At 61.2% G+C, this 55829-nt stretch carries 57 protein-coding genes and 1 tRNA gene (2 of these 58 only partly in view); 33 read left to right on the top strand and 25 right to left on the bottom strand.

Features of this window, described 5'->3' with window-relative positions; translation table 11 throughout:
• Together ACPF9B_RS08610 and ACPF9B_RS08605 are read right to left on the bottom strand one after the other, a co-directional pair.
• Positions 1-528, bottom strand: partial view of a helix-turn-helix domain-containing protein gene (locus ACPF9B_RS08610; RefSeq protein WP_424176740.1) — the 5' portion only. It extends 873 nt beyond the left edge of the window; only the first 528 of its 1401 coding nucleotides appear in the window; it begins with the start codon at positions 526-528; the stop codon falls past the left edge of the window.
• 51 nt (positions 529-579) lie between these two features.
• Positions 580-1791 carry a multidrug effflux MFS transporter gene (locus tag ACPF9B_RS08605; RefSeq protein ID WP_040482744.1) on the bottom strand — a complete coding sequence of 404 codons (1212 nt, stop codon included), beginning with the start codon at positions 1789-1791 and terminating at the stop codon, positions 580-582.
• Positions 1792-1997: 206 nt separating this feature from the next.
• Here ACPF9B_RS08605 and ACPF9B_RS08600 point away from each other — a divergent pair, with 206 nt between their 5' ends.
• From ACPF9B_RS08600 to ACPF9B_RS08585, 4 genes are all read left to right on the top strand, one after another.
• Positions 1998-3521, top strand: a complete 1524-nt coding sequence (locus tag ACPF9B_RS08600) for an acyl-CoA carboxylase subunit beta (RefSeq protein ID WP_007204291.1) — start codon at positions 1998-2000, stop codon at positions 3519-3521.
• A gap of 31 nt (positions 3522-3552) precedes the next feature.
• Positions 3553-3906 carry a hypothetical protein gene (locus tag ACPF9B_RS08595; protein WP_207327953.1) on the top strand — a complete coding sequence of 118 codons (354 nt, stop codon included), beginning with the start codon at positions 3553-3555 and terminating at the stop codon, positions 3904-3906.
• A 325-nt stretch (positions 3907-4231) separates the two neighbouring features.
• Positions 4232-4444 (top strand): hypothetical protein, encoded by a 213-nt coding sequence (locus ACPF9B_RS08590; RefSeq protein ID WP_007204293.1) that lies wholly within the window; start codon positions 4232-4234, stop codon positions 4442-4444.
• 90 nt (positions 4445-4534) lie between these two features.
• A complete protein-coding gene (locus tag ACPF9B_RS08585) occupies positions 4535-6532 on the top strand; it encodes an acetyl-CoA carboxylase biotin carboxylase subunit (RefSeq protein ID WP_424176737.1) in 1998 nt (665 codons plus the stop codon).
• Between the two features lie 4 nt (positions 6533-6536).
• Here the strand turns inward: ACPF9B_RS08585 and ACPF9B_RS08580 are convergent, their stop codons facing one another.
• The gene (locus ACPF9B_RS08580) at positions 6537-7004 is read right to left on the bottom strand and encodes a DUF4174 domain-containing protein (RefSeq protein ID WP_007204295.1); all 468 of its coding nucleotides are present in this window, start codon (positions 7002-7004) and stop codon (positions 6537-6539) included.
• A 102-nt stretch (positions 7005-7106) separates the two neighbouring features.
• On the opposite strand from ACPF9B_RS08580, the gene scpA reads away from it, so the two are divergent.
• The 3 genes from scpA to ACPF9B_RS08565 all read left to right on the top strand — a co-directional run bounded on the left by scpA (position 7107) and on the right by ACPF9B_RS08565 (position 10681).
• A complete protein-coding gene (gene scpA / locus ACPF9B_RS08575) occupies positions 7107-9233 on the top strand; it encodes a methylmalonyl-CoA mutase (RefSeq protein ID WP_424176735.1) in 2127 nt (708 codons plus the stop codon).
• A 65-nt stretch (positions 9234-9298) separates the two neighbouring features.
• A complete protein-coding gene (locus ACPF9B_RS08570) occupies positions 9299-9910 on the top strand; it encodes a VOC family protein (protein WP_424176733.1) in 612 nt (203 codons plus the stop codon).
• 90 nt (positions 9911-10000) lie between these two features.
• Positions 10001-10681 carry a molecular chaperone DjiA gene (locus ACPF9B_RS08565; protein WP_040483057.1) on the top strand — a complete coding sequence of 227 codons (681 nt, stop codon included), beginning with the start codon at positions 10001-10003 and terminating at the stop codon, positions 10679-10681.
• A gap of 19 nt (positions 10682-10700) precedes the next feature.
• On the opposite strand, the gene ACPF9B_RS08560 is transcribed toward ACPF9B_RS08565, so the two are convergent.
• Genes ACPF9B_RS08560 through ACPF9B_RS08545 form a run of 4 tightly spaced genes read right to left on the bottom strand, consistent with a single transcriptional unit; the run spans position 10701 to position 16264 of the window.
• On the bottom strand, positions 10701-12248 hold the full coding sequence (locus ACPF9B_RS08560) for a Ppx/GppA family phosphatase (RefSeq protein WP_424176730.1): 1548 nt from the start codon (positions 12246-12248) through the stop codon (positions 10701-10703).
• A 34-nt stretch (positions 12249-12282) separates the two neighbouring features.
• Positions 12283-14451 (bottom strand): RNA degradosome polyphosphate kinase, encoded by a 2169-nt coding sequence (locus ACPF9B_RS08555; protein WP_007204300.1) that lies wholly within the window; start codon positions 14449-14451, stop codon positions 12283-12285.
• A 50-nt stretch (positions 14452-14501) separates the two neighbouring features.
• Entirely contained in the window at positions 14502-15164 is a 663-nt protein-coding gene (locus ACPF9B_RS08550; protein ID WP_424176728.1) for a chromosomal replication initiator DnaA, read from the bottom strand.
• On the bottom strand, positions 15161-16264 hold the full coding sequence (locus ACPF9B_RS08545) for an AI-2E family transporter (RefSeq protein WP_424176726.1): 1104 nt from the start codon (positions 16262-16264) through the stop codon (positions 15161-15163). Before ACPF9B_RS08545 ends, ACPF9B_RS08550 begins: the two co-directional genes overlap by 4 nt.
• Before the next feature lie 158 nt (positions 16265-16422).
• Between ACPF9B_RS08545 and proS the strand changes: the two genes are divergently transcribed.
• From proS to ACPF9B_RS08525, 4 genes are all read left to right on the top strand, one after another.
• Positions 16423-17763, top strand: a complete 1341-nt coding sequence (gene proS, locus ACPF9B_RS08540; protein ID WP_007204303.1) for a proline--tRNA ligase — start codon at positions 16423-16425, stop codon at positions 17761-17763.
• Positions 17764-17847: 84 nt separating this feature from the next.
• Positions 17848-18054, top strand: coding sequence for a hypothetical protein (locus ACPF9B_RS08535; RefSeq protein WP_040482745.1), 207 nt, complete (start codon positions 17848-17850; stop codon positions 18052-18054).
• 52 nt (positions 18055-18106) lie between these two features.
• Positions 18107-19363 carry an ABC transporter permease gene (locus ACPF9B_RS08530; protein WP_424176723.1) on the top strand — a complete coding sequence of 419 codons (1257 nt, stop codon included), beginning with the start codon at positions 18107-18109 and terminating at the stop codon, positions 19361-19363.
• Complete coding sequence (locus ACPF9B_RS08525) at positions 19356-20036, top strand: ABC transporter ATP-binding protein (protein ID WP_424176721.1); 681 nt, start codon at positions 19356-19358, stop codon at positions 20034-20036. Before ACPF9B_RS08530 ends, ACPF9B_RS08525 begins: the two co-directional genes overlap by 8 nt.
• Here ACPF9B_RS08525 and ACPF9B_RS08520 read toward each other — a convergent pair.
• Positions 20033-20467 (bottom strand): DMT family transporter, encoded by a 435-nt coding sequence (locus tag ACPF9B_RS08520; protein WP_007204307.1) that lies wholly within the window; start codon positions 20465-20467, stop codon positions 20033-20035. The two genes, ACPF9B_RS08525 and ACPF9B_RS08520, sit on opposite strands and share 4 nt — an antisense overlap.
• A 94-nt stretch (positions 20468-20561) precedes the next feature.
• Here ACPF9B_RS08520 and ACPF9B_RS08515 point away from each other — a divergent pair, with 94 nt between their 5' ends.
• Entirely contained in the window at positions 20562-20948 is a 387-nt protein-coding gene (locus tag ACPF9B_RS08515; protein WP_007204308.1) for a c-type cytochrome, read from the top strand.
• Between the two features lie 28 nt (positions 20949-20976).
• Here the strand turns inward: ACPF9B_RS08515 and ACPF9B_RS08510 are convergent, their stop codons facing one another.
• Both ACPF9B_RS08510 and parE read right to left on the bottom strand, forming a co-directional pair.
• Positions 20977-21693 (bottom strand): DUF1194 domain-containing protein, encoded by a 717-nt coding sequence (locus ACPF9B_RS08510; protein WP_424176718.1) that lies wholly within the window; start codon positions 21691-21693, stop codon positions 20977-20979.
• 87 nt (positions 21694-21780) lie between these two features.
• Positions 21781-23739 (bottom strand): DNA topoisomerase IV subunit B, encoded by a 1959-nt coding sequence (gene parE / locus ACPF9B_RS08505; RefSeq protein WP_007204310.1) that lies wholly within the window; start codon positions 23737-23739, stop codon positions 21781-21783.
• 123 nt (positions 23740-23862) lie between these two features.
• Here parE and ACPF9B_RS08500 point away from each other — a divergent pair, with 123 nt between their 5' ends.
• The 5 genes from ACPF9B_RS08500 to ACPF9B_RS08480 all read left to right on the top strand — a co-directional run bounded on the left by ACPF9B_RS08500 (position 23863) and on the right by ACPF9B_RS08480 (position 28506).
• A complete protein-coding gene (locus ACPF9B_RS08500; RefSeq protein ID WP_424180389.1) occupies positions 23863-24525 on the top strand; it encodes a dimethylsulfonioproprionate lyase family protein in 663 nt (220 codons plus the stop codon).
• 32 nt (positions 24526-24557) lie between these two features.
• On the top strand, positions 24558-25442 hold the full coding sequence (locus ACPF9B_RS08495; RefSeq protein WP_007204312.1) for an NAD-dependent epimerase/dehydratase family protein: 885 nt from the start codon (positions 24558-24560) through the stop codon (positions 25440-25442).
• Between the two features lie 143 nt (positions 25443-25585).
• Positions 25586-26233 (top strand): DUF1007 family protein, encoded by a 648-nt coding sequence (locus ACPF9B_RS08490; RefSeq protein ID WP_424176715.1) that lies wholly within the window; start codon positions 25586-25588, stop codon positions 26231-26233.
• Positions 26215-27099: a nickel/cobalt transporter gene (locus tag ACPF9B_RS08485; RefSeq protein WP_424176713.1), complete on the top strand. Its 885-nt coding sequence runs from the start codon at positions 26215-26217 to the stop codon at positions 27097-27099. The genes ACPF9B_RS08490 and ACPF9B_RS08485 overlap by 19 nt, the downstream gene beginning before the upstream one ends.
• A gap of 42 nt (positions 27100-27141) precedes the next feature.
• Positions 27142-28506 carry an MATE family efflux transporter gene (locus ACPF9B_RS08480; protein WP_424176711.1) on the top strand — a complete coding sequence of 455 codons (1365 nt, stop codon included), beginning with the start codon at positions 27142-27144 and terminating at the stop codon, positions 28504-28506.
• On the opposite strand, the gene ACPF9B_RS08475 is transcribed toward ACPF9B_RS08480, so the two are convergent.
• The 4 genes from ACPF9B_RS08475 to lgt all read right to left on the bottom strand — a co-directional run bounded on the left by ACPF9B_RS08475 (position 28503) and on the right by lgt (position 32363).
• Complete coding sequence (locus ACPF9B_RS08475) at positions 28503-29267, bottom strand: Hint domain-containing protein (protein ID WP_424176709.1); 765 nt, start codon at positions 29265-29267, stop codon at positions 28503-28505. The genes ACPF9B_RS08480 and ACPF9B_RS08475 overlap by 4 nt on opposite strands.
• Positions 29268-29674: 407 nt before the next feature.
• Positions 29675-30430: a peptidoglycan editing factor PgeF gene (pgeF, locus tag ACPF9B_RS08470; protein ID WP_424176707.1), complete on the bottom strand. Its 756-nt coding sequence runs from the start codon at positions 30428-30430 to the stop codon at positions 29675-29677.
• Positions 30427-31485, bottom strand: a complete 1059-nt coding sequence (locus ACPF9B_RS08465) for a class I SAM-dependent methyltransferase (RefSeq protein ID WP_424176705.1) — start codon at positions 31483-31485, stop codon at positions 30427-30429. The genes pgeF and ACPF9B_RS08465 overlap by 4 nt, the downstream gene beginning before the upstream one ends.
• Positions 31482-32363, bottom strand: a complete 882-nt coding sequence (lgt, locus tag ACPF9B_RS08460; protein ID WP_424176703.1) for a prolipoprotein diacylglyceryl transferase — start codon at positions 32361-32363, stop codon at positions 31482-31484. The genes ACPF9B_RS08465 and lgt overlap by 4 nt, the downstream gene beginning before the upstream one ends.
• A gap of 102 nt (positions 32364-32465) precedes the next feature.
• Between lgt and ACPF9B_RS08455 the strand changes: the two genes are divergently transcribed.
• Positions 32466-32714, top strand: a complete 249-nt coding sequence (locus tag ACPF9B_RS08455; protein WP_007204321.1) for an accessory factor UbiK family protein — start codon at positions 32466-32468, stop codon at positions 32712-32714.
• 133 nt (positions 32715-32847) lie between these two features.
• Here ACPF9B_RS08455 and ACPF9B_RS08450 read toward each other — a convergent pair whose 3' ends face one another.
• The gene (locus ACPF9B_RS08450) at positions 32848-33879 is read right to left on the bottom strand and encodes a M42 family metallopeptidase (protein ID WP_424176701.1); all 1032 of its coding nucleotides are present in this window, start codon (positions 33877-33879) and stop codon (positions 32848-32850) included.
• Positions 33880-34110: 231 nt separating this feature from the next.
• Here ACPF9B_RS08450 and ACPF9B_RS08445 point away from each other — a divergent pair, with 231 nt between their 5' ends.
• From ACPF9B_RS08445 to ACPF9B_RS08430, 4 genes are all read left to right on the top strand, one after another.
• Positions 34111-34614 carry a YbjN domain-containing protein gene (locus ACPF9B_RS08445; RefSeq protein ID WP_007204323.1) on the top strand — a complete coding sequence of 168 codons (504 nt, stop codon included), beginning with the start codon at positions 34111-34113 and terminating at the stop codon, positions 34612-34614.
• Between the two features lie 75 nt (positions 34615-34689).
• Positions 34690-35505, top strand: coding sequence for a pyrroline-5-carboxylate reductase (gene proC, locus ACPF9B_RS08440; RefSeq protein WP_424176698.1), 816 nt, complete (start codon positions 34690-34692; stop codon positions 35503-35505).
• Complete coding sequence (locus ACPF9B_RS08435; RefSeq protein ID WP_424176696.1) at positions 35498-35836, top strand: tRNA-binding protein; 339 nt, start codon at positions 35498-35500, stop codon at positions 35834-35836. Before proC ends, ACPF9B_RS08435 begins: the two co-directional genes overlap by 8 nt.
• Complete coding sequence (locus ACPF9B_RS08430; protein ID WP_424176694.1) at positions 35833-36786, top strand: 2-hydroxyacid dehydrogenase; 954 nt, start codon at positions 35833-35835, stop codon at positions 36784-36786. Before ACPF9B_RS08435 ends, ACPF9B_RS08430 begins: the two co-directional genes overlap by 4 nt.
• A gap of 135 nt (positions 36787-36921) precedes the next feature.
• On the opposite strand, the gene ACPF9B_RS08425 is transcribed toward ACPF9B_RS08430, so the two are convergent.
• Positions 36922-38124, bottom strand: coding sequence for a pyridoxal phosphate-dependent aminotransferase (locus ACPF9B_RS08425; protein ID WP_424176692.1), 1203 nt, complete (start codon positions 38122-38124; stop codon positions 36922-36924).
• A gap of 80 nt (positions 38125-38204) precedes the next feature.
• Between ACPF9B_RS08425 and ACPF9B_RS08420 the strand changes: the two genes are divergently transcribed.
• The 3 genes from ACPF9B_RS08420 to ACPF9B_RS08410 are packed head-to-tail and all read left to right on the top strand — an operon-like array spanning position 38205 to position 39457.
• The gene (locus ACPF9B_RS08420; RefSeq protein WP_424176690.1) at positions 38205-38597 is read left to right on the top strand and encodes a helix-turn-helix domain-containing protein; all 393 of its coding nucleotides are present in this window, start codon (positions 38205-38207) and stop codon (positions 38595-38597) included.
• A complete protein-coding gene (locus tag ACPF9B_RS08415; protein WP_424176688.1) occupies positions 38597-38878 on the top strand; it encodes a succinate dehydrogenase assembly factor 2 in 282 nt (93 codons plus the stop codon). Before ACPF9B_RS08420 ends, ACPF9B_RS08415 begins: the two co-directional genes overlap by 1 nt.
• A gap of 57 nt (positions 38879-38935) precedes the next feature.
• Positions 38936-39457: a MarR family winged helix-turn-helix transcriptional regulator gene (locus tag ACPF9B_RS08410; protein ID WP_007204330.1), complete on the top strand. Its 522-nt coding sequence runs from the start codon at positions 38936-38938 to the stop codon at positions 39455-39457.
• Positions 39458-39479: 22 nt separating this feature from the next.
• Here ACPF9B_RS08410 and ACPF9B_RS08405 read toward each other — a convergent pair whose 3' ends face one another.
• The 6 genes from ACPF9B_RS08405 to ACPF9B_RS08380 form a co-directional block, all read right to left on the bottom strand.
• Positions 39480-39908, bottom strand: a complete 429-nt coding sequence (locus tag ACPF9B_RS08405; protein ID WP_040482747.1) for a VOC family protein — start codon at positions 39906-39908, stop codon at positions 39480-39482.
• Between the two features lie 178 nt (positions 39909-40086).
• Positions 40087-40161 (bottom strand) — tRNA-Glu (locus tag ACPF9B_RS08400).
• Between the two features lie 75 nt (positions 40162-40236).
• Positions 40237-41997 carry a single-stranded-DNA-specific exonuclease RecJ gene (gene recJ / locus ACPF9B_RS08395; RefSeq protein WP_424176685.1) on the bottom strand — a complete coding sequence of 587 codons (1761 nt, stop codon included), beginning with the start codon at positions 41995-41997 and terminating at the stop codon, positions 40237-40239.
• A gap of 90 nt (positions 41998-42087) precedes the next feature.
• Positions 42088-43053 (bottom strand): class II fructose-bisphosphatase, encoded by a 966-nt coding sequence (gene glpX, locus ACPF9B_RS08390; RefSeq protein ID WP_007204333.1) that lies wholly within the window; start codon positions 43051-43053, stop codon positions 42088-42090.
• Positions 43054-43123: 70 nt separating this feature from the next.
• Entirely contained in the window at positions 43124-44410 is a 1287-nt protein-coding gene (locus ACPF9B_RS08385) for a homoserine dehydrogenase (protein WP_424176682.1), read from the bottom strand.
• Positions 44411-44464: 54 nt separating this feature from the next.
• Entirely contained in the window at positions 44465-44713 is a 249-nt protein-coding gene (locus ACPF9B_RS08380) for a hypothetical protein (RefSeq protein WP_242601230.1), read from the bottom strand.
• A 61-nt stretch (positions 44714-44774) separates the two neighbouring features.
• On the opposite strand from ACPF9B_RS08380, the gene ACPF9B_RS08375 reads away from it, so the two are divergent.
• Both ACPF9B_RS08375 and ACPF9B_RS08370 read left to right on the top strand, forming a co-directional pair.
• On the top strand, positions 44775-45362 hold the full coding sequence (locus tag ACPF9B_RS08375) for a TetR/AcrR family transcriptional regulator (protein WP_424176679.1): 588 nt from the start codon (positions 44775-44777) through the stop codon (positions 45360-45362).
• Between the two features lie 15 nt (positions 45363-45377).
• Positions 45378-45863, top strand: coding sequence for a hypothetical protein (locus tag ACPF9B_RS08370; protein ID WP_424176677.1), 486 nt, complete (start codon positions 45378-45380; stop codon positions 45861-45863).
• On the opposite strand, the gene ACPF9B_RS08365 is transcribed toward ACPF9B_RS08370, so the two are convergent.
• From ACPF9B_RS08365 to ACPF9B_RS08355, 3 genes are read right to left on the bottom strand one after another with little or no spacing between them, the layout of a single operon-like run.
• Positions 45864-46469, bottom strand: coding sequence for a TadE/TadG family type IV pilus assembly protein (locus ACPF9B_RS08365; protein ID WP_424176675.1), 606 nt, complete (start codon positions 46467-46469; stop codon positions 45864-45866).
• Complete coding sequence (locus tag ACPF9B_RS08360; protein ID WP_007204339.1) at positions 46469-47044, bottom strand: TadE/TadG family type IV pilus assembly protein; 576 nt, start codon at positions 47042-47044, stop codon at positions 46469-46471. Before ACPF9B_RS08360 ends, ACPF9B_RS08365 begins: the two co-directional genes overlap by 1 nt.
• Positions 47041-48393, bottom strand: a complete 1353-nt coding sequence (locus ACPF9B_RS08355) for a pilus assembly protein TadG-related protein (RefSeq protein WP_424176673.1) — start codon at positions 48391-48393, stop codon at positions 47041-47043. The genes ACPF9B_RS08360 and ACPF9B_RS08355 overlap by 4 nt, the downstream gene beginning before the upstream one ends.
• A 459-nt stretch (positions 48394-48852) precedes the next feature.
• Between ACPF9B_RS08355 and ACPF9B_RS08350 the strand changes: the two genes are divergently transcribed.
• The 6 genes from ACPF9B_RS08350 to dnaG form a co-directional block, all read left to right on the top strand.
• Entirely contained in the window at positions 48853-50292 is a 1440-nt protein-coding gene (locus tag ACPF9B_RS08350) for a Glu/Leu/Phe/Val family dehydrogenase (protein ID WP_424176671.1), read from the top strand.
• 104 nt (positions 50293-50396) lie between these two features.
• Positions 50397-51650 (top strand): sarcosine oxidase subunit beta family protein, encoded by a 1254-nt coding sequence (locus ACPF9B_RS08345; RefSeq protein ID WP_007204342.1) that lies wholly within the window; start codon positions 50397-50399, stop codon positions 51648-51650.
• Positions 51651-51695: 45 nt separating this feature from the next.
• A complete protein-coding gene (locus tag ACPF9B_RS08340) occupies positions 51696-51959 on the top strand; it encodes a sarcosine oxidase subunit delta (protein ID WP_007204343.1) in 264 nt (87 codons plus the stop codon).
• Positions 51956-54853 (top strand): sarcosine oxidase subunit alpha family protein, encoded by a 2898-nt coding sequence (locus ACPF9B_RS08335; RefSeq protein ID WP_424176668.1) that lies wholly within the window; start codon positions 51956-51958, stop codon positions 54851-54853. Before ACPF9B_RS08340 ends, ACPF9B_RS08335 begins: the two co-directional genes overlap by 4 nt.
• Positions 54846-55388: a sarcosine oxidase subunit gamma gene (locus ACPF9B_RS08330; protein WP_424176666.1), complete on the top strand. Its 543-nt coding sequence runs from the start codon at positions 54846-54848 to the stop codon at positions 55386-55388. The genes ACPF9B_RS08335 and ACPF9B_RS08330 overlap by 8 nt, the downstream gene beginning before the upstream one ends.
• A 115-nt stretch (positions 55389-55503) precedes the next feature.
• Positions 55504-55829 carry the beginning of a DNA primase gene (gene dnaG / locus ACPF9B_RS08325; RefSeq protein WP_424176664.1) on the top strand. The gene runs 1639 nt beyond the window's last position, so the window shows 326 of its 1965 coding nt (coding positions 1-326); its start codon is at positions 55504-55506; its stop codon lies off the right edge, out of view.

Raw genomic sequence — 55829 nt, 5'->3', positions numbered from 1 at the left:
TTCACCGGGCTGGCACTGGCCCGCCATCCGTTCGGCGCTGCGGTCCACCGCATCGATGTAATTGTCGCAATAATGGAAGAAATCGCGCACTTCTTCCCAAGGGCTGGGGCGCAGGCGGGCGTCTTCGCGGCCCAAAGCCTCGTCCAGCGAGGCCAGCCGTTCATGGGTCTGCCGGTAGCCCCGGTGCAGGTCCAGAAAGGCACGGGCCAAGGCGGGCGCATTGGCCGCTACCAGCCGCAGATCGGCCAGCGCGGGGGCGCTGCCGGTAAAGACCGGATCTGCCAACGCCTCGCGCAGGTCGCCCACAAGGCGCGCCTCGTCGCCCGATTGCAATTCGGTGACGTCGAACCCGAATTCCTGGGCCAGCCCCAGCACCACTGTCGTGGACACGGGCCGGTTGTTGTTTTCCATCTGGTTGAGATAGGGCAGCGAGACGCCGAGCTTATCGGCAAACGCCTTTTGCGTCATCGCCAGCCGGCCGCGCAATTCGCGCAGTTTGGCCCCGGCATAGAGTTTCTGGATCGCCATGGCGCACCTTTGCAACTTTGCCAGCCATGATTAGCCGCTGCAAAGCTTGCGTCAAGCGGTCTGCTTTTCTCGCCAGACAACAAAGACCACGGACAGGAAGGCCATCATCGATGTGCCCAGCATGATCAGCTGCAAGGGCAGGGTGCCTGATTCCACCGTCAGGATGCTGCCTGCGACTTGCGACAGCGCCGCGCCGCCGCCGATCATGATCGCGCCGCCCAGCCCGCTTGCTGTGCCGGCCAGATGCGGACGTACCGAAATTGATCCGGCCATGACATTGGGCAAGATCAGCCCGTTGCCCAGTCCAAGGAAACTGCAAAAGCCGAAAAACACCAGCGGATGGATCAGCCCCGCCAGCGTCAGCAAGACCGATGTACCAAGCCCCGCGATCGTGATGCCGGTGCCGATCAGCGCCATCTTGTTGATCCCCAATCTGACTGAAAACCGCCCCGACAGGAAATTGCCCATCGCATAGCCGACGGCAGGTGCGCCAAGGGCAATGCCATTCCAAACGGGCGAAAGGCCAAAAATCGTCGTTCCGACAAAAGACGCGCCCCCCAGCAGCGCGAAAAACGCCCCCGAGGCGAAAGCCGCGCACATGACATACCCCCAAAACCGCGGCGAGCGGAACAATTCGGGGTAGGACCGCACCTGCGCGCGAAAGCCCATGCCGCCTTTTGCCAATGTCTCGCCCAGATCGTAATAAACCAGCGCGAGCGTGCCGATCCCCGCCAAGACCAGAAACACAAAGGTCGCATGCCAGTCGAACGCCTGTTCCAGCGCGCCGCCGATCATCGGCCCGACCATCGGCACCAGCGCCATGCCCATCGTGACATAGCCGATCATCGAGGCCGCCTGAGCATCAGGGACGATGTCGCGCACGATCGCGCGGCCCAGTACCATACAGGTTGCAACTGCAGCTTGCAGGATCCGAAAGAACAAGAATGCCTCGACCGTGGTCGAAAACAGCGCCCCAAGGGTGGCGATCACGAAGATCAACAGCGATCCGATCACGATCGGCCGCCGTCCAAACCTGTCGGATAAAGGGCCGACAAAGATCTGCAGCACAGCCGTCGCCGCCAGATAGCCCGACAGCGACACCTGCATCACCGCATATTCGGTATCGAAATAGGCCGTCATCGCCGCCAGTGACGGCAGGAAGATCGACATGTTCAGCGCCGAAATGCCGGTGATCAGGATCAGCGTCATGATATGTGGCGGGGTGGTTCGGTCCAGAAACCGGAGGGTTGGTGATTTTGTCATTGGTCCTGATTAGGACTGGCACACGATGATGTCCATGCTCAAGACTGTCGAAGCACCTGTGCGCGGATGAACCATTGGGCAGATATATTTGCATGTTTGCATTATATTAGCTTTGCAAAATCCTTACTTTGCAAATTTTCTTAATCCCGCTTCATTCGCGCCCTGAACATGCTATGCAGGTTCAAACAAAATAGGGAGGGGCTGGGATGGACATTCTGCAGGAACTCGAAGACCGGCGCGTCGATGCCCGCCTTGGCGGCGGCGAAAAGCGGATTGCGGCGCAGCATGCCAAGGGCAAGCTGACCGCGCGAGAACGCATTGATCTGCTGCTGGACGAAGGCTCGTTCGAAGAATTCGACATGTTTGTTGCCCATCGCTGTACCGATTTCGGGATGGAACAGGACCGGCCTGCAGGGGATGGCGTCGTGACCGGTTGGGGCACGATCAATGGCCGCATGGTCTATGTCTTTTCTCAGGATTTCACCGTCATGGGCGGGTCGGTGTCCGAAACGCACGGCAAGAAAATCTGCAAAATCATGGATCTGGCGATGCAAAACGGCGCGCCGGTGATCGGGATCAACGATTCGGGTGGCGCACGGATTCAGGAAGGCGTGGCCAGCCTTGCCGCCTATGGCGACGTGTTCCAGCGCAATATCACTGCATCGGGTGTCGTCCCGCAGATCAGCCTGATTATGGGGCCTTGTGCCGGTGGCGCGGTTTACAGCCCTGCGATGACCGACTTTATCTTTATGGTCAAAGATTCCAGCTATATGTTCGTCACCGGCCCCGATGTGGCCAAGACCGTGACCAATGAGATTGTGACCGCCGAGGAATTGGGCGGGGCCAGCACCCATACCCGCAAATCATCGGTCGCTGACGGTGCGTTCGAAAATGATGTCGAGGCTTTGGCCGAAACCCGCCGCCTGTTCGATTTTCTGCCGCTGAACAACCGCGAACAGCCGCCCGTGCGCCCGTTCTTTGATGATGTGAACCGGATTGAAGACAGCCTTGATACATTGGTCCCCGCCAATCCCAACACCCCCTATGACATGAAGGAACTGATCCTGAAAATCGCGGATGAGGGCGATTTTTACGAGATTCAGGCCGAATTTGCCAAAAACATCCTGACCGGTTTCATCCGTCTGGAAGGGTCCACCGTGGGTGTGGTCGCCAACCAACCCATGGTGCTGGCAGGCTGTCTGGACATCGACAGCAGCCGCAAGGCCGCGCGTTTCGTGCGGTTCTGCGACGCGTTCGAAATTCCGGTGCTGACGCTGGTTGATGTTCCGGGCTTTCTGCCGGGCACGTCACAGGAATATGGCGGCGTTATCAAGCACGGCGCGAAACTGCTTTATGCCTATGGCGAGGCGACGGTACCAAAGGTGACCGTGATCACCCGCAAAGCCTATGGCGGGGCCTATGTCGTGATGGCGTCCAAGCATTTGCAGGCCGATTTCAACTATGCCTGGCCCACATCGGAAATCGCCGTGATGGGTGCCAAGGGTGCGACCGAAATCATCCATCGTGGCAAATCCCCCGAGGAAATCGCCGCACGCACCGCTGAATACGAGGCGCGATTTGCCAATCCGTTCGTGGCCGCCGAAAAGGGGTTCATCGACGAGGTGATCATGCCCCATTCCACGCGCAAGCGGATCTGCCGCGCCTTTGCGTCGCTGCGATCCAAGAAAACCCAGATGCCGTGGAAAAAACACGACAATATTCCGCTTTGAACCAAAGGTCAGATTGATGGCACTGCCATATATGGACAAACACCGCGGCTTTCCGGGCCGCTTGCCGGGGACGGATTTTCAATTCGTGCTGCGCCGCGCGAACAAGGACGGGGCGACACCGCTGTCCCAACGCATCCGCTATCCCGACCGCCGCCCGGCCGACAAACGTGCCGATGCGGGGTTCATGCAAGCCTTGTGGGAGGCGTTTGGCGAAGATCCTTTCGTGCGCGGTAATTTGGACGCAGGCCGGCTCAGCTGGCTGTTCGGGCGTGAAGTCATCCCCGCCGAAGACCCGTTCGACCCCGCCAGTTACGAGGCGATGTTGCGGATCGACGTCAAGGTCGCGCGGCAAAGCTTTCCCGACATTCCCGGGTTGAACGAATGATCGCTGTCGTCGCGCATGTGGTAAGGCAGGAAACCGCCGATTTCGCAGCGCGGATATTTGCGGGCTTTGGCGCCGTACAAACCTGCGCAATGATCGGGCGTGCAGTGGCGCGGTCTGGCCTGCGCGCATTGTTATCCTTTGACCAGTTCGACCCTTCCCCTGACCGGCCTGCCTGTTCGCGTGGCGGGCCGGTTTCCTTTGGAACGGCGGGACTGGGCGGAAAACCGGATGATATTGGATATCACACGCATAAGGGTATTGAGTTATCGTGCATCAGCGACGATTCTGGCGCTGTTTCCGAGAAACCGAATAAAGGCAGAACATCATGCAGAAGAAATCCATCATCCTGGCGGCATTTGCTGCTTTCGCTTTGTCTGGCTGTCTGGAAAGCGACACCGAACGTGCCGTCGCAGGTGCAGGCGCTGGTCTGGTCGCGTCGGAATTGCTGGGCACAGACCGTGCCGGCACGATTCTGGCCGGTGCCGCCGCAGGCGTCTTTTGTGACGACGTCGGCGTCTGCCGCCCCGTCCGCCGCTAATTTTGCAGCCCGCAACAGGGCTGTCAGTCACCATTGCCGCCGTCGGGGTCATGCTCCGGCGGCGGTTTTGCGTTCTTGGGGGGACCATTGATGTTCAAGAAAATACTGATCGCCAACCGTGGCGAAATCGCCTGCCGCGTGATCAAGACCGCCCGCAAGATGGGTATCCAGACAGTCGCGATCTATTCCGACGCCGACCGCCATGCGCTGCATGTCAAGATGGCGGATGAGGCGGTCCATATCGGGCCAGCCCCCGCCAACCAATCCTATATCGTCATCGACAAGGTGATGGCCGCGATCAAGGCGACAGGGGCCGAGGCCGTGCATCCCGGTTACGGTTTCCTGTCCGAGAACGCCAAGTTTGCCGAGGCGCTGGAGGCTGCGGGCGTTGCCTTCATCGGCCCGCCAAAAGGTGCGATCTTGGCGATGGGTGACAAGATCACGTCCAAGAAACTGGCGCAGGAGGCCAATGTCTCGACCGTGCCGGGTTACATGGGCCTGATTGCGGATGCTGACGAGGCGGTGAAGATTTCCAATCAGGTCGGTTATCCGGTGATGATCAAGGCCAGCGCCGGTGGCGGCGGCAAAGGCATGCGCATCGCATGGAACGATCAAGAAGCCCGCGAAGGGTTTCAATCTTCCAAGAACGAAGCCGCCAACAGTTTCGGCGACGACCGCATTTTCATTGAAAAATTCGTCACCCAGCCGCGCCATATCGAAATTCAGGTGCTGGCCGACCAGCATGGCAACGCGGTCTATCTGCATGAACGCGAATGTTCGATCCAGCGCCGCAACCAGAAAGTGATCGAAGAAGCCCCCAGCCCGTTTCTGGACGCAGCCACCCGCAAGGCCATGGGCGAACAATCTGTCGCCCTTGCGCAGGCCGTGGGCTATACCAGTGCCGGCACGGTGGAATTCATCGTCGATGGCGACCGGAATTTCTATTTTCTGGAAATGAACACGCGCTTGCAGGTGGAACATCCTGTCACCGAACTGATCACCGGCATTGATCTGGTCGAACAGATGATCCGCGTGGCGGCGGGTGAACACTTACCCTTTGTGCAAAGTGATTTGAAAATCAACGGCTGGGCGATGGAAAGCCGGTTGTATGCCGAAGACCCTTACCGCGGGTTCCTGCCATCCATCGGGCGGCTGACGCGGTATCGCCCGCCCGTGGAAGAGGCGACACCCACCCGCGCCGTGCGCAACGACACCGGCGTGTTCGAAGGCGGCGAGATCAGCATGTTCTACGACCCGATGATCGCCAAGCTGTGTACCTGGGGGCCAGACCGTGCATCGGCCATCGCGGAAATGCGGCTGGCGCTGGATGCGTTCGAGGTCGAAGGCATCGGGCATAACCTGCCGTTTCTGGCCGCCGTTTATGACCACGAAAAATTCACCTCTGGCACCATGACGACCGCCTTTATCGCCGAGGAATTTCCAGACGGTTTCAACGGCACGACCTTGCCGGATCACACCTGCCTGCAGATCGCGGCATCGGCTGCGGCCATGCACCGCGTATCGGAAATCCGGCGTGCGCGGATCAGCGGGCGGATGGGCAACCATGAACGCCATGTTGGCGAAGATTGGGTCGTGTCGATGCAAGGCGCGCATCACCGCGTCCATATCGCCGCCGACAAGAAAGGTGCCGATGTCACCATCGGGGCCAATACGATGCGGGTGACAAGCGATTGGACACCCGGCCAGCCACTTGCACGGCTTGATGTCGATGGCGCGCCTTTGGTGCTGAAGATCGGCAAGATTTCAGGCGGTTTCCGCGTGCGCTATCGCGGGGCTGATCTGAAGGTGCATGTGCGCAGCCCGCGTCAGGCGGAATTGGCGGCCTTGATGCCGGAAAAGCTGCCGCCTGATACGTCCAAGGTGCTGCTGTGTCCGATGCCCGGCCTGATCGTCAAGATCGATGTCGCGGTGGGCGATGTGGTGCAAGAGGGGCAGGCGCTTTGTACGGTCGAGGCGATGAAGATGGAAAACATCCTGCGCGCCGAACGCAAGGGCGTGGTCGCCAAGATCAACGCCAGCGCCGGTGATAGCCTTGCCGTTGATGATGTCATCATGGCGTTCGAATGAACGCTCAGCGGATATTCGCGCCGCGCCGGTCCTCGATTTCCTGCTGGCGCAGCAATGTGCGGTCGATTGATCCTGTCAATTCCCGCACGCTCCAGGGTTCGGGTTTGCGTTGCAGCACGCGCCCGTCCTTGCCCACCACCGTCAGCGCGTACCCGCGCGGACGCAGATCGAGCCGCACAGAATTGCGTGCCGCAGGGTCGGTGTCGGTGATCAGCATGACGTCGCGTTCGACCAGCCGGTCGATTTCGGCCAACAACAGGTCCATCTGCTGGCGAAACATTGGGTCGTTGGGGCTGTCTGCGAACACCACGACTGCGCGGGCGATCCATTGCAGTTCGGGCAAACTGACCTCGGAGGCATCGAACACCTGCGTCCGGTCGCTTTGCCACCGTGCGATGACGGATGGCTCGGCAGCCGGCAGGCTGGTGGCGGCAACAAGCGCTGCAAGCGCGATAAAGAATAATCTTTTCATACTTACCGATATAGTCCGACCATGCCGCAAAGCTAAGTCCCAAAGGTGCAAGGACAACACCTTTTTTGCGATGGCACGTCACACAGCCAACAGGAGCCAGCGATGACCGACAAGAAAACATGGGAAGAGCTGGCCACGGGTGAATTGCGCGGCAAGCCGCTGGATGCGCTGACATGGCACACGCTGGAAGGTATTCCCGTCCAACCGCTTTATACCGCCGAAGACACGGCAGACCTGCCGCATCTGGGCGGCATCCCCGGTCAGGCCCCCTACACGCGCGGCGTCAAGGCCACGATGTATGCAGGCCGCCCGTGGACGATCCGGCAATATGCGGGGTTTTCGACGGCTGAGGAATCCAACAATTTCTATCGCAAGGCGCTGGCCGCAGGCCAACAGGGTGTTTCCGTTGCATTCGATCTGGCCACGCATCGCGGCTATGACAGCGACCATCCACGGGTCGAGGGTGATGTCGGCAAGGCCGGTGTTGCCATTGATTCTGTCGAGGATATGAAAATCCTGTTCGACGGCATCCCTTTGGACAAAGTGTCGGTCTCGATGACCATGAATGGTGCGGTGATCCCGATCCTGGCCAATTTCATCGTCGCAGGCGAAGAACAGGGCCATCCGCGCAATGTGCTGTCTGGCACGATCCAGAATGACATCCTCAAGGAATTCATGGTGCGGAACACTTACGTCTATCCGCCCGAACCCTCGATGCGGATCATTGCGGATATTATTGAGTATACGACCGCCGAGATGCCGAAATTCAATTCGATCAGCATCAGCGGCTATCACATGCAAGAGGCCGGCGCGAACCTTGTGCAGGAACTGGCCTATACTTTGGCCGACGGGCGCGAATATGTGCGCGCCGCCATCGCGCGCGGCATGGATGTAGATCAATTCGCGGGGCGTTTGTCGTTCTTCTTTGCCATCGGGATGAATTTCTTCATGGAGGTGGCAAAACTGCGCGCGGCACGCCTGCTGTGGTCGCGGATCATGGCGGAATTCGACCCCAAGGACCCCAAATCGTCCATGCTGCGCACCCATTGCCAGACCTCGGGCGTGTCATTGCAGGAACAGGACCCCTATAACAACGTGATCCGCACCGCCTATGAGGCGATGTCGGCGGTGCTGGGTGGGACGCAATCCTTGCACACCAATGCGCTGGACGAGGCGATCGCGCTGCCCACCGAATTCTCTGCGCGGATTGCCCGCAATACGCAGTTGATATTGCAAGAAGAAACCGGCGTGACAAAGGTGGTCGATCCGCTGGCAGGGTCTTATTACGTTGAAAGCCTGACCCATGATCTGGCCGAAAAGGCGTGGGAGCTGATCGAGGAGGTCGAGCAGATGGGCGGCATGACCAAGGCTGTCGCATCCGGCATGCCGAAACTGCGGATCGAGGAAACCGCCGCCAAACGGCAGGCCGCCATCGACCGTGGCACCGAGGTTGTCGTCGGCGTCAACAAATACCGCAAGGACAACGAAGACCCGATCGACATCCTTGATATCGACAACGAGGCCGTGCGCCTGTCGCAGATCGCGCGGATCGACCGCACCAAGGCTGCGCGCGATGCCGCTGCTTGCGAGGCCGCATTGGCCGAACTGACCCGCCGCGCGGGCGATGGCGGCAACCTGTTGGAAGCGGCGGTGGTTGCTGCGCGCGCACGCGCCACTGTGGGGGAAATCAGCATGGCGATGGAAAAAGTGTTCGGCCGCCACCGCGCCGAGGTCAAGACGCTCGCCGGTGTCTACGGCGCCGCCTATGAAGGTGACGCGGGTTTCGCGGCCATTCAGGCCAGTGTCGAGGCTTTCGCCAAAGAAGACGGGCGCAGGCCGCGGATGCTCGTCGTCAAGATGGGGCAGGACGGGCATGACCGCGGGGCCAAGGTCATTGCCACAGCCTTTGCCGATATCGGGTTTGATGTCGATGTCGGCCCCCTATTCCAGACCCCTGCCGAAGCCGCACAGGATGCCATCGACAACGATGTGCATGTGATCGGGATTTCCAGTCAGGCCGCAGGGCACAAGACGCTGGCCCCCAAACTGGTGCAGGCGCTGAAGGATGCCGGTGCCGATGATATCATCGTCATCTGCGGCGGCGTGATCCCGCAGCAGGATTATCAGTTTTTGTATGACAGCGGTGTCAAGGCGATCTTTGGTCCCGGTACCAATATCCCCAAGGCGGCAGAAGATATCCTGCACCTGATCCGCGCTGCGCGCGGCTGATCCAGCCCCTGCGGGGCCGGATGCCTCCGGCGGGGATATTTGTGCTCGGAAGATGAGGAGGGACCATGCTGACACTCGACCATCTTGCTGTTGTGGCGGAGGATCTGGCCACGGGGACGGCTTGGGTCGAGGCGGCATTGGGTGTGACCATGCAACCCGGTGGCAGGCATGTCCGGTACGGCACGCATAACACATTGTTGGGGTTGGGTGATGATCTGTATCTTGAGGTGATCACCAAGGACCCGGATGCCGCCCCCTATGACGGCCCGACATGGTTCGGGCTGGATGATTTTACCGGCGCGCCGCGCCTTGGTAACTGGATCTGCCAGACCGATGATCTGGATGCCCTGCTGTGCGATGCGCCCTCTGCCGTGGGGCTGCCCCGCGATCTGTCGCGCGGCGATCTGGCCTGGCGGATCACCGTGCCCGACGATGGCAGCAAGCCGTATGACGGGGCCTATCCGACGTTGATCCAGTGGGCACCGGGCACGCACCATCCGGCCCGCCGGCTGGCTGATAGCGGCTGTCGTCTGCTGCAGCTGAGCGTGACGCATCCACAGGCCGATGATTTGCGCGCGATGCTGCCGCTGGACGATGACCGGGTGGTGCTTAGGGTGGGGCCTGCGGGATTTCGCGCCGTTTTTGACACGCCACAGGGCCGCCGCAGCCTCGGCTAGCTATTTTCAGCGGTGCAGATGCAGCGAAAGGTTGCAACCTGCGCGCAGGTCGGGTTCAAGATCGGGCATCGTTTTGATCAAAGGACCCTCATGTCGATCTGGACCCGCATCGGCGAGGCGCTGGCCGCATTGGCCAATGGCGAAGGCTTGCTTGCGGTCTTTGACCGCTTGCGCACGCCGCCTGACCGCTCTGTCGCCTTTACCATCGCGGTGATTGCGCTGGGGGCCAAGATGGCCAAGGCGGATGGCCTTGTGACCCGTACCGAGGTGCGCGCCTTTCGCGAGGTTTTCGTGATCGGCCCCGAGGAGGAGGACAACGCCGCGCGTGTGTTCGATCTGGCGCGGCAGGATGTGGCGGGCTATGATATCTATGCGCGCCGCATCAAGGCGATGTTCGGGGAGCATGAAGGCCCGCTGTGTGACCTGCTCGAAGGGCTGTTTCATATCGCACTGGCCGATGGCAGCTATCACGCGACCGAAGACGCCTTTTTGCAAGAAGTCGCTGCGATCTTTGGATTTGATGAACGCCGTTTCCAGCGCATCCGCGCGCAATTCGTGCCTGATGCGCAGCGCGATCCCTATGCTGTGCTTGGGGTCGATCCGGATGCACCGATGGACCGGGTGCGCGCGGCCTGGGGGCAGCTGGTTCGTGAAACCCACCCCGACCAGATGATCGCGCGCGGTGTGCCACCAGAGGCGGTCAAGCTGGCTGAACGGCGCATGGTTGCGATCAACCGCGCCTGGGAAGATATCCGCGCGCAGCGGGCCTGATCGCGGTCGGGCTGCAACCTTAGCCGCTGAACTTGACGGTTCCTGTCGCGTTCAGCGCATTGGCCAAGGCGTTGAACCGGACTTCTGCGACCTCGCCATACAGCGGGCGGGCATGTTCGGTCAGGCGCAGGGTTAATGCGCCTGCCTTGCGGTGCCATGTCAGCGTGCCGGGCTGTTCATCCGCGGTCAGCCAGAGCATCGCGCCAAGCCGCATTGCCTTGCCCAAAATCTCGGCTTCCTTGATCTGCTCGGGGGTCAGCATGGCGAACAGCGGGTCGAACCGGGGGCTTGTGGTCTTGCTGGAATAGCGGTTCATCAGCGCCAGCCCCAACAGCACCCGTTCGTAATGTTTCAGCCCGCCCAGATTGGCGCGGGTTGCATTGTCGAATGTGACCTCGGCGCGGTAATCGGGATGCGCGCGCCAGCTGACATCATGCAGCAGGCAGGCCGCCTTGATGATCCGTTTGCGCTGCCAATTGGCGCGCGGAAACAGCGGTTTGACGAAATCATACAGGATGCGCCCGAAACCGGGCAGGCGGGCATCCTTGTTTTCGGCGAAACGGCAGGCTTCGATCAGCGGGTCGCGTTCGCGCAGCGCGCGCGGCATCTGTTCGTACAGCATCCCTTCGCGGATGCCGTAGGATGATACGGCGACATCCTTGGGCTTGAAGGTGCGCATCAATTCTTTCAGCACGATCGCGGCAAGCGGGACCAGCGACATCCGGCTGTCCGAGATATGGCAGCGGCCGCGCAATTCGGTCAGGTCGGATGTGCGGATATATTCGGCGGTCATGCTGATCTGGCGCGATGACATGCGGTATTCATGCAGCACCGTCAAAGGATAGCTGCGCCGTTCCATGTCGATCCGCGCGATGGCCCGCCACGATCCGCCGACCAGAAACAGCCGCATGCCGGTTTCAAAGTTCATGTCCCTGTGCAGGTCCTGCACCGTGGCGCGGACATAGGCCTTGATGGCCTTTTTGCCGCCCTTGATTTCACGCAGTTTCAGCGGGCCGAGCGCGGATGTCAGGCGCTGGCCAACCTTGCCTTCGGCCAGATCGGCCAGTTCCATCGACGACCCGCCGATGTCGCAGACCAGCCCGTAACTGCCCGGCCAGCCCAGCAACACGCCTTGGGCAGACAATCGCGCCTCTTCGCGGCCGTCGATGACCCAAAGCTTGACGCCGGTTTCGCGTAGGACTTCGTCGCGGAAATCTTGCCCGTCTGTCGCTTCGCGCACGGCGGCGGTGGCCACGGCGGTCAGTGGCGGGATGCCCATGCCCTTGGCAAGGGCGGCGAAACGGCGGATTGCGGACACCGCGCGCTTGCGCCCTTCGGGGTTCAGATGGCCGGTCTGCGACATGCCCGCACCCAGCGCACACATGATCTTTTCATTATAGAAATAGGCAGGCGAGCGTGCCGCCCCGTCGAACACCACCAAGCGGACAGAGTTGGACCCCACATCGACCACGCCAACACGCGCCAGCGCCTGTGCGGCGGGGTCTTCGAACAACGGGCGGCCAAAAGGCCCCCAGTCGATGCTGTCAGGCTCGGATTGCTGGTTCATTCTGTCCCCGCGTATGACGCATGACCCGTATCGGTCAATCGTCCGTGTGGGTCAATTGCGGAACATCAGACGCACCTGCCGATCCGCGCCCCGAAAGCGAGGGATTTTCCATGAAAAAGCGGTGACAATTAAAGGCAAATTCGCCTTCGGTGGGGGTGGCGCGGGTAAAACTGCCATCCGGTGCCATCACCCAGCTTTGCGCAACGTCAGCCATATTGGCGGCCATGATCTGGCTGACGATCTGCGCCTTGACGGTCGGGTTGCGGATATCGACCAGAGTTTCCACCCGCCGGTTCAGGTTGCGCCCCATCCAGTCGGCCGAACTGATATAGACCTTGGCCTGTTTGGATGGCAGCGCCGCACCATTGCCAAAACAGACGATGCGCGAATGTTCCAAAAACCGCCCGACGATGGATTTGACACGGATATTGTCGGACAGACCTTTCACACCGGGACGCAGCCCGCAGATGCCGCGGATCACAAGGCTGATCTTGACCCCGGCCTGCGACGCCGCATAAAGCGCGTCGATCACATCGGGTTCGACCAGTGAATTCATTTTGGCCCAGATCATCGCGGGTTTGCCGGCGCGCGCATTCACGCCCTCGGCGGCAATGCGGTCAATCAGCGTCTGTTTGAGCGAAATGGGCGAGATCGACAGGTTTTGCAGCCCTTCTGGCTGGGCATAGCCCGACAGGTAGTTGAACACCTTTGTCGCATCGCGCCCCAGATCCTGATCGCAGGTGAAAAAGCTCAGGTCGGTATAGATGCGCGCCGTGATCGGATGGTAATTGCCGGTGCCGAAATGGGTATAGGTCACCAGCTTGTCACCTTCGCGGCGCACGACGGTGCTGATTTTCGCGTGGGTTTTGTAATTAACAAAGCCGTAAACGACATGCGCGCCCGCGCGTTCCAACCGGCGCGACTGGCGGATATTGGCGGCCTCGTCGAAACGGGCCTTGAGTTCGACCAATGCGGTGACGGATTTGCCATTCTCTGCGGCTTCGCACAGCGCGCTGACGATGGGGGATTTCTGCGATGTGCGGTATAGCGTCTGCTTGATCGCCACGACATCGGGGTCATGTGCTGCCTGATTAAGAAACCGCACCACCATGTCGAAGGTTTCATAAGGATGATGCAGCAGCATGTCCTTTTGTCGGATCGCGGCAAACATGTCACCGTCATGGTCCTGCACCCGTTCGGGCACGCGGGGGGTAAAACTGGGCCAGAGCAGGTCAGGCCGGCTGTCCAACACCAGTTCGCCTAGGTCGGAAATGCCGATCAGCCCGTCCACCTCGACCACGGCATCGCTGGAGACATGCAGTTCCGACATGATCAGCGTTTGCAGCGCAGGCGGCGCATTGGCCGAAATCTTGAGCCGGACAACCTCGCCACGGCGACGGCGTTTCAGCGCGGTTTCAAACTCGCGCACAAGGTCTTCGGCCTCTTCTTCCAGTTCCAGATCGCTGTCGCGCAGGACCTTGAACCCGCAATTTCCCTTGACCTGATAGCCCGGAAACAGACGCGGGATATGCAGCAAAAGCAGTTCTTCCAGCGGCAAGAACCGGTGGCCCGTCGCACTGGGCAGAGAGATGAACCGCGCGATCTGGGCGGGGATTGGCAAGAGCGCGCGCAGGCTGCGTTTATCGGCGCTGCGTTCCAGTTGCAGCGCCAGCGCGAACCCTTCGTTGGGCAGGAACGGGAACGGATGCGCGGGGTCGATGGCCAGCGGCGACAAAACTGGAAAAACCTGATCAAGAAAGTAATTATCCAGAAAATCGCGGTCGTCCTTGGTCACGTCCATGCGCGACAGGATCGCGATGCCGTTGTCTTTCATTTCCGCTTCAAGCGCGCTGTAAACCACTTGCTGACGCGTCATCAGGGCGCGCGCCTCGCGGTCGATTTCGACCAGCTGTTCGGCGGGGGTCAGCCCGTCCAGCGCAGGTGTGACATTGCCCGCGATGGCCAATTCGCGCAGGCCGGCGACGCGGACGGTATAGAATTCATCCAGATTGGTCGCGGAAATCGACAAAAACCGCAGCCGTTCAAGCAGCGGGACGCGCGGATTTTCGGCCTCTTCCAGCACGCGCCAGTTAAAACCGACCCAGCTAAGTTCACGGTTCACGAAACGCGCGCTGCTGGCGACATCCATGTCAAGGGCGGTGGCGGCGGGAAAATCGCTGCTCAGGAAATTTGCTTTGTTCATGCTGCCTTTTGTCCCGCGAAGGTTGCGGTTTTGTGACAATGATGCAGTGGCTAGTCGGGCTTGTCCAGCAGGCGCGCGGCAAGTCTCTGGCTGATCTTGTGGCCGGTTGCCAAGGCCATGCTGTCCAGTTCCGCCACGATGGCCGCGGCGGCGGCAAAGGAGCGTTCGATCCGCGGTGCCAGATAGGCCGCGAGGTCGGGTGGTGGCAGCAATTGGCGGTCGGCGAACAGTTTCATCATCACCGCCTGCAACAGCGCATCGTCAGGGTCTGCGACCTGCACCACGGCGCTGCCCTGCATCCGGCTGGCCAGATCAGGCAAGGTGATCGGCCAGTGCCGCGGCGTCTGGCGCGCGGTCAGCAGCAACAGCCCGCCGTTATTGTGCAGATGGTTGTGCAGATGGAACATCGCCTCTTGGGCTGCAGAAGGCAGGGTGTCCATATCCTCGACCACCAGCGCTGCAGCCTTGGGCCTGAAATCGGCGGTCAGATCTGCGGCAGCGATGATCTGGGTGGGCTGGCCGGCTGCGAATATCCGCGCAAGGTGGCTTTTGCCGCAGCCCGCCGGCCCCGTGATCACCAGTTTGCACAGCGGCCAGCGGGCGGGGGCTGTCACCATGCCAAAGGCGGTCGCATTGGCGGTCGAGACGAAAAAATCATCCGGCCCCAGCGCCACCCCGTTGGGCCAGTCGAAACTGAGCTGTCGTGCGATCATCGGTCCTTGGACTGCCCTTGATACAGCAGGCTGTCACGGTATTGGCCCAATCCATAGCGGATGAGCACGCCGATCACCGCCGCGACCGGCACGGCGACCAGCATGCCGACGAACCCGAACAGCGACCCGAACACCGACAGCGCGAAAATCAGCCACACAGGGTGCAGCCCGACCGATGAGCCCACCAGTTTGGGCGTGAGCACATTGCCTTCCAGAAACTGCCCCAAGGCAAAGATCGCGCCCACGATCCCGATCCGCAACCAGTTGGTGGCATAGGTCACTGTGTCGCCATCCGCGAGCTCGACCGCGCCCCAGAACTGGAACAACGCCAGTCCCAGCGCCAAAGCCCCGCCAACCAGCGCGCCGACATAAGGAATAAAGGTGATCAGCCCCGCGATGAACCCGACGATCAGCCCGAAATTCAGCCCCGCCAGCATCAGCCCCAGGGCGTAATACGTGCCAAGGATCAGGCAGACCGTACCTTGCCCGCGGATGAACGACGCCAGAGTGCGGTCAATCTCGCTGCCCAGATGCCGCACGGTGGCGACGTGGTCGCGCGGCAGCAGGCTGTCGATCTTGGCGATCATATTGTCCCAGTCAAGCAGCAGATAGAAGGCCACGACCGGCACGATCACCAGCAGCACTATGATGTTCACAAGGCCCATGGCCGAGCTGAGAACGCCGTTGATCAATTCGCCGCCGCGCGCCTGTATCGTCTCGCCAATGGCCTGCAATTGCTGGCGGATCGTGCTTTCGGGTTCGATCAGGTCGGGAAACCGCGCGGTCAATCCGGCCTGCAATCTTTCGAACAGCGCAGGGGCGGTGTCGATCAGCGCTGTGGTCTGTTTCACCAGCGTCGGGATCACCAGCAGGATCAGCAGGATGAACACCAGCGCCGCGACCAAGGTGATGATACTCACCGCCAGAACCCGGCTCAGGCCCGCGCGCTGCAACCTGTCGGCGACAGGGTCCAGCAGATAGGCGATAGCACCGCCAAGCACGAAAGGCAGGATCACATCGCCCAGCGCCCAAAGCACGACCAGAAACACCGCCATCGCGATGCCCCAATATTTGATCTGGTCCTTGACGGGCAGGGCCATCGGTTACTCCGCTTTCATTTACTTCGTGATGCGGCAAACGGGCCTTGCTTGCAAGGGTCCGGCGCATTTTCGAAAGCTGACGATCACAATGCTTGCGGGGGCATGGTTGCGCGATTACACGTCGAAAAGCAATTTTCGCCTGTCACAAAGGTCACCCCATGCGCCTAAGCCGTTATTTCCTGCCCGTCCTGAAAGAAACCCCGCGCGAGGCGCAGATCGTGTCGCACCGCTATATGCTGCAGGCGGGGATGATCAAACAGGCCAGCGCGGGGATTTATTCCTGGCTGCCCTTGGGGTTCAAAGTGCTGCGTAAGATCGAAAATATCGTGCATCAGGAACAAGAACGCGCGGGCCATATCGCCATTCAAATGCCGACGATCCAATCGGCAGACCTGTGGCGCGAAAGCGGGCGCTATGACGCTTATGGCGAAGAAATGCTGCGCATCAAGGATCGCGGCGGGCGTGAAATGCTGTTCACCCCCACGGCTGAGGAACTGGTCACCGACATCTTCCGCGCCCATGTGACCAGCTACAAAGACCTGCCGCTGACCTTGTATCAGATCCAGTGGAAATTCCGTGACGAGGTCCGCCCGCGTTTCGGCGTCATGCGGGGCCGCGAATTCTATATGAAGGACGGCTATAATTTCGACCTGACCAAAGAAGACGCTTTGCACGCCTATAACCGTCATCTGGTCAGCTATCTGCGCACCTATGAACGCATGGGGTTGCAAGCGATCCCGATGCGCGCCGATTCTGGCCCGATTGGTGGCGATGATACGCATGAATTTCTGGTTCTGGCCGACACCGGCGAATCAGAGGTGTTCTATGACAGCCAGATCACTGACCTGAAATTCGGTGACCGCCAGATTGATTACAGCGATCATGCGGCCTGTGCTGCCGTGCTGGATGAATTCACCAGCCGCTATGCGCGCACCGATGAAACCCATGATGCGGCGCTGTTCAATCAGGTGCCAGAGGAACGCCGCCGCACCGCGCGCGGCATCGAGGTTGGCCAGATCTTCTATTTCGGGACCAAATATTCCGATGCGATGGGTGCGCTGGTCGATGATGGCAAGGGCGGCAAGGTGCCTGTGCATATGGGCAGCCACGGCATCGGCGTGTCGCGTCTTTTGGGCGCGATTATCGAGGCGAGCCACGACGACAAGGGCATTATCTGGCCCGAAGGCGTGACACCTTTCCATTGCGGGATCGTCAACCTCAAGCAAGGCGATGCAGAGGCTGACGCCGCTTGTCAGGCGCTCTATGACAGCCTCACTGCGTTGGGGCTGGAGCCACTTTATGACGACCGCGACGAACGGGCGGGCACGAAATTCGGCACGATGGACATGATCGGCCTGCCTTGGCGGATTACGGTCGGCCCACGCGGCCTCAAGAACGGTGTCGTCGAACTGACCAGCCGCCGCACGGGCGAAAGCGAGGAATTGCCGCCAGCGGATGCCATCGCGCGGATCGCTGCGATTTATCAGGGGATTGCCTAAGCCATACGCAGGTTGTTGGGGCGCTGGACCAGCCTGACGTGCATGCGTCCCTCGCCTGTTTGTTGAGTTCACAAGTAGTAGGTTATGATGGAAGCAATTTTAATGCTGATTTGGATCGCCTTGGCGATCTGGATCATCTGGAAAGTTTTCGTCATTGTGGGTGATATGGCGGAAAGGCGCGGACAAGATCGCTTTCTTTGGCAAGTCACTGCGGTGTTTATCAACCCGATTTCAGCAATGTTGCTATTGTGGATCTTTTGCCGGGTAAAGCCGGGATGGCACAACCGATAGGGGCATATCGACGGCACTGGTCACGCGCGCCGCAGACCGTTAGAACACCGCCATGACCACAACACGTCCCTTTGCCAAATTCGAATGGATGATCGCTTGGCGCTACATCCGCGCCAAACGCGCCGAGGGCGGCGTCAGCGTCATGACATGGATCAGCTTGATCGGCGTCACGCTGGCTGTCTTTGCCCTGATCGCCACGCTGGCTGTGCGGTCGGGCTTTCGCGCCGAATTCATCGACACGATTGTAGGGGCCGATGCCCATGTGACCGTCCTGCGCCCGCGCGAGGTGATCGCGGATTACGCCGATATGTCAGACCGGATCCTGGCCCTGCCGGGTGTGGCCAGTGTCGCGCCATTGGTGCGCGGGCAGGCGATGGCAGGGGCCTTCGGGCAGATCGCACTTGCCGATATCTATGGCATCCATCTGGATGATCTCAAAGCGTCAGAGGCTATCGTGGATAGCGAACGCACCATCGGCAATATCGACGATTTGCAGGGCGGGATCGCGCTTGGATCGGCCTTGGCGGCGAACCTTGGCCTTGGGCTAGGCGACCGGATCGAGATCACGACACGGTCAGGGGCGGCCACGCCGATGGGGCAATCGACGCGGCGCAATGCCTTTGACGTGGTCTATATTTTTTCAACCGGCCGCTACCAGATTGACGAAGTGCGCGCCTATCTGCCGTTTGATGTGGCGCAGACCATCTTTAACCGCGATGGCGTGGCGGATGAGCTGGACGTGCGGCTGGACGACATCAACAAATCCGAGGCACTGAAACAGGATATCGCCAATGCCGCTGGCCCCAATATCTGGGCCTATAGCTGGCAGGACCGTGTCGGCCGTTTCCTGCGCGCGTTGACGATTGAAGATAATGTGATGTTCATCATCTTGTCCATTCTGGTGCTGGTGGCGTCTATGAATATCATCAGCGGGTTGATCATGCTGGTGAAAAACAAGGGCCGCGATGTGGGCATCCTGCGCACCATGGGCCTGACCGAAGGGTCGATCCTGCGCATCTTTTTCATCTGCGGGGCGGGGATCGGGACCATCGGGACGGCGCTGGGCGTGATTTTGGGCTGTCTGTTCGCAATCTATATCGACCAGATTTTCAGCCTTGTGAACTATGTCGCCGGTGGCGGCGTCTGGGACCCGTCGATCCGGGGTATCTATAACGTGCCGGCCGAATTGCATGTGTCCGATGTGCTGAAGGCCGTGTCGCTGTCGCTGGGTCTGTCGTGGATCATCACGATCTTTCCCGCCCGCCGCGCCGCGCGGATGAATCCGGTCGAGGCACTGCGCTATGAATGACATCCTGTCGCTGCATGATTTGCACAAGACCTACAACGCGGGCAAACCTAACGAGGTGCGGGTGCTGCAAGGCGTTAACCTGACGGTTGCTGCCGGTGAAATCGTGGCCCTTGTCGCCCCGTCGGGTGCGGGCAAATCGACCTTGCTGCATATCGCGGGGCTGCTGGATACCCCCGACAGCGGCACGGTCAGTATCGCAGGCACCGATATGACGCGCCTGTCGGATCGCAAGCGTACCGGCGTGCGGCGCGGGCAGGTGGGGTTCATCTACCAGTTCCATCACTTGCTGCCGGAATTTTCGGCGCTGGAAAACATCGTGCTGCCGCAGCTGGCCAATGGTGTCACAGATCGGGCCGCCCATGCGCGCGCAATGGCCTTGCTGACCCGTGTCGGGATCGCAGAGCGTGCGGCGCACCGGCCTGCGGCCTTGTCAGGGGGCGAGCAGCAGCGCGTGGCCTTTTGCAGGGCTTTGGCCAATGAACCGGCGTTGTTGCTGGCGGATGAACCAACAGGCAATCTGGACCCCGACACATCGAACCGCGTGTTTGAAGCCCTGATCGGGCTGGTGCGTGACACCGGGCTGGCGGCGGTGATTGCGACGCATAACCTTGAGCTGGCCGCGCGCATGGACCGGCGGCTGCGGCTGGACGCGGGCGTTCTGGTCGCGCTTTAGACCTTTTGCGTCAGCAACACGCCCGCGGCCATCAGCGCGATACCTGCGGCGCGGGTGCCGGTCAGGGGCGTGACCTGTGCGGCAAACAGGCCGAAATGATCAATGGCCGCAGCCGAGATCAACTGCCCCAGCAAGACGAAGAACACCGCATTTCCAACCCCGATCACAGGCGCGATCCATGTGATCGACAGGATGTAAAAGGCAACCAGCGTGCCTGCAAGGAACAGGTATTTGGGCGCCGATGCCAGCCGTGTCGCCGCTTGTGGCTGGGTCAACAAGGCCGCGATCAGTGCTACGCTGAAGGCCACGACGAACAGGACCGTCGCCGCCATCGCCGGTGATCCGATCTGCCGGCCCAAACCCGCATTCAACGCCGCCAGCACCGGAATGCCAAGGCCCGCAACCAGCATGATCAGCGCATAATGGAACATGGCGGTCCTTTCGGGTGTTATGGCGGGAATTGATCTGGAGCATGGCTTGCCGCGCGTGACTTTGCTAGTCTGATAAAAATTATGGAGGCACATCATGCGGATAATCATTCTTGGGGCATTTCTGGCGCTTGCGGCTTGCGGTGACGAGCAACCGATCGACGGGCGCAGCGTCTATCTGGACAATTGCGCTGCCTGCCACGGTGCCGATGGGACCGGCAACGGACCGATGGCGCGCGATCTGGGCGTCACCGCCCCCGACCTGACGCAGATTTCGGCGCGCAATGGCGGCACCTTTCCGCGCGATGCGGTGATGAGCACCATCGACGGCTATCAGGCGGGCCAGCATCTGTCAGGTGCGATGCCCGAATTCGGCGCCGGTGATCTGGGCGATACGGTGATTGTGGAAAACGACGGGCTGGGCACGCCGGTGCCTTGGAAATTACTGGTGCTGACAGATTATCTGGAAAGCCTGCAACGGTGATTCGGGTGGCGGCGGGGTGAACCCCGCCCTACGGGATCTGTTGCAAAAGCGCTGTTGCTATGGCGGTGTTCGGAACCGTGCCCGCAATCTCGAGGATCAGCTTGCGCCGGATGGCATCGGTGAAGGCGGGGCCGTCCATCGCGGGCATGACAAAGGCGTTCGGGCCGCCGATGATGTTTTGTTTGTATAAATTGACCAGCCCGCTGTTGCTGCGGAAATCGTTGTTGCGCAGGATTGGCAGCGCGTTGATCGTGATGCCCGCCGCCACGACCCTGTCGCGTGATGTTGTGATCGCGGGGCCAAGGGTATTGGCCATTGTATCACCGGAAAAATCGATCACGCGGCGCAGGCCGGTGATGTCGTTGCCTTCGATCTGGTCCATCCCGTAAAGCAGCGCCGCCCCGATGGCATTGCTGCCGCTGGCCTGCCGTGGCGGGCCGATCAGGGCGTCGGCAAAGGCGGTGGCGCTGTCCATATCCGCGATGATGGTCCAGTCCACCACCGTCGCCTGATTGCTGGCCCATTCGACGTAAGTGACCGCGATGGACCCATAAAGCGTGTTCTGGATCGCCTTGACGACCGCAGGATCGGTGATCGCGGTGGCATAGGATTGGCGCTGAAACAGCAGTTCATCCGCGTCGATCGACCCCGACGCATCGGCGAGCAGGACCAGTTCAAGGTCCGTCTCGATCTGCTGGGCCAAGGCGGGCGAGGCGAGGAACAGGGCAAGGATCAGGTGGCGCATATTTGGGATGATAGGGCGCGGATGACGTTAGGGAAAGGGGTAGGATGCGCAGCTTACGGGCGCGCGCATTCTGCGCACCGCCCCACATCAAACATCCAGCTCCTCCACGAACCGCGCGTTTTCCTGGATATACTGGAACCGCAGTTCCGGTTTCTTCCCCATGAGCCGCTCGACCAGATCGGCGGTGTCGCCGGGGACATCGTCATGCACCGTCACGCGGATCAGTTTGCGGGTGGCGGGGTCCATCGTGGTTTCCTTGAGGTCTTTGGCGTCCATCTCGCCCAGACCCTTGAAGCGTTGTACGTCGATTTTGCCTTTGCCGCCAAGGCCCTTGGCCATCATCTTTTCCTTTTCGGCGTCATCCGCCACATAGACGCGCCGCGCGCCTTGGGTCAGCCGATAGAGCGGCGGGCAGGCCAGATACAGATGCCCGTGGTCGATCAGCGGGCGCATCTGGGTGAAAAAGAACGTCATCAGCAGGCTGGCGATATGCGCGCCGTCCACATCGGCATCGGTCATGATGATGATCTTTTCATAGCGCAAATCATCAACGTTGAACTTGGTGCCCATGCCGACGCCCAAAGCCTCGCACAGGTCGTTGATTTCCTGATTGGTCGTCAGCTTGTTCGACGCCGCCCCCAGCACGTTCAGGATCTTGCCTTTGAGCGGCAACAGCGCCTGATTGACGCGGTTGCGCGCGCCCTTGCCGGACCCGCCCGCCGAATCCCCTTCGACGATGAACAGCTCGGTCCCCTTGCGGTCCTTGGACGTGCAATCGGTCAGCTTGCCGGGCAGGCGCAGTTTCTTGGTCGCGGATTTACGGGCGGTTTCCTTTTCCTGACGCCGCTTGAGCCGTTCCTCCGCCCGCAGGACCAGGAAATCAAGGATTGCGCCCGCGGATTTGGTATCTGCTGCCAGCCAATTGTCGAAATGGTCGCGCACAGCGCCTTCGGTCATGCGGGCTGCGATTTCCGACGACAGCCGGTCCTTGGTCTGGCCGACGAAGGCCGGTTCGCGGATAAAACAGGACACCAGCGCACAGCCGCCCGACATCAGATCCTCGCGCGTGATCAGCGCGGCCTTTTTGTTGTTGGCGAGTTCGCCATAGCCTTTGATGCCCTTCAGGATCGCGTTCCAAAAGCCCGCGACATGGGTGCCGCCTTCGGGGGTGGGCACTGTGTTGCAATAGGACTGGATGAAGCCGTCGCGCACGGGCGTCCAGTTGATCGCCCATTCTACCTTGCCCGGCTCGTTGAACTTGTCGGCAAAATCGACGCTGCCCGCGAATGGCTTGTCGGCATAGGTCGCGGATTTGCCCAAGGTTTCTTTAAGGTAATCGGCCAGACCGCCGGGGAAATGGAACGTCGCCTCAAGCGGGGTTTCGCCGTCATTAATTTCGGTTTTCCAGCGGATTTCGACACCGGAAAACAGATAAGCCTTCGACTGGATCGATTTATAGAGCCGCGCAGGCTTGAACTTTTGCGACCCGAAAATCTGTTCATCCGCATGGAATGTGACCGTCGTGCCGCGCCTGTTTTGGGTTGGTCCCAGTTTCTGGATCGGCCCCAAGGGCAGGCCGCGTGAAAACCGCTGTTCGAACAATTCCTTGTTGCGCGCAACTTGCACCACCATCGAATCCGACAATGCGTTGACCACGGATGCACCGACCCCGTGCAAACCGCCCGATGTCTGGTACGCCTTGCCCGAAAACTTGCCGCCTGCGTGCAGGGTGCACAGGATCACCTCTAGCGCGGATTTGTCGGGGAATTTGGGGTGCGGATCGACGGGGATACCGCGCCCGTTGTCGCGGATGGTGACGGAATGATCGGCGTGCAATTCCACCTCGATCCGGTTGGCATGGCCTGCGACAGCCTCGTCCATCGAGTTATCAAGAACTTCAGCCACCAGATGATGCAAGGCGCGTTCATCGGTGCCGCCAATGTACATGCCGGGGCGTTTGCGGACAGGCTCCAACCCTTCCAGCACCTCGATGCTGGAGGCGTTGTAATCATCGGGTCCTGTCGTGGACAAAAGGTCGTCGGCCATTGGCTGCTCTTTTCTTGTGGTTTGCACCTTTATGGCAGAGGGGGGGCGTCCATGAAAGACCCCGCAGATGGGGTTTGTCTTGCCCTTGGCGCTGTGGCAGGTTTCGCGCAAACGGGGGGCACGATGACGGACAATCTGACGACGATCAAGGCATTGCCTGACTGGCGCTATTTGCTGGCAGAATTCTATGAGCTGTACCGCGCGATCCCGGCGGGCGGCAGTGACCGCATCCGCAGCCATCAACGTCAGGTGCGCGAGACGATCAACCGCGTGATCAAGGCGCATGCGCCCGTCCAATTGCAGCCTGCCGCGCAGAAACCTGTCACTGCGCATCTGCGTCGCGCGCTGGATCAAGGGCGGTCGGGGATCATGGCATCGACCATCCGTGCGCTGGATACGCTGCGCACCGATCTGTCATGGCAATATGGGTACGAAAAGGTGCCGTCGGCACTGGCCGATTCCTATGCCTATGCCGAGATTGCGGGGCCGAACGGGCCGGTCGTCACGTCAGAGATTATTCTGGGCGTGGTCTTGTTCGCCCCGTCCTGCACCTATCCCGCCCATGCGCATCAAGGGATCACTGAAAGCTATGTTTGCTTGTCGGGTGCCGTGTCCGAGAATCACCAAGGCGTTTATGTGCCGGGGTCGATGATCTTTAACCCGCCCGACCATTTGCACCGGATCACTGTCGGTGACCGCGAACCGGCATTGCTGGCTTATGCATGGCTGGGCAAACCGGCTGATCTGGCAGGACAAAAGATGGTGTTCTCCCGCCCGCGCAAATAAGGTGACGCAAACATCGGGCGAAAGGAACGACCATGCGCATTTTCTTTACTGGCGGCAGCGGCAAGGCGGGCAAACATGCGATCGCTTATCTGCAGGCGCAGGGGCATATCGTCGTGAATATCGACCTTGTACCCTCCGGTCTGGACGTGTCCGAATTGCTGGTGGACCTGACCGATGCGGGGCAGGTGATCGGTGCCATGTCGCAATACACTGATTTCCACGAGCTTGATACAGGCACCGGCGTGCCGCGTTTCGATGCTGTCGTACATTTCGCCGCGGTGCCGCGCGTGATGATCGGCACCGATGCCGAATGTTTCCGGATCAACACCCAATCCACCTATAATGTGATCGAGGCTGCGGTGAAACTGGGCGTGCCCAAGGTGATCTTTGCCAGTTCCGAAACCACCTATGGCGTCTGTTTTGCCCATGGCGAGGTCAAGCCGGATTATGTGCCGGTGGATGAAGATCACCCCACCGTGCCGCATGACAGCTATGCGATGTCCAAGGTCTGCAACGAGGCAACGGCGCGCAGCTTTCAGGTGCGCACGGGCATAGATATTTACGGTTTGCGCATCAATAACGTCATTGAACCACATGAATACGCAACAAACTTTCCTGCTTTCATCGCCGATCCCGCCGCCCGCCGCCGCAATATATTCGCCTATATCGACGCGCGCGATCTGGGCCAGATGGTTGATTGCTGCCTGAAAACCGACGGGCTGGGCTATCAGGTGTTCAACGTGTCCAATGACGACCTCAGCGTCGGCATCACCGCGCGTCAGGTGATCGCGCGGTTTTACCAAGGGGTCGAACAGCGCGGCACTTTGTCGGAAAACGAAACAATGTATAGCAATGCCAAAGCCAAGCGCATGGTCGGTTTCGCCCCGCAGCATTCCTGGCGCGATGTTCTGGGCTGACCGCTTGCCCAGACCTGCCTGAGGCCTGCGGTGCCGTGATCGCGCATGACGGGGGCTGGCCATCAGGGCCGGATCACGCCCAAGTGTCACCCGCTGCACGACAGCGCGATTGCGACACGCGCCGCCCTGCGGTAGCTAGGGGCATGTTGCGCAATTTGTCTGTGTTCCCGCTTTTGTTGCCTGCACCCGCGCTGGCCCATCCGCATGTGTTTGTGCAGGTGGAAATGGCCGTGGTGTTTGATGCGCAAGGTGGCGTTGGCGTGCGGCTGGACTGGGTCTATGATGCCTATTTTTCGATGCTGGTCACCGCCGATCTGGGCATCGACATGGACGGTGATCTGCAACTGATGCCCGAGGAACAGGCGCTGCTGGACACGCAGATCGCCGCATGGCCTGCTGATTTCGATGGCGATCTAGAGGTCGTGCAGGGCGATACGATCCTGCCATTGGCCCCCAAACGCGATCATACGATGGTTTACGCGGACGGGATCATGCGCGAAACCCATCTGCGCCCCTTGGCACAGGTTGCCGACCGCAGCGCACCGCTGACGATCCTGCCCTATGATCCGACCTATTACGTCGCCTATTCGCTGGCCGGTCCGGTCACTGTCGAAGGCCGCGACGATTGCACGGTCGATATTATCCCCGCCAATCTGGACGCCGCCTATTCGCTGGTTGACGAATTGCTCTATGGCCGCCCGGCCAGCGACGTCGGCCCCGATGAAGATTTTCCCGAAGTTGGCCGGTCCTTTGCCGATAGCGTGGTCGTGACATGCGCCGGTTTGCTGTAATCCTGCTGGCCGTGATCGGGGCGGGCGCAGTTTGGCTTTGGGGCTTTGGCGGGGCCGAGCAGATCATGCGGCAGGCCGCGGCCAGCCAGATGCAGGTCCAAAATGCGATGGCGGGCGCCTTGCGTGCGCTGCAACAGGGTGACTTGGCGGCGGTGCTGACGCTGTGGGGGCTGTGTTTTGCTTACGGGTTTGTCCATGCCGCAGGGCCGGGACATGGCAAGCTGGTGATCGGCGGTTACGGGCTTGGCGCGCGGGTGCCTGTGGGGCGGCTGGCGGGGCTGGCGCTGGCCTCGTCGCTGGCGCAGGCGGCGACAGCTGTTGTGCTGGTTTACGGCGCTGTCTGGGCGCTGGGCTGGGGGCGCGCGCAGATGACGGGGCTGGCCGATGATGTGCTGGAACCTGTCAGCTATGCGCTGATCGCGGGGGTCGGGTTATGGCTGGTGCTGCGCGGCGCGCGCCATCTGCGCGCCCTGCGCAGGCCCGTCCAAGCGCCTGATGACATCTGCGCCAGTTGTGGGCACGCCCATGGCCCCAGCGTGGAACAAGCCGCCGAGGTCCGGTCGTGGCGCGATGCCGCCGCCATTATCGCGGCTATCGCAGTGCGCCCCTGCACGGGGGCGGTGTTCTTGCTGATCCTGACATGGCGGTTCGGGCTGGATTGGGCGGGGATTATCGGGGCCTTCGTGATGGGGCTGGGTACGGCCAGTATCACGGTTCTGGTGGCCTTTGCCGCCGTTGGTTTTCGCGAAACTGCGCTGCAACTGGTCAGCAACCGTGGCACCGCGCGCATGATGGCCAGCGCCGAGATCGCCGCAGGCGCGCTGGTCATGCTGCTCGCCTTGCAGTTGGTGCAGCGCAGCATCTGATTGCGCTTTACGACCCATAGCTTCGCGCCTAATGCTGGCGCAATGCAACAGATCGCCACCACATATCCCGAACATGCGCGCGCGATCTGGAAGCTGGGCATACCCCTGATCCTGAGCAATATGGCGCAATTCGCGATCCATATGACCGATACGCTGATGCTGGGCTGGTATGATGTCACCGCATTGGCAGCAGCGACGATTGCGACATCGTTGTTTTTCGTCGTGTTCATCGTAGGGGCCGGTTTCGCGCAGGCGATCACGCCCTTGGTGGCGGCGGCGAATGAACAGAATGACCAGGTGCAGGTCCGGCGCGTCACGCGCATGGGGCTATGGCTGTCGATCCTCTATGGTGTGATCGTCATGCTGCCCTTTTTCTGGGCCGAGGATATTCTGATCGCCATCGGCCAAGCGCCCATCGTCGCGGCCGAGGCGCATCTGTACCTGCAGATCGTCATCTGGGGGATGATTCCGACATTGCTGGTGATGGCGCTGAAATCCTTTCTGGTGGCGCTCGAACATACCGCGTTCATCCTGTGGGCTACGGTCGGGACGGCGGTGCTGAACGGGCTGGTGAATTACGCGCTGATCTTTGGCAATTGGGGCGCGCCGGAACTGGGCATCGAAGGGGCGGCCATCGCCTCGGTCATGGTCAATCTGCTGAGTGTGGCGCTGCTGGTCGGCTATATCCGGCGCAAGTTGCCGCGCTACGAATTGTTCCGCAATTTCCACCGCCCTGACAGCGAAATCATGCGCCGCGTGTACCTGTTGGGCTGGCCCATCGGGCTGACATCTTTGGCCGAAGGCGGGTTGTTCAGCGCCTCGGCGATCATGATGGGCTGGATCGGGCCGATTGAACTGGCCGCCCATGGCATCGCGATCCAGTTGGCCAGCCTGACCTTCATGGTGCATATCGGTTTTTCGCAGGCGGCAACGGTGCGCGCGGGCCGCGCACTGGGCCGGCGCGACGAACAAGGGCTGCGGCGCGGCGGGATCACGGCCATCGGGCTGTCGGCCATTTATGCGGCGGTGACCTCGGCGATTTTTCTGCTGATCCCCGGCCTGTTGGTATCCGTATTCATCGACCCCGCAGAACCGGACCGGCTGCGCCTGATCGAGATTGGTGTCCTGCTGGTGATGATCGCGGGGTTGTTCCAGCTGGTCGACGGGTTGCAGGTCGTCGTGCTGGGCCTGTTGCGCGGGGTGCAGGATACCACGGTGCCGATGGTGATGGCGGCGTTCAGCTATTGGGGCGTCGGTTTGCCGGCCAGCTATCTGTTGGCATTTCACTGGGGCTTGGGTGGGGTCGGCATCTGGCTGGGGCTGGTGCTGGGGTTGTTGGTGGCGGCGATGCTGCTGATGTCGCGGTTCTGGGGGCGGTCGGTGCGGATCACCCCAGCGCAAGGCTAGGCGCGCATTTCCAGATCGCGCAGCCGCAACCGCGGGTGGCGGAATAGCCCGATGTCATCTAGCCTGCGCAGATGCGGAAACAGGGCCAGATACTGGGCCAGCACCGGGCCGCGCAGGCCAAGGCTGAAGGCCGTGCCGGGATGCAGGCTTTCCACGCCGATCCCGTTGACCATCAGCGTTTCATGCGCGGCAAATCCCAGCTGATAGACATCGACCGGTGCCGCAGGGCGCAAGGCGATGAACTGGTTGCCGTCCACGAAATCATGGGCTGGAATATAGGCCGCCGTCTTGCCTGTCAGTTTCGCTACATTGCTGGTCGCGTGGTATAGCCGTGCTGCAGGCCCTAAAACAAGATCCTGCAAGGGCCGCCCGATCCCCAGCGCATCGGCGGTGATCCGCGTCAGGCCATGCCGCACTGACCCCGCATCGGAGGGTGTGATCGTCATCATGCCGCGCCACAACAGCGGCGCAAAGCTGCCGTCGATCAACCGCAGGCTATCGCCCGGCAGCAGGTCCTCGACCGCGACGGGGCCGTGACGTGTTTGCAGGATCGTACCGCGCCCCAAAGCCCCAAAGGCATCCTCGAAGGCGGGGATGGCAGGGGCCATGATGCTTGTCTCGATGATGTGGACGCCAGCAAGACAGGTGATGGTGTATTTGCGGTTAAGTCGGCTGCGGCCAGCCTCGCTTTCGGGGCGCAATGTTGCGTCGGCATGGTGCAGGGCCGGATGGGCCGGGGCGGCATTCGAACGGCTGGGCATGCGGACCCCTTGGTGAATTCATCAAACCGCAGGCAACGTCGCCTGCGACCGCGTTTGTGATCAGCACGGTAAATGCATCTGGCGGAACGGATGCTGCTATGTGCCGCTTTATGCCAGAGGCGCGGAGCGCGTGGCCATCGTGTGCGCCTCAGGCGATCTGTGCCAAATATTTTTCATGGCGATACCTCTTTTTCAGGCCATTACATGGGCCTTGTCAGGCCAGTATGCGCAATCAAGCTGGCAGGACTTTGGCGCAAACATGCAGCGGTGCGATAAAATAAGTCCCGCAGGTGTGACGGATAACGCCCTGAAATCAGGAATATTTCTGTCGGATGTTGTTGTGGCCGCCGGATGGTCGGGTGACTTTGCCATGCCGCCGTCCACCTGTCGCCGCATTGCTGCCCCGATTACAGCCGGATCGCCGCGATCAAGCGGCCATAATCGGCCTCTTGCAGATGCACGCTGCGCCGGTAGCTGAAAAAGCGCAACGGATCGGCATAGGTACAATGCCGCGTCCAATGCGCCTGACCGATGCCGCAAGCGCGCAAGCGCATCAGCCCGAACCCCGGCAGATCGAACTGGAACCGCCCCTGCGCACCGGCTGCAAAGAACCTTTCATAGCCCGGATCGGCGGCGACGAAACGGTCACGAAAATCGCCACCCACCTCGTAATTGCGCTGGCTGATTGCGGGGCCGATCACTGCCGTGATATTGTGCCGCGCGGCACCCAGCTGTTCCATCGCATGCACGGTCTGTTCCAGAACGCCGGCCAGCGCGCCTTTCCAGCCTGCATGGGCGGCACCGATCACACCTGCCTGTGCGTCGCAGAACAGCACGGGCTGGCAATCAGCGGTCAGCACCGACAGCGCGATCCCCTTGGTGCGCGTGACCAGCGCATCGGCCTTTTGTACCAGCGGGCCTGCGGTGGTGACGGTCACAACATCGGCGGAATGCACCTGATGCACGCCGACCAGCCTGTCGGCGGTCAGATCGAGCGCGCCTGCCACGCGGTCACGGTTGATCGCCACGATATCGGATTGGTCCGAGCTGCCGAAACCGCAATTCAGCCCAGAGAAAACGCCAGACGATGCACCACCCTTACGGGTAAAAAATCCGTGGCGGGTGGCGCCAAGTGCCGTGTCGGTGATGATTTCAAGCGTCATGGGTCCAGTCCGGGTGGGGGCATGGCAGTCGCAGGGTATAGCGCCATCACTTTGAACAGGTCACCCATTTCCGCAGGGTGGGTCAAGCGCCGATGTGCTGCAACATGCGCATCCAGCGCCTCTCCCGTCAACCCTGAGGCGAGTTTAAGCGCACGCGCCGTGATGCCCAGCCGTTCCAGAAACACGCCCTGCGGCGTCAGGCGGCTGTGGCGCGCAGGTGCTGCATGGGCGGCGATGGCCGCGAAATCGACATGCGCGGTCAGATCAGCCGCGCCCGGTGCTGCCAACGGGTCTGTGGGTGCATGACCCGCCAGCGCCTGAAACGTGTCCCCCAGCGATTGCCAATCGCCATAATCAATGACCAGCGCAGCACCGCCATTTGTGGTGATCCGGCCTGCGATCGCCGCAACAATGCCGGGCAGGGCAGGGCAATGTTCCACCAGATCACCGTCCTGGGTATCGTCCAGACGCGGCGTCAGCACCGCCAAAGCTGCGGCATCCGACAGCCCAAAGCATAATGTGCCGTCCTGCGCGCCGACCATCCTTTCGCGCCAACCTGCGCCCGCGCGCACGAATTGCCGGATCGGCAAGGCATCAAAGAATTCATTGGCAACCAACAGCAAGGGCGCATCGGGCAGCGTGTCGATCCGGTCATGCCATGTGGCTTGGGGCACGCGCTCTGCCTGCAAGGCGCGCAGATGCGGCGATGTTTCCACGAAATGCACCGTCACCGCGGCATGAAATCCCGGCACAGCGGCTGTGGCGCGCAGGATATCGGCCATCAGGGTGCCGCGGCCGGGGCCCAGTTCGGCCAGCGTTACCGGATCAGGTGCGCCTTGGTCCAGCCAAGCCTGCGCCAGCGACAGCCCGATCAATTCGCCGAACATCTGGCTGATCTCGGGGGCGGTGATGAAATCGCCCGCCGCGCCAAACGGGTCGCGCGTGGCGTAATAGCCGTGGGCCGGATGCATCAGCGCATCGGTCATAAAGCTGGCAATGCTGATCGGGCCGTCGCGCGCGATCCGGGTCAGCAGCAGATCGGCCAATGTGGTCATCTGCGGCGCAGGGTCGCCAGTATGACGACAAGTCCGATCACAATCATCGGCAGCGTCAGAACCTGCCCCATGGTCAGACCGTAATCGCCAAATTGCACAGCCCAGCCCAACGGATTACCAAGGCTGACGAATTGCGCATCAGGCTGGCGGACAAATTCGACGATGAAGCGCGACATCCCGTAGCCTGCAAAAAAGAGACCCGACAACAGCCAGGGTTTTTTCAGCCCGCCGAACCGGAACGCCAGCAGCAACAAGACAGCGCCCAGCACCAACCCTTCAAGCCCCGCCTCATAAAGCTGTGACGGGTGGCGCACGCAGGGCGCTGTTGCCGTGGCACAGGATTGCGCGGCATCGCCGGGAAAGATCACGCCCCAAGGCACATCCGTCGGGCGACCCCAGAGTTCGGCGTTGATGAAATTGGCGATCCGCACCAGCAAGATGGCAGGGGTCGCTGCCACCGCGATGATATCGGCCAGATCGGGCAGCGGCACGCTCTGGCGGCGGCTGAACAGCCAGACCGCAATCACAACACCGGCAAAGCCGCCGTGAAACGACAGCCCGCCTTCCCAGATACGGATGATGCTGACTGGATCGGCAAGAAACGCGGCAGGTTGATATAAAAACACATAGCCCAGCCGCCCGCCGCCGATCACGCCCAGCACGATATAGGTCAAAAGATCTTCGAGCCGCGCGGGGTCCATCGGCGCGCCGTTCCGCCACAGATGCGGGCGGCGCAACGCGGCTTTGATCAGCATCCAGCCCAGCGCGATGCCGACGATATAGCCCATCGCATACCAGCGCAGGGCCAGCGTCATGCCGAACAGGTCGATGCTGAAAATCTCGGGCGAGATATCGGGAAAGGGGATTGCTGCGAACATGCCGCAGTCGTGATGCGTGGTTACGGCGATGTCAAGCGGGCGGGCGGCTTGTCTGCGCCGCGGCTTGGCCCCATATAGGGTTCAACAGGATTGGAGAGCGCCATGCAGAACCGTAACAAGATTTTCGACGATCTGAGCCAATTGATGACCAATGCCATGGGCGTTGCCCAAGGTGCGCGGGACGAGGCGCAGACGGCGATGAAATCCATGATGGACCGCTGGTTGGCCGACCGCGATTTCGTGACCCGCGAAGAATTTGACGCCGTGCGCGCCATGGCCCAGAAAGCCCGCGAAGAGAACGAGGCTTTGTCCGCGCGGATCGCCGCATTGGAAGCCAAAAAGACAAAGTGACCTGCGGCACTGCGCAAGGCCAAGCCTGGCTTTCGCCTTGTCTTTTAGGGTCTATGCGTCGCGCGCTGTGATTGACGCTCTGTGCTGGCCGTGGCGCAGGCGGGGCATGGCGCATCCCCCGCCGCATAGTCGGTTAAAATTCGGACAGATAGGCGACAAGAATATCCAGCGCCGCCTGCAGATCGCCCTTGTCGATCATTTCGGTCACGGTGTGGATATAGCGGGTGCCAACCACAATCCCGACCGCGCGCGCGCCTGCGGCGGCCTGCTGGGCTGCCGCCCCGTCTTGGCCGCCAGCGGCCAGCATGGTCCGCTGATAGGGGATCTTTTTGCGGATCGCCAAAGCCTCGATCTGTGCGACCAACGCCTTGTCAGCGATGAACGACGAATCGCGCACATGCAGCCCGAATCCCGCGCCCTGTGTGGTGGTGGTGTCCTTTTCGGGGATGCCGGGGGTGTCGCAGGCCAGCGTCACATCAATGCCCAGCCCGATATCGGGCTTGATCGCATAGGCGGCGGTGCGCGCACCGCGCAATCCGACCTCTTCCTGACAGGTAAAGGCAACGTGGATTTCCGCGCCGCGCCCTTTTTTTGCCAAGGCGCGGATTGCCTCGATCCCCAGCCAGCAGGCGATGCGGTTGTCCAGCGCCTTGGACACGACCTTGTTGCCCATCTCGATGAAAGGTTCGTCCATCACCACGAAATCGCCGATCTTGACCTTGTCGCAGGCGGCCTTGCCCATCCCCAGATCGACAAAGAATTCGGTGACTTCGGGCACCTTTTTGCGGTCTTCGGCGGATGAGATGTGAATCGGCTTGCCGCCGGGGTTCATCACGCCTTTGAAATCGCCCTGATCGGTGCAAACCAGCACGCGGCGTGAAAACAGGTTGCGCGGATCGAACCCGCCAACCGGTTGCAGATACAAGAACCCATCCTTGCTGATATGGCTGACCAAAAAGCCGATTTCATCCATATGGCACAGCAGCATGATGCGCGGCGCGTCTTTTTTCTTGGCATCGCGGCGGCAGAGCAATGACCCCATCGGGTCGGTTGTCACCGCGTCGAACATGCCCTTGATCTCGGATGTGATCAGATCGCGTACGCGGTGTTCATGGCCCGGCACGCCGGGTGTTTCGCAAAGTCGTTTCAGCAGGTCGAGATTCATGCGGCAGGCTCCTTTGATGATTGCAATCTGGGCGGTATGGCGCTGCTTGGCAATCGTGCTGCGTGAAATATTCGTGACGGCAGGGTTATCCCCAAGAAACTGCTTTACAGGTGGCCAATCCTGCCACACGATATGTTGTAGGGGTTAAACGAGAACACTACCGCCCCTAGAGCAGGCAGCTAGCGCTAGGGCATCTGACGTCCCCCGCGCCAACACAGTGAGGCCAAGCACATGGCATTGTCCGAACATTACTTTGAAGCCGATGATCTGCACCCGATCGATCTGGTTGAACATATCGCTGAAACCCATGACTGGGAATTCGACCGTATCCATGACGACCAGATCGCAATGGCCGTCGAAGGCCAGTGGCGCACCTATTCGATCACCTTGGCCTGGTCGGCCTATGATGAAACCCTACGTCTGATCTGCACCTTCGAGATGGACCCCCCCGCCGCGCGCAAACCCGCCCTTTACGAGGCGCTGAACGCGATCAACGACCGGCTGTGGGCGGGGTCGCTGACATGGTGGGACGAACAGAACCTGATGGTGTACCGCTACGGGCTGGTGCTGGCGGGCGATCAGGTCGCAGGCCCCGACCAGATCGACACGATGATCGGTGCAGCGGTCAATGCTTGCGAGCAATATTACCCCGCGATCCAGCTGGTGACATGGGCCGAACAGACCCCCAAACAGGCGCTGGAAATAGCGATCGCCGGCGCCTACGGGCGCGCTTGAAAATTTCGCCAAGGTGGGTTTTCCTTCGCCTTGGCGTGGCGTAACCTTTTGGAATTCCGACAAGAGGTGCCGTCTATGAATATGAACGAAGTCGCCGTGCGTGGTCTGGTCTTGCTGGGCTGCGGCAAGATGGGGTCAGCGATGCTGGCGGGCTGGCTGCGTAACGGGTTGCCTGCCGCGTCGGTCTGGGTGATCGACCCGCATCCGTCGGATTGGTTGAAACAACAGGGCGTCCATATCGGCGGGACATTGCCCGAAAGCCCCGCCATCGCCGTGATCGCGGTCAAGCCGCAGATGATGATGACCGCCTTGCCCGATGTGAAATCGTTTGGCACCGGCAAGACGCTGATCATTTCCATCGCCGCAGGCACGCCGATTGCCACGTTCGAGGCTGTCTTTGGCAAAGACACCCCCATCATTCGCGCAATGCCGAACACGCCTGCCGCCATTGGCCGCGGCATCACCGCGCTGATCGGTAATGCCAAAACCGCCGATGCCGATCTTGATCTGGCCGAGGCGCTGCTCTGGGCCGTGGGCCAGACCGTGCGGCTGGAAGACGAATCCCAGATGGATGCCGTGACAGCCCTGTCAGGGTCCGGCCCCGCCTATGTCTTTCACATGATCGAGGCTTTGGCCGCCGCCGGTGTCGCCCAAGGGCTGACGCCGCAGATGGCGATGGATCTGGCCAAGGCCACCGTGGGCGGCGCGGGCGAACTGGCGGAAACCGCCGATGAAGACCCTGCGCAATTGCGGATCAACGTGACCTCGCCCAATGGCACGACGCAGGCCGCACTTGACGTGCTGATGGACAAGGACAAGGGCCTGACCGATCTGATGCACCGCGCCGTCGCCGCTGCCGCCAACCGCGCACGGGAACTGGCCAATGAGTGAGATTTCGTTCGATGATTTCCTCAAGGTCGATGTGCGTGTCGGCATTGTGTCCCGCGCGGAACCTTTCCCCGAGGCGCGCAAGCCCGCGATCAAGCTCTGGATCGATTTTGGTCCCGACATCGGCGAGAAAAAGACATCGGCCCAGATCACGGTGCATTATGCCCCCGAGACGCTGGTCGGCAAACAGGTGCTGGCGGTGGTGAATTTTCCGCCCCGCCAGATCGGTAAATTCATGTCCGAAGTGCTGGTGCTGGGCATGCCCGATGCCGAAGGCGCAATTGTGCTGGTCGGACCTGATCAAGATGTGCCTTTGGGGGGGCGTTTGCATTGAAAAAACTTCTGATCACACGGGCCTTGCCAGAGGCAATACTTGCCGCCGCCCGCGCGCGGTTTGACGTGACCCTGCGCCCCCAGACGGCGGGGCTGACCGTGGCCGAGGCTGCCGCAGCCCTGCGCGATTACGACGCGATCCTGCCCACCTTGGGCGACGGCTTTGCTGCTGCGGCATTCACCGGCGAGATCCGCTGCGGTGTGCTGGCCAATTTCGGGGTGGGTTATAACCATATCGACGTGGCCGCCGCCCGTGCCGCCGGTGTCGCCGTGTCCAACACGCCGGATGCGGTGACCGATGCGACCGCCGATATCGGCATGACGCTGATCTTGTCCGCCTGCCGCCGCGCGGGCGAAGGCGAAAGGCTGGTGCGCGCGGGCAAATGGACCGGCTGGCAGCCCACGCAGATGCTGGGTACCCACGTCACCGGCAAGACTGTGGGCATCGTCGGCATGGGCCGGATCGGGCAGGCCGTCGCGCGGCGCTGTCTTTATGGGTTCAATATGCCGGTCCTGTATTTCAACCGCTCGCCCAAGATGGTGGATATGCCCGCCCGGCAGGTGGACAGCCTGCATGATCTGATGGGGCGGGCCGATATCATCGTCGTCACCGTGCCGGGGGGTGGCAGCAATACCGGCCTGATCGACGCGGCCGCCTTGGCCGCAATGAAACCGACCGGCATTTTCGTCAATATCGCCCGCGGCGATGTGGTAGACGAAGATGCGCTGATCGCGGCCTTGCAAAAGCGTCAGATCGCGGGGGCGGGGCTGGATGTCTTTGCCAAGGAACCCATTGTGCCTGACACGCTGCGCGCTTTGGAAAACGTCGTGATCCTGCCGCATCTGGGCACCGCCGCCTTGGAAGTGCGCGAGGCGATGGGCCAAATGGCGCTGGATAATATCATCGCATGGGACGAAGGGCGCGCGCTGCCGCAGGGCCTCACGTCATAACGTCCTGACCGCCGCCAGCACTTTCACGCAATGCGCCCATCCTTTTGCACCGAAAAGGCCTGTTCGCTTTGTCCAAAATACTCCCGCGCGGCGCGCAGCGCCCGCCCAGCTGCGGCGAAATACCCGCTTTGCGCGCTAGTTTAGGCTTTTACAAAACCCGACGATACGTTTGCACGCCTCCTCAAGCGCGGCATCTGATGTGGCATAGCTGACGCGAAAATTGGGCGACAGGCCAAAGGCCGCGCCAAACACGACCGCAACACCGGTTTCGTCCAGCAGGGCCGCGGCAAAGGTTTCGTCATTGTCGATCAGCACGCCAGCGGCGCTGGTCTTGCCGATACAGCCCGCGATGGAAGGATAGACATAAAACGCGCCTTCGGGGCGCGGGCAGACCACGCCGGGTGCTTGGTTCAGCATATCGACCACCAGATCGCGGCGGCGTTCGAACAGGGCGTTATTGGGTGCCAGAAAATCCTGCGTGCCGTTCAATGCCTCGACAGCCGCATATTGGCTGACCGAACAGGGGTTGGATGTGGATTGCGACTGCACCTTGCGCATCGCCTTTATCAGCATTTCCGGCCCCGCCGCATAGCCGATCCGCCAGCCGGTCATCGCATAGGCCTTTGACACGCCATTGACCGTCAATGTGCGGTCATAAAGGCGCGGTTCGACCTGCGCAGGGGTGCAGAATTTGAAATTGCCATAAGCCAGATGTTCGTACATGTCGTCGGTCATTACCCAGACATGCGGATGGCGCAGCAGGACATCTGTCAGGGCTTTCAGTTCATCCCAGCTATAACCCGCCCCCGTGGGGTTGGATGGCGAATTGAACAAGAACCACTTGGTCGCGGGCGTGATCGCCGCCTCCAGCTGGTCGGCAGTGATCTTGAAATCCGCTGCGAGCGTGGCCTCTATCGTGACGGGCGTGCCGCCTGCCAGCAGCACCATGTCAGGGTAGCTCACCCAATAGGGCGCGGGGATGATCACCTCGTCACCCGCATTCAGCGTCGCCATGAAGGCGTTATAGAGCACCTGCTTGCCGCCGGTGCCGACCGTGACCTGCGCGGGGGTGTAATCCAGCGCATTGTCGCGCTTGAACTTGGCGCAGATCGCCTGTTTGAGCTCGGGGATACCGTCAACGGCGGTATATTTCGTCTTGCCTGCGGCAATTGCGGCCACGGCGGCGGCCTTGATATTGTCGGGCGTGTCGAAATCCGGCTCTCCGGCGCCAAGGCCGATAATATCGCGCCCCGCGGCCTTGAGCTCGGCCGCTTTGGTGGTGACAGCGATGGTGGGCGAGGGTTTGACGCGATCAAGCGTCGCAGACAGAAAAGCCATGGGGATGTCCGGTGGTCAAATTGCACTATCCGTGACATAAGACGAGGCGAGCAAACTTAGCAAGAACCAAGGAGTCCCGCGTGACCGAAACAGACAGCGATTGGTACAGCCCCGAGGCCGCGACCTTTGGCGACAGGCTGGCAGGCGCGCGCGAAGCCGCAGGGCTGAGCCAGAAAGACCTTGCCAAATCATTGGGTGTCAAGTTCGCAACCTTGGTATCTTGGGAAAATGACACGGGCGAACCCCGCGCCAACCGGCTGCAGATGCTGGCAGGGATGCTGGGCGTGTCGCTCGGCTGGTTGATGACCGGGCTGGGCGACGGGCTGGCCGCCCCCGATGATGCCACCGAAATCCCCGCCGATGTGGCAGTCCTGATGCAAGAGATGCGGCGCCTGCGCGCACAGATGGTGCAGACGCTTGACAAGATGGGGCAAGTGGAAAAACAGCTTCAGACAGCATTGCGCAGGACATGATGACAGAAACCACCGAACACACCCGCAAACGGTTGCACATGCGCTCCATGCGGCGCGGGATCAAGGAAATGGACCTGATCCTGTCGGCCTTTGCCGCCGAGCATCTGGCGGACATGGATGAGGCGGAACTGGCGCTTTATGATGCGCTTTTGTCCGAAAACGACCATGATCTGTATGGTTGGGTCGGCGGGCAATTCGCGGTGCCTGATGTCTATGCCGACATGATCTCGCGGATCGCGGCAGGTGCACATGGGGTCACGCGCCCTGCGGCGGCGCATTAACCTTATATTGGTTTGTTTGCCTTAGACCTTCTGCAGAACAGCAGACGGAGCGGCGGGATGAGCGTTCATACCAATCTGGGAAAGCAGGATAAATCCGGCTTGACGGACGCGCGCAGCGCATCTTTCATGGCGTCCTATCTGGATGTTCTGACCTTGGTCGAACGATTGCACCGTTTGCTGCTTGACGTGATCAAGGATGAATTCGAACGGGTCGGCATTCTTGAAATCAACGCGGTGCAGGCGCTGTTGTTGTTCAATATCGCCGAAAACGAGGTGACGGCAGGCGAATTGAAATCGCGCGGCTATTATCAAGGCTCGAACGTGTCTTATAATCTCAAGAAACTGGTCGAACTTGGCTATATGCACCACCAGCGCAGCGAAATCGACCGCCGGTCAGTGCGGGTGCGCCTGACCGAAAAGGGGCGCAATGTCCGGTTGATCGTGGCGAAACTGTTTGCCACCCATGCCGATGGCCTGTTGGACCGGCAGGTGCTGGACCATGCCGGTCTTGACGAAATTTCCTCTGCACTCCGCCGGGTTGAACGGTATTGGAGCGATCAGATCCGCTATATCTATTGACCGGATCTGATCTGTGCCGGCCTTACCAATGGCCGGTATTGTCCATGCTGGCCCAGGGCTCAGCCGGCGGCAGGTTGTCGCCTTCCTGCAGCAATTCGATCGAAATGTTGTCGGGTGACCGTACAAAGGCCATATGGCCGTCGCGGGGCGGGCGGTTGATGGTCACGCCATTGTCCATCAGATGCTGGCACAGCGCGTAGATGTCGCTGGTCCGATAGGCCAGATGCCCGAAATGGCGGCTGTCCGACGGCAAGCCCGCATCGCCGTCCCAATTATAGGTCAGCTCGACCGGACAATCCTCTTGTCCCGGCGGCGCCATGAACACGAGCGAAAACCGCCCCTTGTCATTGTCGATGCGCCGCGTTTCGCGCAGGCCAAGCAAGGCGTAAAACGCCATCGACGCCTCGAGGTCTTTCACGCGCACCATCGTGTGCAGGTAGGTCAGGGTCATTGTTGCAATCCTTCTGTCATCTTCACGCCAGCCTAACGCGGCTGGGCAGGGGGCGAAACAACCGAACCGATCAAAAAGGCGATAAGTGCCGCAGCCGCGCGCAGCATAACCGGCACAAGCAGCGGCCAGCAGGGCCAATGCGTTGATTTTACGTCTATTTATTAAGGGGGTTCACCAATGGCAGTCCCTAGGGGAATCGAACCCCTCTTTCCAGGTTGAAAACCTGGCGTCCTAACCGATAGACGAAGGGACCGCACTTGGTGTCGCGCTTTTAGGCAAAGCCCGCAGCGCGCGCAAGGGGGAATTTACGGTTTTTTCCGAACCCGCATCAATGCGCGGGCGCGGCGTCTTCGAGGCGCAATTGCACCGATTGGCGGCCTTGCCAGACATTGACTTCGATTCGTCCGGCAAGGTGGAACCGGGTGCCGTTATGCTGCAGCAGCGCAGGCCCCAAAGGCCCATCCATTGCCCCGAAACAGATCGCGTCGATCCGCGCACCCAGCCCGTCGCCAAAGCTGATCTTGAGATGGGTTTCGCCCACCTGTTTGGCGAAAAGAATCTGGCAATCGGGAAAGGCGAAACGCGGGGCAGGCGCGCCCGCCCCGAACGGCCCCGCATCATCAAGCAAGGTCACCAGATCGACCGTTGCCGCCCCCGGCATCAGGATACCGTCCAACCGCAGATCGGCAGGCCCCAGCGCGCTGGCCCCTTGTTTGTCCAGCAATTCCGCCAGCCGCGCCATCGCTGGTTCCAGCCTGTCCTGCGCGACACTCAGCCCCGCCGCCATCTTGTGCCCGCCACCTTTCAGCAGCAGCCCTTCGCTGGCCAGCCGCTGGATCGCAGCACCCAGATCAATGCCCGATACCGACCGACCCGATCCTTTGCCGATTCCATCCTCGAGCCCGATCACGACTGCGGGGCGGTTGGTGGCCTCTTTCAGCCGGGCCGCGACGATCCCAACCACGCCCGGGTGCCAACCTTCTCCCGCCGCCCAGACCAGCGGGCCATCCGTGCCGCGCGCCAGCGCCTGTGCGATGGCCACATCACGCACCGCCTGTTCCACGGCGCGCCGGTCGGTGTTCAGCTGGTCGAGCATATCCGCCAGATCGCGCGCCTCTGCGGGATCATCGCTGGCCAGCAATCGCGCGCCCAGATCCGCCTTGCCGATCCGGCCGCCCGCATTGACCCGCGGCCCCAGCAAAAACCCCAGATGATAGGCTGTGGGTGCCGCATCCAGCCCCGCCACATCCGCCAGCGCTGTCAGCCCCACACGCGCACGGCGCGCCATCACCACCAGCCCTTGGCGCACAAAGGCGCGGTTCACTCCCACAAGGGGGGCGACATCAGCGACAGTGGCCAGCGCCACAAGATCAAGCATCCCCATCAAATCCGGCCCCGCCTTGCCCGCATCCCGCAACTGCCGGTTCGCCTCAACCAGCATTAAAAACACAACGCCCGCGGCACAGAGATGCGCCAGATCACCGCTTTCGTCCTGCCGGTTTGGGTTCACGACAGCATAGGCCGCCGGCAGGGTCTCGCCGCCAAGATGATGGTCCAGCACGATCACATCCGCGCCCACCGCCGCGGCAATCGGGCCATGCGACAGCGTCCCGCAATCGACGCAGATGATCAGGTCATGCGCCGCAGCCAATTCTGCCATGGCGGGCTCATTGGGGCCATAGCCTTCGTCGATGCGGTCAGGGATATAGAGCGTCGCGCGCAATCCCCGCTGCCGCAGCCAGACGATCAAAAGCGCAGCCGACGCCCCGCCATCTACGTCATAATCGGCAAAAACCGCGATCCGCTCGCGCCCTGCCACGGCCTGCAAAAACCGCGTGGCCGCCTTTTCCATGTCACGCAAACTGCGCGGATCAGGCAGCAGATCGCGCAGGGTCGGAGCCAGAAACAACGCCGCCTCCTGCGACGGCACGCCGCGCCGCGCAAGCGTCCGGCACAGCGCGGGCGGCAGGTTGGTCGCCTGCACCATCGCCTCGGCAGCGCGGTCTTCCTGCGCGTTTGGCCCAACCCAACGGCGACCGGTCAAGGACGCAGCCACCCCTAGAAACGCATGATCTTGTGGTATGTTCATGCACCCATACTAGCAGCGCCGCCGCCGCCATGCCACGCCCTGACTTCTTATTTCCTAAAATACTCCCGCCGGAGGCGGCGCGTCAGCGCCTCAGCGCACGGGATTGCGATAGATCATCCGCCGCACCGATCCAGTTTTGGACCGCATCAGGATCGTCTCGGCGGTGACAAAACCGACCTCGCGCTTGATGCCCGGTACCAAAGATCCATCCGTGACACCGGTCGCGGCAAAGATCACATCGCCTGTCACAAGGTCGTCGCGGGTATAGACACGGTCAAAATTGGTGATCCCGGCCTTGGTTGCGCGCGCGCGCTCATCATCGTTGCGAAACAAAAGCCGGCCGAAAATCTGCCCGCCCATGCATTTCAGCGCGGCTGCGGCCAGCACACCTTCGGGCGCACCGCCAGACCCCATATACATGTCGATGCCGGTGATATCGGGTTCGGCGCAATGCATGACACCGGCGACATCACCATCGGTGATCAGCCGGATCGCAGCGCCAGTGGCGCGGATTTCGGCAATCATATCCTCGTGGCGCGGGCGTTCCAGCACGCAGACGGTGATATCCTTGGTCGAACAGCCCTTGGCGGCGGCCAGCGCCGAAACACGTTCCGCAGGCGACATATCCAGCGTCACGACACCGGTGCGAAAACCCGGCCCGATCGCCAGCTTGTCCATATAGACATCCGGCGCATGCAACATCGACCCGCGCGGGCCCATCGCAATCACGGCCAATGCATTGGGCATGTCCTTGGCGGTCAGCGTGGTGCCTTCCAGCGGGTCAAGCGCGATATCCACGCCCGGCCCATTGCCGGTGCCGACCTCTTCGCCGATGAACAGCATCGGGGCTTCGTCGCGTTCACCCTCGCCGATCACCACGACACCGGCAATATCGAGCTTGTTGAGCTGATTGCGCATCGCATCCACCGCCGCCTGATCGGCGGCCTTTTCATCGCCGCGCCCGATCAGAGAGGCGCAGGCGATGGCGGCAGCTTCAGAGACGCGGGCCAGACCGAGCGACAGGTTGCGGTCGTTGAAATCGGCGGGGCTGGGCATATGGGTATTCCTTCGGGATGTTCGCCCCGACGTAAACCCTGCTTGGGCCACGGTCGCAAGGCTGTTTGCGCTAAACCGCCTCGATCCGGATCGCTACTGGATCGCCCGACACCACGCCGGTGTCCTTGAACGCGGCCAAAGCCTCGTCCAATGCGGTGCGGGTCGTCTTATGCGTCACGATCAACACAGGTGCCGTGGGTTCGGCATGGCCATATTGGCGCATCCGGTCGATGGAAATGCCCGCATCGCCCAAGGCGCGCGCGACCTTGGCCAGCGCGCCGGGTTTATCAAGCAGTTGCAGTCGCAGATAATAGGGGGCGGGGACCGCCGCCAATGCGGGGCGCGCGCGCCGTAGGCTGGTCGCGGGCTGACCAAAGGTCGAAATCCGCAGGCCGCGCGCGATATCCATCACATCGCCCATCACGGCACTGGCGGTCGGGCCTTCGCCTGCACCGGGGCCACGCAACACGATCTGGCCGACCGAATCGCCTTCCAGCACAATCATATTGGTGCCGCCCTGCAACTGGCCAAGTGGTGATGTGTCCGGCACCAAACAAGGCGACATCCGTTGTTCCAGCCCGCGCCCGGTCATCTGTGCGACACCCAAAAGCTTGATCTTGAATCCCATATCGGCGGCTTGGCGGATATCTTCGATACTGACCGCACCAATCCCTTCCAGCTGCACGGCGTCGAAATCCACCTGCGTGCCGAATGCGATGGCCGATAACAGCGCAAGCTTATGCCCCGCATCGATCCCGCCCACATCCAGTTCTGGGTCGGCTTCCAGATAGCCAAGGGCATTGGCCTCGTCGAACACCTCGCTATAGGTCAGGCCCGCGTTTTCCATGCGGGTCAGGATGTAATTGCAGCTTCCGTTCATCACGCCCATGATCCGGGTGATGTCATTGGCGGCCAGCCCTTCGGTCAGCGCCTTGACGACGGGAATACCACCAGCAACGGCCGCCTCAAAGCGGACCACACGGCCTGCGGCCTCGGCGGCTTCGGCGATGGCCTGACCGTGCACGGCCAGCAGCGCCTTGTTGGCGGAAACCACATCCTTGCCTGCGGCAATTGCGGCCTCGGTCGCGTCCTTTGCGGGGCCATCATGGCCGCCCATCACCTCGATGAACAGATCGACATCATCGCGGCGGGCAAGGGCCACAGGATCATCTTCCCATGCATAGCCCGACAGATCGACGCCGCGATCCTTGTCACGGCTGCGCGCCGATACCGCACTGATCGAGATCGCACGACCAGAGCGCGCCTGCAACAGATCGGCATGTTTCTGCACGATCCGCACGACGCCCACGCCAACGGTGCCCAGTCCCGCAATGCCGAGCCTTAAGGGGTGTGTCATGCTGTCAAATCCATCTGTGTCGCGGTTTCCATGCGGTGTAGCGAATAGATATGGCTACTGCAACGCGTCCGGATCAATCGCGCGCAGCGTCGCCGCACGGCGTTGCAACGCGGCCAGCCGGTTTTCCATGCCGTCCGCTTCGGTCATGACCGGTGCGGGCAGATCTTCCAGCGGTGCCAGACGCGGGTAAGGGGCAAGGCGCGCGGTGTCGGATAGGGTGCCGTCAAGCGCGGGAATATCCGCGCAGGCGGCAAGGATAAGCAAAAAGGGCAGGGCATAGCGCATGTGGCAGACAATAGACATGCAGCGGCCTTTGCAGCAAGTCGGGCTTTTCATTTGAACGACTGTTCAGTTAGATGGGCCCATGGCGCGCAAACAAGGGTCTCATTCCGATATCACCGGCCCACGGGTGCAGGACACGGCCTTGCGGCTGATCGCGCGGCATGGCTATGCGGCCGTGTCGATGCGCCAGATCGCGGCTGAGGTGGGCGTACAGGCGGGGGCGCTATATAATTACACCCCTGACAAGCAGACCTTGCTGTTCAATCTGATGCGCGCGCATATGCAGGAGGTGCTGGATGCGCTGGCCGCGGCCGATCTGCGCGGTGATCCGCCCGCGCGGCTGGATGGGTTCACGCGGTTTCATATACGGTTCCATCTGCCGCGGCCGGATCAGGTGTTCGTATCCTATATGGAATTGCGCAACCTTGCGCCTGAAAACTTTGCCATTCTGGAATCCATGCGCCGCGACTATGAAACCGCGCTTGAAGATATCCTGCGCGACGGGGTGGCGGCAGGCGTGTTTGCCGTGCCTGACACGCGGATCGCGACAATGGCAATCATTGCCATGTTGACCGGGCTCAGCCATTGGTACCGCGAAGGTGGCAGGCTGGGCATGGATGCGATCGAAGAAATCTATTGCAACCTTGTTCAGAAATCCGTCCGGCGCTGACGCGAAAGGCTATCCATGTTCAACCCCGATCACACCGGCGGTTATCCTACCGTCCATGCTTCCGAGGGGCGCCGTTATTTTGCCTGTGCGGTAATCTACGGCTTGGGCGGATTGCTGATCTATACGGCGATGGCCCATCCGCCTGACCTGATCTGGTTGATCTTTATGTTGGGTTTCGGGGCGGCGATGCTGTGGCTGGGGGAAATGATGCGCCGTGCCACGCGGTTGGGCATTGTGCTGACCGACGCCGACCTGCGCGACACCGATGGTATGGTTCTGGTGCGGATCGACGATATCGCGCTGGTGGACCGTGGCGCGCTGGCGATGAAACCGGCCAATGGCTTTACGCTGGTGCTGCACAAACGTCAGCCGCCGGGCTGGTCGCCCGGCATGTGGTGGCGGATCGGTAAACGCGTGGGCATTGGCGGTGTCACCGCAGCAGGCCCGGCCAAGTTCATGGCCGAACAGATCGCCCTGCGTATCAAGGCGCGCAGCGGCTGATCAGCAAATCTCGTCGCCATTGGTCGGGATCGACGGTGTCGGGTCAAAGCAGATCGCTGGCACGAACCGTGGCGATATGACCGTGAACGTCGTCATCTGGACCGGATCCAGAGTGTTGTTCGTGAAGGGCGCGATGCCCAGCGAAAACGGCGCGCGATAGGCGGCGCTTGTTTCAACAAGAAGCGATGTCGCCCCATCCGCCAGCAGCGGCAGGCGGTCTGTCATCAAGGCAAGATCGGCATCCGTCAGCGCCTGACCCATACCGCGACTTTCAGACCAGCGCAGCACATAGCGGTTCGCTCCCGCGTCCCATGCATAGGATGTGACACGCAGGGTGGGGGCGGGGTCGAATTCGACCAGCGTGCGCAGTAGCGCCTGCGCTGCATCAACATAGCCCGCACCGATGGCAACAGGCGCGCTGGCCTCGCGGCTGAACATATCCGCGATGGTCAGGCCTGCGCGCGCGCTGCGGGTTTCCGCGCGGAAGGCATCGAAATAAACCAGCGTGGACAACAAGGCCCATGTGATGATCGGCGTCACCAGCACCAGTTCAATGGCGGCTGATCCATCTTCGTTATCGCGAAAGCGTTTGATCAGATCGGTCATCATGATCCTGGTGTGTTTCGGAACGGTTCCACGACGAAAGCCGTGGTCGAGACCAGCGCATAAGACCCGCCCGCCGCGCTGTCTGCATTGGCGTCAACAATGGTGCGGCCCAAAAGGCTGGTCGGCAGCACCGGATCAAGCCGGACGCAAACGCGCAGAAAAATCAATTCGTTATTGCCGCCGCTGGTGAAGGACGTGACAGGCTGAACTTCGGCGCCCCGATCAATGCATTGCACCGTGTCGGGCACATCGACCCAATTGCGCAGGTCGCGGCGGATCATTTCCAGCTGCAACTGGTTTTCGCAATCGGGCAAGAGCCGCGCCACGTTGCAGATATTGGTGCGCAGGCTGGCGCGGGTCGGGTTGGGGATTGCCCCGATGCGCACATCACGCACCACGACATCTACCGCCCGTTCCAGCGCGAAATGGCGCAGCGAAATCATCCCGCTTTCGTAGGTCATCAGAAAGAAAGTCATGAACACCGGAAAGATGATCACGAATTCAACCGTGACCACACCATCCTCGTTGGCGCTAAACCGGCGCAAAAGATCGCGTAAACGCAAGGCGGACGTCACAGGTTCAACCTCAGGTCAGTGATCCGTTCGGCAATACCGGAAAAGACGTCGATCAGCTCGGCACCGCTGGTGCGGAAAAACATGGATGGATCAGAGGCGCAGTTGCGCATCTGCAGGTCGGCGGCGCTGTTCGGCTGCACCTCGAATGCGACGGTATAGACGTCCACACTGCGCGCGGGTTGGTTGGCCAATGTGCAAATCGCCTCGAACCTGCCAACGTTGGTGGCGGCATCGACAAATTGGCCACGGTTGTCCCTGCCATTGATGGACCGCGAGATGATGTAGTCGATGTCCCTTTCCTGCTGCGCAATGCGCGGTCTTTCCTGTTGCGTGATATCGCCATCGGTCATCAAAACGATGATCTTTTTGGTTTCAGGATCGTCCCATGCGGCAGGGCGGTTCGCAAATTGGGGCGGGACAAGCCCCCTGCTGGGGTCGCTAAGGTGATTGAAGGCGGGTTGGCTGGACGGGTCGAGCGTCGCAAGTGCGTATTTCATCGCATAATGCGTGCCGGTGCCGTCATGCATCCGCAGGCCATTGATGAAAGTCCGGGCCTGCGCAGGCGTGGCTATGGCATATTGGATCGATGACCTGTCCTGCGGGCACCAGCCCCAATCCATCACCGAGCTGGCGATATCCCAGACCTGGAAATGCGGCACTTGTGCGCGTCCGGCCCCGGGCAAACCGGTGCTCGACCAGTCGCTGCCGAGCATTTCCACACAAGACGATACCTGTGGAAAAAAATAATCGTCCTTGGTCCCCAGAATGCGATCATCACCCGCCAGCAACGTATTGGGATAGCGCACACCGCCCATGAAGGCGAACATCTCTGAGCCCGGATTTGTCGCGCCCGCATAGGGGATGATCGTCAAGGACACGGTACCGCCATTGGCGGGGTCCAACACTTCTTCGGCAAAGGCGATCGCCGCGGCCTGCATGTTCACGAACCGGTTGCTAAAGCGCATCGAGCCTGAAATATCCAGCACCAGCGAAATTTCGACCTTGCCGACACCTTCGGTCGCGCTTGACCGCGCGGGGGCTGTCAGACGGTCCATGCCGGCCAGCCGCAGGTAGAAGGTGTTCACATCAAGTGCGGACCGCACCGTCACGGTGCGCGAATTCCCGTTGTCCACCACGATAGGCGCGCCGACCAACGCATTGGGAAATCCTGCTTTGGCAAAGTAATCCTCGACAACATCGCGTGAATCGAGGGTCTGGTTCAAACTGGCCGCCGCCAGAACGGCACGGTCCGACACCGATTGCAGCGTCGCGCGCCGCGCCTCATAACGCATGAAATCAACCGCCATGCCGCCCATGATCAACATCGTGACCAGCAGCAGGATCGTCATGATAATGACGCTGCCGTCCTCGTCCCGTCCAAAGGCGTGCAAATATCTGATGCGCCAGCGTGGGTTGTGTGCCTTGCTTGTCAAAGGCAGCTTTGAATTTTGCATTCTGAATCCTCGCAGCTGGCGATTTTCATCGTGCCTTGTTCATGAAAGCGTTCATCTTGTGTTTATCACAAGCGGCTGGACTGCGTGACAAGAATGTTAAGATTTATGCAGTGAAAAGAGATGTTTATAGCATATTAATGGACAGTTTATCGAAATCCATATGACTGTTTATTTCTGCGAAACAAACGCCCGCAGCCGATTGATCGGATCCGGCACATGCTGGCGGGTAAATCGTCTGTTTTTTGAAAATTGCCGCTTTTCTCATCTTGTTTTAGCGAATCGCCCCTATGTTAGCGGTGGGGCGTGATGCGCCCGAACAGACCCGGCGCTGCGCCGGGAAAGGAAGGAATGACAATGAACGCCCACGATCCTGCGCAGGAACCCAGTTTCCGCGAATCCGTTGATCTGATGTTCAACCGTGCCGTTGCCCTGATGGACCTCAGCCCCGGTTTGGAGGAAAAGATCAGGGTCTGCAACGCAACCTATACGGTGCGTTTCGGTGTGCGCCTGCGTGGCGCGCTGCATACATTCACCGGTTATCGTTCGGTGCATTCCGAACATATGGAACCGGTCAAGGGCGGCATCCGCTATGCCATCAACGTCCATCAGGACGAGGTAGAGGCGTTGGCGGCGCTGATGACCTACAAATGTGCGCTGGTAGAGGCACCTTTTGGTGGCTCCAAGGGTGGCTTGCGGATCAATCCTGCCGATTGGAACGAACATGAGCTGGAACTGATCACCCGCCGTTTCGCCTATGAATTGATCAAGCGCGACCTGATCAACCCCGCGCAGAACGTGCCTGCACCCGACATGGGGACAGGTGAGCGTGAAATGGCCTGGATCGCGGATCAGTACCGGCGCATGAACACCACCGATATCAATGCTGCGGCCTGTGTGACGGGCAAGCCCACCAATGCAGGCGGCATCGCCGGCCGGGTCGAGGCGACGGGGCGCGGCGTGCAATACGCCCTGCGCGAGTTCTTTCGCTATCCCGAGGATGTGGCCAAGGCAAACCTGTCCGGCAGCCTTGATGGCAAGCGCGTGATCGTGCAAGGGCTGGGCAATGTTGGCTATCACGCCGCCAAGTTCCTGTCCGAAGAAGATGGCGCGCTGATCACCACGATTATCGAACGCGACGGGGCGCTGCATGACGAAGCGGGGCTGAATGTCGAAACCGTCCGCGCCTGGATTACCAAGAATGGTGGTCTGGCCAATTATCCGCATGCCAAGCATATCCCCGACGGGGCCAGTATGCTGGAGGCTGACTGCGACATCCTGATCCCCGCCGCATTGGAGGCGGTGATCAACCTGTCCAACGCCGACCGCATCAAGGCCCCCCTGATTATCGAGGCTGCGAATGGCCCCGTGACCGCGGGTGCCGATGAAATCCTGCGCGACAAAGGCTGTGTGATCATCCCTGACATGTATGCCAATGCGGGTGGCGTGACGGTGTCCTATTTCGAATGGGTCAAAAACCTGTCGCACATCCGGTTTGGCCGGATGCAGCGCCGCCAGGAAGAATCGCGCCACCAGCTGGTCGTGGACGAATTGGAGCGCTTGTCGGCGGACAAAGGTCTTGGCTGGAGCTTGTCGCCCGATTTCAAGGACAAATATCTGCGCGGCGCGGATGAGCTGGAACTGGTCCGCTCGGGGCTCGACGATACGATGCGGTCGGCCTATCAGGCGATGCGCGCGGTCTGGCACGGGCGCGCCGATGTGCATGATTTGCGCACGGCGGCCTATCTGGTGTCGATCCGCAAGGTTGCTGACAGCTATCGCGCCAAGGGGCTGTAGAGGCTGAAACGTAAGGTGGATCATGATCCGCCTTACACCCGCATTTGCCCTTTCGGTCTGCCGCCAATCGGCTAGAGTCGGGCTGGCGTGGTGAGGGGCAGGGCATGGGCTATTCGGGGTTTCAGATCATCAAGGAAGGGTTGTTCGGGCAGAAAGGCTGGAAACCGCTCTGGCGTGATCCCGCGCCAAAAGCGCGCTATGACGCGATCATCATCGGTGGTGGCGGGCATGGGTTGGCCACCGCCTATTACCTTGCCCGCGAACACGGGCTGACCAATATCGCTGTGCTGGAAAAGGGCCATATCGGCGGCGGCAATATCGGGCGCAACACCACCATCGTGCGCGCCAATTATTTCCTGCCGGGCAATCAGGAATTCTATTCGCATTCGCTCAAGCTGTGGGAAGGGATGGAACAGGATCTCAATTATAATGTGATGCATTCGCAGCGCGGGCTGATCAACCTGTTCCATTCCGACGGCCAGCGCGATGCCTTCGTGCGGCGCGGCAATGCGATGATCAATCAAGGCGATGATGCGATCCTGCTGGACCGCGAAGGCGTGCGCAGCCATCTGCCCTATCTCGATTTCGACAATGGCCGTTTCCCGATCTACGGCGGCCTGTATCACCCGCGCGGCGGCACGGCGCGCCATGATGCGGTTGCCTGGGGCTATGCGCGCGGTGCTGACCAGCGCGGCGTCGATCTGATCCAGAATTGCGAAGTCACCGGCATCGACATCGAAAACGGCGTTGTGACCGGCGTCCAAACCACGCGCGGCGCAATCAGGGCGCGCAAGGTCGGGATTGTCACCGCAGGCCGCTCAGGGCAGGTCGCGGCCATGGCCGGGATGCGCCTGCCGATCGAAAGCCATGTCTTGCAAGCCTTTGTCACCGAGGGGCTGAAACCCGTGATCGACCATGTCGTCAGTTTCGGCATGGGGCATTTCTATATCAGCCAGTCTGACAAGGGCGGGTTGGTCTTTGGCGGCGATCTGGATTTCTACGCATCCTACGCGGCCCGCGGCAACCTGCCGATGGCCGAACACGTGATGGAGGCCGCAATGACCCTGATGCCGATGATCGGCAAGGCGCGCGTGCTGCGGTCCTGGGGCGGGATCATGGACATGACCCCCGACGGCAGCCCGATCATCGACACCACGCCGACCAAGGGTTTGTTCATCGACTGCGGCTGGTGCTATGGCGGGTTCAAGGCGGTGCCGGCCTCTGGCTTTGCCTTTGCGCATCTGATGGCGACTGGCCAGCCCCATGCAACGGCGGCGAAGTTCCGGCTTGATCGGTTCCGCACCGGGGTCGGGTTGATGGACGAAGAAGGCACCGGGTCGCAGCATAACCTGCATTGAGCGCACGAACAGAGTATTTTGGGGAAATGAGAATGAAGGCGGATCATGCGGATTAACTGCCCCCATTGCGGCGAACGTGACCGGCGCGAATTTTATTATATGGGCGATGCCGTGGCGGTCACCCGCCCCGCACCTGATGCGGGGCCTGACGCCTGGGACGATTACCTGCACAACCGTGACAACCCCGCGGGCGACACACGCGATCTGTGGTATCACGAGGCGGGCTGTGGCGCGTGGATCGTTGTGGCGCGCAACACGCTGACCCATGCGGTTCACGGCGCAACGCTTGCGCAAAAGGCCGCATCATGAGGCTGCGCAACCCTGGCCAAACCGTAACCTTTAGCTTTGACGGCAAACCCGTGCAGGGCGTACCGGGCGAACCGGTCGCTGCCGCGCTGCTGGCCAGCGGGATCAGGCTGATGGGCCGGTCATTCAAATACCACCGCCCGCGCGGCGTGCTGACCGCCGGGTCCGAAGAACCCAATGCGCTGGTCACCGTGGGGCGCGGCGCGGCGCAGGACCCCAACCAGCGCGCAACCATGGTCGAAGTGTCCGAAGGGCTGGAGGTGTTTAGCCAGAACGCCTGGCCCAGCTTGCGCCATGACGCGCTGGCGGTGAACGACCTGCTGTCCCCGTTTCTGGGGGCGGGCTTCTATTACAAGACCTTCATGTGGCCCGCGTCGTTCTGGGAAAGGCTCTATGAGCCGGTGATCCGCCGCGCGGCGGGCCTTGGCCGGTTGAGTGGCAAGGCCAACGCCGACCTTTATGAAAAGGCCTTCGCCTTTTGTGATCTGCTGGTGATCGGAGCAGGGCCAGCGGGGCTGATGGCAGCGCTGACCGCAGGGCGGGCGGGCGTCGATGTGATCCTTGCCGATGAGGACAGCGCCATGGGCGGTCGCCTGCTGCGCGAGGTCGAGGATGTCGACGGCAGGCCCGCCGCCTTGTGGGTCGCAGATGTGCTGGCACAATTGCGCGCGCTGCCCAATGTGCGCCTGATGCCGCGCACGACCGTGACCGGCGCTTATGACCAAGGCACCTATGGCGCGCTGGAACGCATTGTGGGTGCGGACGCACCGGGTGAATGTTTCTGGCGGATCGTGGCCAAGCGATCGGTGCTTTGTGCGGGCGCGCTGGAACGGTCCATCGCTTTTCCAGACAATGACCGGCCCGGCATCATGCTGGCGGGGGCGGTGCGGGCCTATGTCACCCGCTGGGGTGTGGCGCCCGGCCGGTCGGTCACGGTCTTTGGCAACAATGATGACGCACATCGCACCGCGCGCGATCTGGCGGCGGCGGGGATCAAGATCGCGGGGCTGATCGATGCCCGCGCTGATCTGGCCGTCAGCGCCGATTATCCGGTGTTCACGGGCGGCAGCGTCACGGCAACGGCTGGCAGGCTGGGTCTGACCAGCATCACCGTCACCCATCAGGGCGGCACGCGGGTGATCCAGACAGATTGTCTGGCTGTCTCTGGTGGCTGGAACCCGTCGGTGCATCTGACCTGTCACATGAACGGACGGCCCCAGTGGCGCGAAGATATCGCAGCCTTTGTGCCGATGCCTGACGCGATCCCCGGCATGGCGGTGGCGGGGGCTTGTCACGGCGTCTTTGACACACAGGGCTGTCTGCGTGACGGGGCCGAGGTGGCCGCTGCCATCGCCCGCGACCTCGGGTTCGCACCCGAGGTGACGCTACCCGTGGCCGAGGCCCGCGCCTATGCCATTGCCCCCTTTTGGGAAACGCCCGGAAAGGGGCGCAAATGGGTCGACTTGCAGAATGATGTGACGACCAAGGATATCGCGATCTCTGCGCAGGAAAACATGCGCAGCGTTGAACATATGAAACGCTATACCACCCAAGGCATGGCGCCCGATCAGGGCAAATCGTCCAACGTGCTGGCGCTTGCGGTGTTGGCCGACCTGACCGGGCGCGGCATCCCCGAGACGGGAACGACGACGTTCCGCCCGCCTTTCGTGCCGGTCAGTATCGCCGCGATGGGCGCAGGCGGGCAGGGCAAGGGGTTTGCCCCGACGCGCCTGATGACATCGCATCACGCAAGCGTCGCGGCCCGCGCGCCGATGATCGAGGCGGGGCTGTGGTATCGCCCCAGCTATTTCCCGCTGGAGGGCGACGTCAGCTGGCGCCAATCCTGCGACCGTGAAGTGAATTATGTGCGCAATGTTGTTGGCGTTTGCGACGTGTCCACTTTGGGTAAGATCGACGTGCAGGGGCCTGATGCGGCAGCGCTTTTGGATTTTGTCTATACCAACCGCATGTCAACGTTGAAGGTCGGGCGCGTACGTTACGGGCTGATGTTGCGCGAGGATGGATTCGTCATGGATGACGGTACCGCCGCGCGTCTGGGGCCGGATCATTTTGTGATTACCACCACGACGGCCGCCGCGGGGCAGGTGATGCGCCACCTTGAATTCGCGCGACAGGTGCTACGCCCCGATCTGGATGCGCGCATCGTGTCGGTGACGGATCACTGGGCGCAATTTGCCGTGGCCGGACCCCGCGCGCAGGTGCTTTTGAACACCGTGCTGGATGAGCAGATCACCGATGAGGATTGGCCGTTCATGGCCTGTGGTGCTGTAGGTATCGGCGGTGTGGCGGGCCGGCTGTTCCGGATCTCGTTTTCGGGCGAAACTGCCTATGAGATCGCGGTGCCCGCGCGTTACGGCGAAAGCCTGTTCCGGCAATTGGTCGCACAGGCGCGCACTTTGGGCGGTGGCCCTTACGGGTTAGAGGCGCTCAACGTCCTGCGCATCGAAAAGGGCCTGTTGACCCATGCGGAATTGCATGGGCGCACCACGGCGTATGATCTGGGGCTGGCGGGCATGGTGAGCGCGCAAAAGGATTGCATCGGGCAGGCTGCTGCCCGCCGCCCCGGTCTGGTTGATCCTATGCGCGAACGGCTGGTCGGTCTGCGCGCGGTAGAAGAGGGGCGGCGCCTGACCGCGGGCGCGCATCTGTTTGCCAAAGACGCCAAGGCCGTGACCGCCAATGATCAGGGCTATGTCACCTCGGCCTGTTATTCGCCGACGCTGGATTGTTATCTGGGTCTGGCGTTTGTGAAGAATGGTCCTGAAAGGTATGGCGAGGTGATCCGCATGGTCGACCATTTGCGCGGTGTGGATACATTGGCCGAGGTTTGCCATCCGGTGTTCTTCGACCCCGAAGGAGGACGCGCCCGTGGCTAGATTGATCGCACTTGGGGCCTTTGGTGATCTGTTGCCGTTGCAGACAGGCGATGTGACTTGCACCGAGGTGATGCGCGAGACGCTGTTTTGCGTTGCCCCCTATCGTGGCCAGCACAAGGCGGTATCGGCTGCATTGAAAGCGCAGCTTGGCCTGAGCCTGCCTGCCGCCGGACGGCGGAAAATCGCGGGTGACGCGATCTGCCAATGGATCGGCCATGATGCATGGGTTGTCAGCGCGCCTGTCATGCTTGACGGGCTGGCGGCGGTCAGTGATCAATCCGACGGCTATGCCGCGCTGGATGTAGCGGGGGCAGGGGTCGAGGCGGTGCTGGCGCGGCTGGTCCCGCTTGATCTGCGCAGTACCACGTTCAAGGTTAACCATACCGCCCGCAGCCTGCTGGGCCATGTGCCTATCAGCATCACCCGCACGGGGCCACAGGCGTTCGAGGTGATGGTGATGCGATCAATGGCGGCGTCATTGGTGCATGATCTGCAGGTGGCCATGAGCGGGCTGGCGCGGCGCGGATCGGCCTGACGCTGCGCGCCAGACCGAGGCCTGCGGCGGGGATATTTTTGCTCGGAAGATGCAAACGCCTTTTCGGGTGATAGCAGCCCTTGGAAAGCAGGGGCAAAAGGCGGATACTAGACGCATGAGCCTGCCACCCGGATTTTTGGACGAATTACGCAACCGGCTGTCGCTTGGACAGGTCGTCGGGCGCAAAGTCATGTGGGATGCCCGCAAATCCAACCCCGGCAAGGGCGATCTTTGGGCGCCGTGCCCGTTCCATCAAGAGAAAAGTGCCAGTTTCCACGTCGATGATCGCAAAGGGTATTATTACTGCTTTGGCTGCCATGCCAAGGGTGATGCGATTTCATTCGTGCGCGAGACCGAGAATGTCGATTTCATGGAAGCGGTAAAGATTCTCGCGGGTGAGGCGGGAATGCCGATGCCTGAACGCGACCCGGCCGCCCAGCA

The organism is Yoonia sp. TsM2_T14_4 (genome assembly GCF_049602355.1).
GTDB lineage: Bacteria > Pseudomonadota > Alphaproteobacteria > Rhodobacterales > Rhodobacteraceae > Yoonia > Yoonia vestfoldensis_A.
This window is presented reverse-complemented; position numbering and strand designations above follow the sequence as displayed.

Excerpts from the sequence above, each read along its gene's own strand:
- ACPF9B_RS08605 (WP_040482744.1), bottom strand. The coding sequence starts at position 1,791 with ATGACAAAATCACCAACCCTCCGGTTTCTGGACCGAACCACCCCGCCA.
- ACPF9B_RS08600 (WP_007204291.1), top strand. The coding sequence starts at position 1,998 with ATGGACATTCTGCAGGAACTCGAAGACCGGCGCGTCGATGCCCGCCTT.
- ACPF9B_RS08595 (WP_207327953.1), top strand. The coding sequence starts at position 3,553 with ATGGACAAACACCGCGGCTTTCCGGGCCGCTTGCCGGGGACGGATTTT.
- ACPF9B_RS08590 (WP_007204293.1), top strand. The coding sequence starts at position 4,232 with ATGCAGAAGAAATCCATCATCCTGGCGGCATTTGCTGCTTTCGCTTTG.
- ACPF9B_RS08585 (WP_424176737.1), top strand. The coding sequence starts at position 4,535 with ATGTTCAAGAAAATACTGATCGCCAACCGTGGCGAAATCGCCTGCCGC.
- ACPF9B_RS08580 (WP_007204295.1), bottom strand. The coding sequence starts at position 7,004 with ATGAAAAGATTATTCTTTATCGCGCTTGCAGCGCTTGTTGCCGCCACC.
- scpA (WP_424176735.1), top strand. The coding sequence starts at position 7,107 with ATGACCGACAAGAAAACATGGGAAGAGCTGGCCACGGGTGAATTGCGC.
- ACPF9B_RS08570 (WP_424176733.1), top strand. The coding sequence starts at position 9,299 with ATGCTGACACTCGACCATCTTGCTGTTGTGGCGGAGGATCTGGCCACG.
- ACPF9B_RS08565 (WP_040483057.1), top strand. The coding sequence starts at position 10,001 with ATGTCGATCTGGACCCGCATCGGCGAGGCGCTGGCCGCATTGGCCAAT.
- ACPF9B_RS08560 (WP_424176730.1), bottom strand. The coding sequence starts at position 12,248 with ATGAACCAGCAATCCGAGCCTGACAGCATCGACTGGGGGCCTTTTGGC.
- ACPF9B_RS08555 (WP_007204300.1), bottom strand. The coding sequence starts at position 14,451 with ATGAACAAAGCAAATTTCCTGAGCAGCGATTTTCCCGCCGCCACCGCC.
- ACPF9B_RS08550 (WP_424176728.1), bottom strand. The coding sequence starts at position 15,164 with ATGATCGCACGACAGCTCAGTTTCGACTGGCCCAACGGGGTGGCGCTG.
- ACPF9B_RS08545 (WP_424176726.1), bottom strand. The coding sequence starts at position 16,264 with ATGGCCCTGCCCGTCAAGGACCAGATCAAATATTGGGGCATCGCGATG.
- proS (WP_007204303.1), top strand. The coding sequence starts at position 16,423 with ATGCGCCTAAGCCGTTATTTCCTGCCCGTCCTGAAAGAAACCCCGCGC.
- ACPF9B_RS08535 (WP_040482745.1), top strand. The coding sequence starts at position 17,848 with ATGATGGAAGCAATTTTAATGCTGATTTGGATCGCCTTGGCGATCTGG.
- ACPF9B_RS08530 (WP_424176723.1), top strand. The coding sequence starts at position 18,107 with ATGACCACAACACGTCCCTTTGCCAAATTCGAATGGATGATCGCTTGG.
- ACPF9B_RS08525 (WP_424176721.1), top strand. The coding sequence starts at position 19,356 with ATGAATGACATCCTGTCGCTGCATGATTTGCACAAGACCTACAACGCG.
- ACPF9B_RS08520 (WP_007204307.1), bottom strand. The coding sequence starts at position 20,467 with ATGTTCCATTATGCGCTGATCATGCTGGTTGCGGGCCTTGGCATTCCG.
- ACPF9B_RS08515 (WP_007204308.1), top strand. The coding sequence starts at position 20,562 with ATGCGGATAATCATTCTTGGGGCATTTCTGGCGCTTGCGGCTTGCGGT.
- ACPF9B_RS08510 (WP_424176718.1), bottom strand. The coding sequence starts at position 21,693 with ATGCGCCACCTGATCCTTGCCCTGTTCCTCGCCTCGCCCGCCTTGGCC.
- parE (WP_007204310.1), bottom strand. The coding sequence starts at position 23,739 with ATGGCCGACGACCTTTTGTCCACGACAGGACCCGATGATTACAACGCC.
- ACPF9B_RS08500 (WP_424180389.1), top strand. The coding sequence starts at position 23,863 with ATGACGGACAATCTGACGACGATCAAGGCATTGCCTGACTGGCGCTAT.
- ACPF9B_RS08495 (WP_007204312.1), top strand. The coding sequence starts at position 24,558 with ATGCGCATTTTCTTTACTGGCGGCAGCGGCAAGGCGGGCAAACATGCG.
- ACPF9B_RS08490 (WP_424176715.1), top strand. The coding sequence starts at position 25,586 with ATGTTGCGCAATTTGTCTGTGTTCCCGCTTTTGTTGCCTGCACCCGCG.
- ACPF9B_RS08485 (WP_424176713.1), top strand. The coding sequence starts at position 26,215 with ATGCGCCGGTTTGCTGTAATCCTGCTGGCCGTGATCGGGGCGGGCGCA.
- ACPF9B_RS08480 (WP_424176711.1), top strand. The coding sequence starts at position 27,142 with ATGCAACAGATCGCCACCACATATCCCGAACATGCGCGCGCGATCTGG.
- ACPF9B_RS08475 (WP_424176709.1), bottom strand. The coding sequence starts at position 29,267 with ATGCCCAGCCGTTCGAATGCCGCCCCGGCCCATCCGGCCCTGCACCAT.
- pgeF (WP_424176707.1), bottom strand. The coding sequence starts at position 30,430 with ATGACGCTTGAAATCATCACCGACACGGCACTTGGCGCCACCCGCCAC.
- ACPF9B_RS08465 (WP_424176705.1), bottom strand. The coding sequence starts at position 31,485 with ATGACCACATTGGCCGATCTGCTGCTGACCCGGATCGCGCGCGACGGC.
- lgt (WP_424176703.1), bottom strand. The coding sequence starts at position 32,363 with ATGTTCGCAGCAATCCCCTTTCCCGATATCTCGCCCGAGATTTTCAGC.
- ACPF9B_RS08455 (WP_007204321.1), top strand. The coding sequence starts at position 32,466 with ATGCAGAACCGTAACAAGATTTTCGACGATCTGAGCCAATTGATGACC.
- ACPF9B_RS08450 (WP_424176701.1), bottom strand. The coding sequence starts at position 33,879 with ATGAATCTCGACCTGCTGAAACGACTTTGCGAAACACCCGGCGTGCCG.
- ACPF9B_RS08445 (WP_007204323.1), top strand. The coding sequence starts at position 34,111 with ATGGCATTGTCCGAACATTACTTTGAAGCCGATGATCTGCACCCGATC.
- proC (WP_424176698.1), top strand. The coding sequence starts at position 34,690 with ATGAATATGAACGAAGTCGCCGTGCGTGGTCTGGTCTTGCTGGGCTGC.
- ACPF9B_RS08435 (WP_424176696.1), top strand. The coding sequence starts at position 35,498 with ATGAGTGAGATTTCGTTCGATGATTTCCTCAAGGTCGATGTGCGTGTC.
- ACPF9B_RS08425 (WP_424176692.1), bottom strand. The coding sequence starts at position 38,124 with ATGGCTTTTCTGTCTGCGACGCTTGATCGCGTCAAACCCTCGCCCACC.
- ACPF9B_RS08415 (WP_424176688.1), top strand. The coding sequence starts at position 38,597 with ATGACAGAAACCACCGAACACACCCGCAAACGGTTGCACATGCGCTCC.
- ACPF9B_RS08410 (WP_007204330.1), top strand. The coding sequence starts at position 38,936 with ATGAGCGTTCATACCAATCTGGGAAAGCAGGATAAATCCGGCTTGACG.
- ACPF9B_RS08405 (WP_040482747.1), bottom strand. The coding sequence starts at position 39,908 with ATGACCCTGACCTACCTGCACACGATGGTGCGCGTGAAAGACCTCGAG.
- recJ (WP_424176685.1), bottom strand. The coding sequence starts at position 41,997 with ATGAACATACCACAAGATCATGCGTTTCTAGGGGTGGCTGCGTCCTTG.
- glpX (WP_007204333.1), bottom strand. The coding sequence starts at position 43,053 with ATGCCCAGCCCCGCCGATTTCAACGACCGCAACCTGTCGCTCGGTCTG.
- ACPF9B_RS08385 (WP_424176682.1), bottom strand. The coding sequence starts at position 44,410 with ATGACACACCCCTTAAGGCTCGGCATTGCGGGACTGGGCACCGTTGGC.
- ACPF9B_RS08380 (WP_242601230.1), bottom strand. The coding sequence starts at position 44,713 with ATGTCTATTGTCTGCCACATGCGCTATGCCCTGCCCTTTTTGCTTATC.
- ACPF9B_RS08375 (WP_424176679.1), top strand. The coding sequence starts at position 44,775 with ATGGCGCGCAAACAAGGGTCTCATTCCGATATCACCGGCCCACGGGTG.
- ACPF9B_RS08370 (WP_424176677.1), top strand. The coding sequence starts at position 45,378 with ATGTTCAACCCCGATCACACCGGCGGTTATCCTACCGTCCATGCTTCC.
- ACPF9B_RS08365 (WP_424176675.1), bottom strand. The coding sequence starts at position 46,469 with ATGACCGATCTGATCAAACGCTTTCGCGATAACGAAGATGGATCAGCC.
- ACPF9B_RS08355 (WP_424176673.1), bottom strand. The coding sequence starts at position 48,393 with ATGACGATCCTGCTGCTGGTCACGATGTTGATCATGGGCGGCATGGCG.
- ACPF9B_RS08350 (WP_424176671.1), top strand. The coding sequence starts at position 48,853 with ATGAACGCCCACGATCCTGCGCAGGAACCCAGTTTCCGCGAATCCGTT.
- ACPF9B_RS08345 (WP_007204342.1), top strand. The coding sequence starts at position 50,397 with ATGGGCTATTCGGGGTTTCAGATCATCAAGGAAGGGTTGTTCGGGCAG.
- ACPF9B_RS08340 (WP_007204343.1), top strand. The coding sequence starts at position 51,696 with ATGCGGATTAACTGCCCCCATTGCGGCGAACGTGACCGGCGCGAATTT.
- ACPF9B_RS08335 (WP_424176668.1), top strand. The coding sequence starts at position 51,956 with ATGAGGCTGCGCAACCCTGGCCAAACCGTAACCTTTAGCTTTGACGGC.